This window comes from Nocardioides sp. P4_G4, assembly GCF_056401085.1.
Genome location: NZ_JBFUKA010000015.1, coordinates 1 through 56,618, shown reverse-complemented (window position 1 = coordinate 56,618; position 56,618 = coordinate 1). Strand labels below are relative to the sequence as shown.

The window sequence follows — 56,618 nt, the reverse complement described above, 5'->3', positions numbered from 1 at the left end:
GTGGGCGAGGTCGTCGCGGCTGCCGACGCCGACGACGAGTCCGTCGCGCAGGGCGAGGCCGTCGCCGTCCCAGCGCCCGTCCCGGTACGTCGGGGCGTCGCACAGGAGCAGGTCGGCGGGCGGGATGGCGTCCACGGGAGGTCCGATCGTCGGGTCGGGGGTCGGGTGCGTCAGCGGCCGGCGACGACGTCGGCGGCGCGGGCGAGGGGCGAGGTGGTCGACCGTCCGGCGGCCTCCTGCCGGTCGGCGGCGTGGTAGGCGCGGTACAGCGCCTGCACGCCGAGCCAGCGCAGCGGCTCGGGCTCCCAACGGCGCGCGCGATGGCCGACCCACGGCAGGCGGGTCCGCTCCGTGTCGTGGCCCAGGATCAGGTCGGCGAGCGTCCGGCCGGCGAGGTGGGTTGCGGTGACCCCGGTCCCCACGTAGCCGCCGGCCCAGCCGAGGCCGGTGCGCGGGTCGAGGCCGACGGAGGCCGACCAGTCGCGCGGGACCCCGAGGACGCCGCACCAGGCGTGGTCGACGGCGGCGGCGCGGGCTGCGGGGAAGAAGGTGCGCAGCAGGCCGGTGAGCGCGGCGACCGTCGCCGGGTGGGTGGCGCCGTCGGCGTCGGTGCGCGACCCGAAGCGGTAGGGCACGCCCCGGCCCCCGAAGGCGATCCGGTCGTCGGCGGTCCGCTGGGCGTAGACGTAGGCGTGGGCGGCGTCGCCGAGCGCCTCCCGGCCGGTCCAGCCGATCCGGTCCCACACCTGCGCGGGCAGGGGCTCGGTAACGACGAGGCTGGAGTTCATCGGCAGCAGGGTGCGGCGCTCGCCGCGCAGCCCGGGGGTGAAGCCCTCGGTGGCCCGGATGACGTAGCGGGCGCGGACGTCGCCTCGTGCGGTCCGGGCGCGGCCCTCCTCGATCGCCGTCACGACCGTGCGCTCGTGGACGGTGACGCCGAGCCGCTCCACCGCGGCGGCCAGCCCGGACACGAGCTTGGCCGGGTGGAGGGTCGCGCAGTGGGGGTGCCACAGGCCGCCGACGGCACCGGCGACGTCGATCCGGTCGGTCGTCTGCCCCGCGTCGAGCAGCACCGTGTCGGTGTCCGGCCACGTCGCCTCCACCGCCGCCCGGGCGCGCAGCCGGGCGAGCTGCGGGGCGTTGCGGGCCACCTCGAGCTCGCCGCCCCGGGCGATGTCGGCATCGATGCCCTCGTGCTCCGCGACCGCGACCACCTCCGCCACCGACGCGTTGAGCGCCCGCTGCTGGGCGATGGCCGGCCCCCGGTCACCGCGGACGACGTACTGCTCGCGACCGCCGGTGACGCTGTTGGTCAGCCAGCCGCCGTTGCGGCCGGACGCACCGAAGCCGGCGAAGCGGGCCTCGAGGACGACGACGCGCAGGTCCGGCCGGGCCCGCTTCAGGTGGTACGCCGTCCACAGCCCGGTGTAGCCGGCCCCCACGATGCAGACGTCGGCGTCGGTGGATCCCGGCAGCGGCGGCCGGGAGGCCGGCGTACCGACCTGGCGCCACCAGAACGACACCCCACCGTTGGTCGGTCCCGCTCCCGCACGCTGCACGGGACGACGATGACACCTCTCCCGCGGCCCCGCCAGAGGTGACTCAGAGGTGACAAGGGTCACGTGAGGGCGTCGTCCCGGGTACGGACGACGAACTCGGGTACGGCGCGGGGAGAACCCCACCCCACCAGGAGGCACGGATGTCGAACGACGCCATCGTCCAGCTCAAGCAGGACCACCAGGAGATCCGGAAGGTCTTCCGCCAGTTCCAGGAGGCGGGCGAGAACGCGACCACCCGCAAGGGCCAGCTCGTCGACAAGATCATCGAGCTCCTCACGGTGCACACCTACATCGAGAACGAGGTCATGTACCCCCGGGTGCGCGAGCTGCTGCCGGAGCTCGAGGACGACGTCCTCGAGTCCTACGAGGAGCACCACGTCGCCGACGTGCTCGTGGTCGAGCTCGCCGCCATGAAGCCCACCGACGAGCGCTTCGACGCCAAGACGACGGTGCTCATCGAGAACGTCACCCACCACATGGAGGAGGAGGAGCAGGACTGGTTCCCCAAGGTCCGCGAGGGCCTCGGTCGTACGGCGCTCCAGGAGATCGGCGAGGACCTGCTCGCCGCCCGGAAGAAGGCACCGACCCGCCCCTCCCAGCCCAGCGCGCTGAAGAAGACCATCGACGCCGTCCTGGACTGATACCTCGCATGCGGCACGCACGGACCGGGTACCCCGTCCGCATGCTCCGCATCGCCGACCCCGCTCCCCTGTCGACCACCCGGCCCGCCGACCTCGACGACGCCGAGGTCGAGGCCCTCGGGCGCAGCCTCGACGCCCTGCGCCAGCAGGTCCTGGACAGCCGGGGCGCCGCGGACGCGGCGTACATCCGCCGGGTCATCACGGTCCAGCGCTGGCTCGAGCTGACCGGACGGCTGGTCCTGCTCGACAGTCGCCGCCGCCCCGCGTGGTGGGCGGGAGTCGGCGCGCTGGCGCTGGCCAAGGTCCTCGACAACATGGAGATCGGCCACAACGTGCTGCACGGCCAGTGGGACTGGATGAGGGACCCGCGCATCCACTCCTCCACCTGGGACTGGGACCACGCGTCGCCCCCGGCGCAGTGGCAGCGGGCCCACAACGACCGCCACCACGTCAACACCAACGTGCTGGGCAAGGACAACGACCTCGGGTACGGGATCCTGCGCGTCGACGAGGCCCAGGAGTGGGAGCCGCGCCACCTCGTCCAACCCCTGTGGAACCTGATCAACGCCTGCATCTTCGAGTGGGGCGTCGCGATGTACGACCTCGACCTCGGCGAGGCCCTGCGCGAGGGCGACGGGCTGCCCCCGCGGGTGCGGTCCGAGCTGCGCACGACGGTACGACGCGCCGGCCGGCTGGCGCTGCGGGACTACGTCATCCATCCCCTGGCCTCGCTGCCCACCGGGTCGGCCCGGTCGACCCTGACCGCCAACCTGGTGGCCAACCTGGCCCGCAACATCTGGAGCCACTCGGTCATCATGTGCGGGCACTTCCCCGAGGGCGTGTCGACCTTCGAGGTGTCGGAGCTGGACGAGACGGAGTCCAGGGGCCAGTGGTACGTGCGCCAGATGCTGGGCTCCGCCGACATCTCCGGCCCGGCGTGGCTGCACGTGCTGTGCGGCAACCTGTCGCACCAGATCGAGCACCACCTCTTCCCGGACCTGCCCAGCAACCGGTACGCGGAGCTTGCCGGCCCGGTGCGCGAGCTCTTCGCCAGGCACGGGCTGAGGTACCACAGCGCCTCGCTGCCGAGGCAGGTCGCCAGCGCCTGGCACAAGGTGCTGCGGCTCTCGCTGCCCGACGACTGGACGCCGACGGACCTCCCGCGGCTGGTGCGGCGCGCCCGCCGGGCGCGCCCGCTGCCGGACTGACCGGGGGACCGTCGCCCGGACGCACAGAGGTCCGGGACCACCCGCGAAGGATGGCCCCGGACCTGACTACCTGATCAGCCGTCGATCAGCGCTGCGTGCGGTCGCCCGTCACGCCGCTGGTGGAGTCCGAGTCGTCGAGCTCGATCTCCTCCTTGCGAACGGTCTCGTCGACCTCGTGCTGCTCGGTGACCGTGTCCTTGTCGACGCGCACGCGCTCGACGGGGACGGTCTCCTTCTGCACCACGGGGCGCTCCTCCTTGAGGATCACCTCGTGCTCCTCCTCGGTGATGTCGCCACCCGAGAGCGCCTCGCCACGGTTCGCGTCCGTGATCGGCTCGCGCTCGAGGCGGACCTCCTCGTGGCTGACCGGGACGGTCTGGGTGACGTTCTCGGTCACGACGTACTTGCGCAGACGGACCCGGCCGGCCTCGCGCGTCTCGGTGCCGACGCGGACCTGCTCCTCCGAGCGGGTCATGGCCGAATCGGTGTCTGGGCCGGACGTGTCGTGGCCGGCGCCACGCGTGTCCACGTCGCCGGCGTACCCGGTCGTGTCGGCGTACGACGCGTCGTCGTCCGCGATGCCGTAGTAGGCGTAGAGGGTGCTCTCCTCGTCCTCGCTGAGGTGGCCGTCGGAGTCGGAGATCCGGGGGGCGTCCTTGACCTTGTCCTTGTCGTAGGGGACGCGGACGTCGTGGCCCGAGACCTCGCCGTCACGCAGCGGCACGAAGGACTCGCCGGTCCCGAAGATGCCGGTCTTCACGGTGACCCACTCGGGATTGCCCGTGCGGTCGTCGAGGAAGGCCTGGCCGATGCTGCCGATCTTGTCGCCGTCGTTGTCGACGACGTTGCCGCCGCCAGTGAGGAGCTGCTGTGCCTGGTCAGTCGTGAGCATGTTTTCTCCTTCGTCGGTCGTGCTGTTGTCGGTTGGAACACCTCGTGGAGCGCGCTCCCGGGTCGATACCCATGGAGCCGTCGTTCAGTACTGGCGCGTGTTGTCCTGGGCGTGGGTCCCGTAGCCGGGGTCGACGCTCGTGGGGCCGTAGGCGGTGGTGCCGTTGCCGTTGCTGGACGAGACGCGTTCCCTGGCCTGCTGGGCCTGCTCCTTGACGCTGGGAGCGTTGGCGGCCTCCTGCTTCATGCGGGGGGCCTCCTGCTCGGCCTTGGTGAGGTAGCCCTCCCAGCGCTGCTGCATCGGGCGGATGAGGCCGCCGCCGACGCCCACGATGATCACGCCGGCCACGGTGGCCAGGATCGCGACCAGGACGGGCAGGGTCACCGTGGTGGCGACACCGACCTGGTTGAGCGCGGCCACGACACCGAGGAACAGGATGAAGATGGAAGCGACGTTCGCGATCGTCCTGCCGTAGGACAGGCCGCCGAGGGTGCCCTCGATCAGGGTCTTCACTGCCGCGGCGATCGCCGAGGCGACCACGACGATGATGATGGCCACGATCAGGCTGGGCAGGAACGTGATGACGCGCTCGATCAGGTCACTGATCGGATTCGGGCCGAAGACGCCGAACGCGAGCTGAAGCACGAAGAGCATCAGCGTGTAGTAGATGAGCTTGGCGACCACGTCGCTGGCGTCCATCTTCGAGTTCGCCATCGCCTTCTTGACACCGCCGCGCTCCACGGCGCGGTCGAAGCCGACACGCTCCAGGAGTGCGCTCAACGCCTTGCTGATCGCCTTCGCGATCACCAGGCCGACGATCAGCACGACCAGGAAGAGCACCAGCTTGGGCAGGAACTGCGCAATGGTGCTGATGCCGTCCGTCAGGCCGTTCTCGAGACTGTTTCTCATGTGTTCCTCCATGTGCTGGCCCCGGAGCGCACGCGGACAGCGCGACGCCACCCCGTCAGGCATGCCTGAGGGGGCCGCGCTGACGCTGCCCGTGCCACCGAGGTCCATGTCGCCAATCGGGTGGCTTTACGTTGTAAACAAACCACACCTCGTCGGGGAGGGAAAGGGTTCCCCACCCCCAGAGGGGACACCCAGGAGGGTGGGGTTTCCGCCTGGGACGGCCGTCCGCCCGCCCGTGCCGGGAGGGGGGCACTGCTGGTACCACCCGGTCCGGGCATGAATCCGGACGTCGTCTCGTTGGACCCCGACGAGACACGTTGTCCCATATCGAAGGAGCACCATGCAGGTCACCGCATTCGCAGCCCCCGCCGAGGGCGAAGCCCTCGTCCGCACCCAGATCCAGCGCCGCGAGGTGGGTCCCAACGACGTACTGATCGAGATCACCCACGCCGGCATCTGCCACTCCGACATCCACACCGTGCGCGGCGACTGGGGTCCCCAGTCCTACCCGCTCGCACCGGGCCACGAGATCGTCGGCACCGTCACCGAGGTGGGCTCCGGCGTGACGCGCCACCAGGTCGGCGACAACGTCGGCGTCGGCTGCATGGTCAACTCGTGCGGCCAGTGCGTCAACTGCAAGGCCGGCGACGAGCAGTACTGCGTCGAGGGCATGGTCGGCACGTACGGCGCCGAGGACCGTGACGGCACCGTCACCCAGGGTGGCTACTCCACCCACGTCGTCGTCGACGCCGACTACGTCCTGTCCGTCCCCGCGGGCCTCGACCCGGCCGCGGCGGCCCCGCTGCTGTGCGCCGGCATCACGACGTACTCCCCCTTGAAGCACTGGCAGGCGGGCCCCGGCAAGAAGGTCGCCATCGTCGGCCTCGGCGGGCTCGGCCACATGGCCGTCAAGATCGCCCACGCGATGGGCGCCGAGGTCACCGTGCTGTCGCAGTCGCTGAAGAAGCAGGAGGACGGCCTCCGTCTGGGCGCCGACCACTACTTCGCCACCAGCGACCCCGACACGTTCGACGCCCTCGCCAGCTCGTTCGACCTGATCATCAACACGGTCAGCGCGAAGATCGACGTGAGCGCCTACCTCGGCCTGCTCAACGTCAACGGATCCCTGGTCAACGTGGGCGCTCCCGCCGAGCCGCTGAGCCTCAACGTGTTCTCCCTGCTCACCAACCGTCGCTCCTACTCGGGCTCGATGATCGGTGGCATCGCGGAGACCCAGGAGATGCTCGACTTCTGCGCCGAGCACGGCCTCGGTGCCGACATCGAGCTGATCGAGGCCGACCAGGTCAACGAGGCGTACGAGCGCGTGCTCGCCTCCGACGTCCGCTACCGGTTCGTCATCGACGMGAAGACCTTCTGAGTCGATCTCCTGGGCCCACCCGGCCCACCGGTCACCACGGAGCCCCCGCACCCTCGTGGGTGCGGGGGCTCCTGCGTGCACGCCGCGCCTGCCGCGTCCGGCAACTCGCTCGCGGAGACGGACCTCGACGCCTAGCCTCGAGAGGTCCGGCCGTCCGGACGGAACGGAGACCCCATGGCTTCCCGCCTCGCCGCGTTGAGCATCCGGTGCACCGACCCGGCCGGGCTGGCCCGCTTCTGGGGCGGCCTCCTCGGCTGGCAGCCCGGTCCCGCCGACACCGAGCTGCGCCCGTCGGACGACACCGGGTTCGCGCTGCGGTTCCTCGAGGCACGGCACCCCCGGGAGGGTCTCAACCAGGTGCACCTCCATCTCACGAGCGCCGCCCCTCAGGACCAGGGGCAGACGGTGGAGCGGGCCCTCGCCCTCGGTGCCGTTCACCTCGACGTCGGCCAGCTCCCGGAGGAGCGGCACGTGGTCCTCGCCGACCCCGAGGGCAACGAGTTCTGCGTCATCGAGGCCGGGAACTCGTGGCTGGCCGGCTGCGGGTTCCTCGGAGAGCTCGCCTGCGACGGCACCCCGGAGGTGGGCCGCTTCTGGAGCGCCGCCCTCGACTGGCCGCTCGTGTGGGACGAGGACGGGGAGACAGCGATCCGGTCACCGCACGGCGGGCCCAAGATCGCGTGGGGCGGACCACCGCTCAACGAGAGGCACGGGCCGAACCGGATGTTCTTCGACCTGACGGCTTCCGCCGACCTGTCCGTGGAGGTCGATCGGCTCCTGTCGCTCGGCGCGACCCGGGTGAGCGAGACCCCGGAGCAGGTCGTCCTCGCCGACCCCGACGGGAACGAGCTCCGACTCACGCGGTCCTGACGGACGGCCGACGGACGGGACCGCGGCGCGTACATGGAGTCGATCGGGAGGGGTACGGGGCCCATCGATGCCTGAGCACGGTCCGGGAGGGTTCCATGCCGACGGAGACGACACGATGGCCGCGCCACGATGCCCTGCGCGACCACTGGTCCTGGCGCCCGGAGTGGCGGACCGACCGACCCTGTCTGTACTGGTACCTCACCTTCGACCGGGACGCTGTCGCCGAGGCGGTCGGTCCCGCCCTGCTCGAGGCGATCGGCAACGCGTCCTGGATGGACCCGGTCCCCCTCGAGTGGGCGCACCTGACCCTGTGCGACCTGGGATTCCTCGACCAGGTGCCCGACCGCGCCGTCGAGCGGGCCGTGCGAGGGGTCGCCGACCTCCTCACCCCGGACGATCTCGCGACGCTCACCGTGGGACCGCTCGCCGGCATGGAGAGTGCCGTGGTCCTGGTCGCCGAGCCCTTGGCCGGGCTGCGAGACCTGCAGCGGCGCGTCCGGATGGCGTCGGAGGCCGCCCTCGGTGGGCACAGGGTCGTGCACAGGGGCCGGTTCTGGCCCCACGTGAGCCTCGGGTACGTCAACCGGTCCGTGTCGGGCCGGCAGGTGCGCGCCCTCACGGATGCGTTCGACCACCTGCGCGCTCCCCTCCCGGTGGGCCGCCTGGTGCTGGCAGCCGTGACGCGCGAGCGACACCACTACCAGTGGTCGGTGGAGGCTGACCTGACGGGATCCCACGCGACCCACGGCGATTGAGGACGTGGGGTCCGGAGCGGCGCTCGACCGGGTGGCCGGTCTGGTCGCCGACCACGGCCCCGGGCTGCGAGGCTGCGAGGCATGAACAGAATCGGATCGCACTTCCGGCGCCGCCTGGTCAGCTACCTGGTCATCGCCTCCGTCCTCCTGCTCCTGGCCGGTGGCGGGTTCGCCGCCTTCGAGTCGCGGCAGGTGTCCAACTACGCCGAGGGCGTCTGGTGGGCCCTGTCCCTGCTCACCGGCAGCGGATTCGTGGGAGAGGTGCCCACGTCCCTCGAGGGTCGTCTCCTGGCCGCGGTCCTGATGGTGGCGGGGTTCTCCCTGATCGCGCTCGTCACGGCCGCGATCTCGTCGCTCTTCGTGCGGGAGGAGCAGCAGCCGCAGGTCGAGGCCGACGAGCGGTTCGAGAGCAAGGCTCTTCGGCTGCTCGAGGACCTGTCCGTCCGGCTCGACGCCATCGAGGCCGCGCGGCCCGCGGGTCCCCCGGTGCCGGACGGGACCGATGGTCGCGGGAAGCAGTGACACACCCAGCGCGGCGATGACGACGAGGTCGACACGTGTGGCGCCGATCGGCACACCACCGACGCGACGCCGAGCCTGCGGCGCCCAGTCAGGTTGCTGGCAGGTTCAACCGCCAGACTGAGGACGGCGTCATCCCGACAGCACCGAGACCGCACCACGAGGAGCACCCGTGTTCGACCTCATCAACGGCATCCCCGTCCACCCCCTGGTCGTGCACGCGATCGTGGTCCTCCTCCCCCTGGCCACGTTGGGCACGATCGCCATCGCGCTGCGGCCGAGCTGGCGGCGGCCGTACGGCCCCCTCGTCGTCGGGTCCGCCCTGGTGTCCACGGTGCTGTGCCCCGTCGCCACGTCCAGCGGCGAGGCGCTGGAGGAGCGCGTGGGCAGTCCCGGCGAGCACGCCGAGCTCGGTGACACGCTCGTCTGGTTCGCCCTGGCGCTGCTGATCCTCTCCGCCCTGCTCGTCTACCTCCAGCGCCGCAACGACGCCCCGGGCGCGGCCCCGGCAGGTCGGGCCATCCAGGTCGTCGCCGCTCTCGCGGTGATCGCGGCGCTGGCCTCGACCGTGCAGGTCTACCGGGTCGGCGACTCGGGGGCCAAGGCCGTGTGGGGCGACTCCGCGAGCGCGTCGAGCGGGGACTGAGCACAGTGCTGGTCGGCGTGTGCGAGGACGACGCCTCCATCCGGCGCCTCGTCGGCCAGGCGCTCAAGCGGGCCGGGCACGAGGTGATCGGCGCCCACGACGGCGGCGAGGCGCTCCGGCTGTTCGGCGCCGACAGCAACGTCGACGTGCTGGTCATGGACATCGGGCTCCCGGACTCCGACGGCCGCGACGTCACCCAGGCCCTGAGGTCCGCGGGCCAGTCGGCGCCCGTCCTCTTCCTCACCGCACTCGACGCCGTCCACGACCGGCTGTCCGGCTTCAACGCCGGAGGTGACGACTACGTCCCCAAGCCCTTCGAGGTCAGGGAGCTCATCGCCCGGGTCGAGGCCCTCGGTCGACGGGGCCGCCCTGTCCCGCCCGCCGTGGCCGGGCTCGTCCTCGACCCGGCCCGGCACGCGGCCCGCACCGAGACCGGGGAGGTGCTGCTGACCCCCACCGAGTTCAGGGTGCTCGCCGCGATCACGTCGCGGCCCGGCGAGGTCGTACGTCGTCGTACCGTCGTGTCCGCCGCCTGGCCCGACGGCGCACACGTCAGCGAGAACACCATCGACTCCTTCATCCGTCGGGTCCGGGCCAAGCTCGACTCCATCGGCTCGCCCACCACGATCGAGACGGTCCGCGGCGTGGGGTTCCGGCTCACGTGAGTCGCGCCCTGCCTGCAGCACCCCGTTCGTTCCGGCGTCAGATGGTCATCCTGACGACCTGCATCACCGCGTTCGCGATGCTCCTGCTCACCGTCGTGCTGCAGCTCATCCTCGCCGACCTCAGCCAGGCCAGCGTCGACCGCGTGCTGGCGGACCGCGCCGACGCCGTCGCCGACTCCGTGGTCGCCGCGACGACCGGCGCCCGGCTCGACATCTCCACGACCGAGCTCGACACCGGCATCGTGGTGTACGACGCGTCCGGCCGGCCCGTGGGCGGGGTCGGCACCCCCGGCCTCGCGGACGACTACCGGACCCTCGGCCTGGCCGGCACGACGCAGCACCGGACCGTCGGCCAGGACCGCCTGGTCGCCAAGCCCTTCGCCACCCCCGGCGGCACGGCCGGGGTGGTGGTGGTCTCCGAACGGCTGGCGCCCTACGAGGCGGCCGAGCGCTACGCCCTGATCGTCAGCCTGGTGACCGGGGTCCTGGCCACGGCGGCGGCCGCGGCCATCGCCGCGTGGGTGACCTCCCGTGCGCTCGAGCCGGTGGCGGTGCTCTCGCGCACGGCCGCCGAGTGGAGCGAGCACGACCTGGGGCGACGCTTCGGGCTCGGGGCTCCCACCAACGAGATCACCGCCCTGGCCGCGACCCTGGACACCCTGCTGGACAAGGTCTCGGCCGCGATCCGTTCCGAGCAGCGACTCACCTCCGAGCTCGCCCACGAGCTGCGCACCCCTCTCACCGCCGTCCAGGGGACGGCCGACCTCGCGCTCCTCGACGAGGACCTGCCCCCGGACGTGCGCGAGACGATGAAGGAGGTCGCCGCGGCCGCGCGCCGCATGGCCACCACGATCACCACCCTCCTCGAGGTGGCCCGCACGGAGGCCGGGACCCGGGACGCCGCCTCCAGCTCCCTCGCCGAGGTCGTCGAGGAGGTGCTCCGCACCGTCGCGCACGAGCGTGTGGACGTGGTCGTCTCGGTGGCCGACCAGCGGGTGGCGGCTCCGCCGGCGATCCTGGCCCGGGCCCTGACCCCCCTCGTGGAGAACGCCGTGCGCTTCGCCCGGACGCAGGTCGTGGTCTCCTCCCCGGACACGGCTGCGGGCTCCGGCGACGTACGGCTCCTCGTCGAGGACGACGGACCGGGCATCGAGGATCCCACCGATGACGTCTTCCTGCCCGGGACCACCTCGTCGGGGGGGTCCGGCGCAGGCCTCGGGCTGGCCATCGCCCGGAGGATGGCCCGCAGCGTGGGCGGTGAGGTCACCCTGGCCCGGCCGCAGGGCCCGACGCGCTTCGAGCTGCGGCTTCCCCGCGCCTGAGCAGACCCCGTCGTACGGGAGGATGGCGTCATGCCCGCGACCAGCCCCACGCCCGTGGCCACCGACCGCCCCGTCGTCCTCGACGGGGGCCTCTCGACCGCACTGGAGGCCCTCGGAGCGGACCTCGGCTCCGCCCTGTGGACGGCACGGCTGCTCAGTGACGCGCCGCAGCTCGTCGTGGACGCCCATCGCGCCTTCTTCGACGCGGGCGCCGAGGTGGCGATCGCGGCCAGCTACCAGGCCAGCGTGCCGGGACTCGTTGCGGCCGGCTTCGACGAGCACGAGGCGACCAGGCTGATCACGTCCAGCGTCGCGCTGGCGCGGCGGGCCCGTGACGAGGCCGCCGGGGCATCGTCGGGCGACGGGCGCCGGCTCCTCGTCGCCGCCTCGGTCGGGCCGTACGGCGCCGTGCTCGCCGACGGCTCGGAGTACCGCGGTCGCTACGGGCTCTCGGACCGAGAGCTGCGGGACTTCCACGCACCGCGCCTCGAGCTGCTCGCCTCGACCGGACCCGACCTGCTCGCGGTGGAGACCATCCCTGACGTCGACGAGGCGCGGGTCCTGGTGCCCCTCCTCGACGAGATCGGCATCCCGGCCTGGCTCACCTACTCCGTCCGGGAGGGGCGGACCAGTGCGGGGCAGTCGCTCACCGAGGCGTACGACGCCCTCGCGGGCTCCACCTCGCTGGTCGCCGCGGGCGTCAACTGCTCCCAGCCCGACGAGGTCCTCGGCGCCGTACGGGCCAGCGTCGGGGCCACCGGGCTGCCCGCTGTCGCCTACCCCAACAAGGGCGGGCGCTGGGACAGCGCGACCCGGACCTGGGAGGGCCCGTCGGGGCTCGACATCGGGCTCGTCGAGGCCTGGGTGGGTGCCGGAGCCCGCTACGTCGGAGGGTGCTGCGGCACCGGGCCGGAGGACATCGCGGCGCTGGCCGCCGCGCTCGCCGACTGAGACTCACAGGCGGGAGGGACGCACCCCGACGTACCTGGTCTCGAGGTACTCCTCGATGCCCTCGGCCCCGCCCTCCCGGCCGAACCCCGACGCCTTCACGCCACCGAACGGCGCAGCGGGGTTGGACACGATGCCCTGGTTGACGCCGAGCATCCCGACGTCGATCCGTTCCATCAGGTGCCATGCCGTGTCGAGGTCGCGCGTGAAGGCATAGGCCGCCAGCCCGTACTCCGTGTCGTTGGCCAGCTCGACCGCCTCGTCCAGGGTGGCGAAGGAGGTGACCGGCGCGACCGGACCGAAGATCTCCTCGTGGAGCAGCCCGGCATCCCGGGGTACGTCGCGCAGCACCGTGGGCGGGTAGAACCACCCCGGCCCACTCTGGGCCTGACCGCCCACCAGCACCTCGGCGCCGGCGTCCACCGCGCCCCCGACCAGGGCCGCCACCTTGTCGCGGGACACCTCGTCGATCAGCGGGCCCACCTGCACACCGGCCCCAGTGCCGCGTCCGACCACCATCGCGCCCATGCGCGACGCCAGTCGGTCCGAGAACTCCGGGGCGACGCTCTCGTGCACGATGAAGCGGTTGGCCGCCGTGCAGGCCTCTCCCATGTTGCGCATCTTGGCGAGCATCGCCCCGTCGACGGCCGCGTCGAGGTCGGCGTCGGCGAGCACCAGGAACGGTGCGTTGCCACCGAGCTCCATGGACACGCGCAGCAGGCGCTGGGCCGACTGCTCGACCAGCCGCCGACCGACGTCGGTCGAGCCGGTGAAGGTGAGCTTGCGCGTACGTGGGTCGCGGACGAGCGGCTCCATCACCTTTCCGCTGGAGCTGGTGGTGATGACGTTGAGCACGCCGTCCGGAAGGCCCGCCTCGGACATGAGCCGGGCGAAGGCCAGCATCGACAGGGGTGTCTGGGCGGCGGGCTTGACCACCATGGTGCAGCCCGAGGCGACCGCCGGGCCCACCTTGCGCGTCCCCATCGCCAGGGGGAAGTTCCACGGCGTGATCATCAGCGTCGGACCCACCGGGCGCTTGAGAGTCAGCAACCGGGTCGCACCGTCGGGCGAGGTCGAGTAGCGACCCGCGACCCGCACCGCCTCCTCGCTGAACCAGCGCAGGAACTCCGCGGCGTACGTCACCTCGGCCCGGCTCTCGGCGAGCGGCTTGCCCATCTCCAGGGTCATGAGCAGCGCGAGGTCGTCGATCCGCTCGCGCATCAGCTCGAAGCCTCGCCGCAGGATCTCGCCCCGTTCACGGGGCGGCATGTCGGCGAAGGACTCCTGGTGGGCCACTGCCGCGTCGAGGGCCCGCACACCGTCGGCCGGTGAGGCGTCGGCGACCTCGGCCAGCACCTCACCGGTGGCGGGGTCGTGGACGGGAACCGTGCGGGCGCCGTCGGCGGCCACCTCGAGACCCTCGATCCACAGCCCGGTGGGGACGGCGTCGACGACGCGTCGCTCGTCGTCCGGGGAGCTCCCGGTCATGCGGCACCACCCTCGAGCCCGTGCCGCACGGACTGCAGGAACCGCGCAGCGTCACCGCCACCGAGGAGCCGCGGGTCGTAGCTGAGCGACAGGTGCGCCATGGCCCGTACGACGATCGCCTCGCCGCCGTCGGACGCCCTCACGACCGGTCGTCGTACGACCGCACCGATGCCCAGGACCGTGGAGCGGTCCCGGCCCAGGAGGGGGGTGTCCAGCAGTGCTCCGAGGCTGCCGGTGTCGACGACCGCGAACGTGTGGCCGACGTCCGAGGGCTGTCCCGCGGCGATCCGGCGCGCCAGCGCGACCGTGGTGAGGTCGGCCGCGTCCTCGACGACGGCCCGGGGCGTCCCGTCGGCGTCGAGGACGGCGAGGTGCACCGCGCTGGACCGGGTCGGGGTGCCCGTGCCCGGGTCGACCCGGCCGAGGACCCCGGGATGCGCGTCGGTCGACCGGACCGCGGCCGCGGCGACGGTGGCGAGCACCATCTCCTGCGCGACGTCCGTCAGGTCCACCTCGACCATGGTCGTCAGCTGGGTAGCGGCGACGACAGGTCGCGGACCACCACTCCCGGCGACCGCGGTCCCTTGCCGGGCGCGGGCCCGGGCCCGGGGGGAGTCGTGGTGTCGCGGCCGGCCCCGCCGGGGGCGGGCACCGGACGGCGCGGTCACGGTCATCCCTTCATCGCCTGCTCGATCTCGTCACGGATGCGGTCCACCGACGGGATCATCAGGTCCTCGAGGGAGTCGGCGGACGCCAGCGGGATGTGCGGCGTGGTGATGCGGACGATGGGTCCGTCGAGGTCCCAGAAGCCGTCGTCGCCGGCGATGGCGACCAGCTCGGAGCCCCAGCCGAGCATCCGGGGGTTCTCCTCCACGGTGAACAGCCGCCCGGTCCGGCCGAGCGACTCGAGGACCATCGCGGCGTCCAGCGGCACCAGCGACCGCATGTCGATGACCTCGCAGTCGATGCCCCGCTCGGCCAGCTGCTCGGCGGCGGCCAGGGCCCGGCTCACCATCAGGCCGAGGGCCACGACGGTCGCGTCCTTGCCCTCGCGGCGGACCTTGGCGGTGCCGAGCTCGTCCAGGATCGGCCCGTCCGGGACCTCCCCCTTGGACGAGTAGAGGCCCTTGTGCTCGAAGAACAGCACCGGGTCGTCGCTGCGCACGGCGGCGGCCATCAGGCCGACGACGTCCTCGGGCGTCGACGGGGCGACCACCTTGATGCCGGGCACGGCCATCGCCCAGTTCTCGATCGACTGGGAGTGCTGGGCCCCGAAACGGAGGCTGCCGCCGTTGCCGCTCTTGACGACGAGCGGGATGGTGACCTGGCCGTTGGTCATGTAGCGCGTCTTGGCCATCTCGTTGACCACGAGGTCCCAGCAGACCGCGAAGAAGTCGGAGAACATGATCTCGGCGATCGGCCGCATCCCGGTCATGGCGGCCCCCATCGCCGCGCCCAGGATGGCCTGCTCGGAGATCGGGGTGTCGATGACGCGCTCGGGACCGAAGCGCTCCAGGAGCCCGGTGGTGGTCTTGAAGACGCCGCCGGCACCCGCCACGTCCTCGCCGATGAGCACGACCGACTCGTCGCGCTCCATCTCCTGCGCGATGCCGCGGGCCACCGCGTCGCGGTAGGTCAGGATCGCCATGTGTGTCCTCCGTCTGCCCACACGTCGGTGAAGGCTGCTTGCGGGTCGGGCAGGGGTCCGTTCTTGGCGGCCTCGGTGGCCTCGTCGACGGCGTCGGCCACCTCGGCGTCGATGGCGTCGATCTCGGCGCCGGTGACGCCGAGGCGTTCGAGCCGCCCGCGGTAGACCGTGATCGGGTCGTAGGCCAGCCAGGCCTCGAGCTCTCCCGGCGGCTTGTACTTGCCGGGGTCGGCCCGCGAGTGGCCGCCGTGGCGGTAGGTCAGCGCCTCGACGAGCACCGGACCGGCACCGGACCGGGCGTGCTCGAGGGCGTCCGCGGCGACGAGGTGGACGGCGTCCGCGTCGTTGCCGTCGACGACGATCGGCTCCAGACCGTAGGCGGAGGCGCGATCCGCGGCCGGGCGCCGTACGGCCGTGATGTCACCGATCGCGGTGTACTCCATGTACTGGTTGTTCTCGCAGACGAAGACAACCGGCAGCTTGAAGACCGCCGCGTAGTTGAGGGCCTCGTGGAAGGCCCCGATGTTGGTGGTGCCGTCGCCGAAGAAGCACACGGCGACCTGACCGCTCCTTCGGTACTGGGCCGACCAGGCGGCCCCGTTGGCGATGGTCAGGTGGGCGCCGATGATGGCGTAGGAACCCATCACCCCGTGCTCCACGCTCGTCAGGTGCATGGAGCCGCCCTTGCCGCCGAGCAGGCCGTTGGCACGACCCAGCAGCTCGGCCAGCACCCCTTCCATCGGCACGCCCCGCGCCAGCGTGTGGGCATGCCCGCGGTAGGTGGCGAACGTGTAGTCGTCGGAGCGCATCGCGGCGCCGAAGCCGGCGGCGACCGCCTCCATCCCCAGCGAGAGGTGCGTGGTGCCCTTCACCAGCTGCTGCATGAACATGTCGTAGGCGCGCTTCTCGAACTGGCGCATCTCCTGGAGCATGCGGTACATCCGCAGCCGGGTCTCGAGGGGGATGTCGGCATCGTCGTGTGAGGTGGGGTCGTCCGGGGGCATCACCAGGTCGTGCTCGCCGTACGCGTGGTTGCTCAGGGGCAGGTTCATCGGCTCACCCCTCCGCGCCGGCGGTGCGGGTGTTGAGGTGCGACTGGCTGTCGCGCAGGGTCGGGAGCGCGCCACCGGTGGTGAAGTAGCGGCGTCCCGCGACCAACAGCTCCTCGGCCGGGAACTTGGTGATCACCTGCGCGCCGTCGGCGGTGACCACGACCTCCTCCTCGATGCGTGCGGCACCCCAGCCGTCGGCGGCCGGCCAGTACGTCTCGAGGGCGAAGACCATCCCCTCCTCCAGCACCTCCGGGGCGTCGAGCGAGGTGAGTCGGCTGAAGATCGGTCGCTCCCAGATGCTCAGCCCGACGCCGTGTCCGTACTGCAGCGCGAACGCCGCCTCCTCGTCCGGGAAGCCGAACTCCTGGGCCGTCGGCCACACCGAGACGATGTCGGCGGTGGTGGCACCGGGCTTCACGAGCTCGATCGCCTGGTCCATGTACTCGCGGCAGATCTTGTAGGCGTCGGCCATCCCCGGTGAGGCGCTGCCCACTGCGAACGTCCGGTAGTAGCACGTGCGGTAGCCCATGAAGCTGTGCAGGATGTCGAAGAACGCCGGGTCCCCGGGGCGGATCAGCCGGTCGGAGAAGACGTGGGGGTGGGGCGAGCACCGCTCCCCCGAGATCGCGTTCACTCCCTCCACGTGCTCGGAGCCGAGGTCGTAGAGGACCTTGCTCACCAGCCCGACGCACTCGTTCTCCCGCACGCCGGGTCGCAGGAACTCATAGAGGCTCTCGTACGCCGAGTCGACCATGGAGGCCGCCTGGGTGAGGAGTCCCACCTCGTCGACCGTCTTGATCCGGCGGGCTTCGAGGAACAGCTGCTGGCCGTCGACCACGTCGATGCCCATCGCCTGGAGGGCGAACATCACGGGCGGCTCGATGATGTCGACGCCGAGGGGCTGGCCGGTGAGGCCGTGCTCGGCCAGCACCTGGTAGACCTTCGCGGCGACGTCCTCGGCACGCCCGGCCGACGGCGAGATGGCGCCTCGCAGCGTCGAGATGCCCGCGCGGGCACCGTAGTGCTCCTCCTCCCGGTCGGCGTGGGCCTCGTCGAGCCACGGGGCGTAGAGCTGGTGGTGCCGGGCGGCCGAGCCGAAGTCCCAGAGCACCGGAGCGCCGCCCTGCGGGAGCAGCGCGAAGCGGATCATCTTGTCCATCGCCCACGTCCCGATGTGGGTTCCGGTCATGTAGCGGATGTTGTGGAAGTCGAAGGTGAGCACGGCACCCAGCGAGGACCGCTGGAGCTCGGCGTCGAGGCGGGCCAGGCGCTCGGTGCGCAGCCGCGCCATGTCGAGCCGCGTCTCCCAGTCGACCTGGGTGACGCCGTAGGTGGGTGTGAGCATCAGGACCTCCGGGACTGCGGTGCGCTGGAGCACCAGGGACGGGCGGGGACGAGGGGGTGGGTGACGGGCCGGCTCACGAGGTCCCACCGCCGGAGCGCACGAGCACCTTGAGCTGGTCGCCCTGCGGGTCGACCAGCACGTCGAACCCCCGGGTCACGACGTCGCCGAGATCGATCTGGGCGGTGACGGCCCGGGCGACCGGGTACCGGCCGGCGGCGACCATCCGGATCACGCGCGGCCAGTCGGTGAGCCGGTAGCACCAGCTGCCGTGCAGCGAGAGGTCCTTCTCCGCCAACGCCATGGCGTCGAGCTGGGCCGGCTTGGTGTGCAGGCCCGTCTGGACCACCGCTCCCGCCCGACGGGTCGAGGAGATGCCGGTCGCCAGGCCGGGGCTCGTGCCCGAGCACTCGACGGTGAGGTCGACGCCGATCCCGTCGGTGAGGTCGAGCAGGCGCTCCGCGAACCCGGGTGCCGTCGGGTCGAGGACCTCGCCGATGTCCAGCGAGGCCGCCAGCGCCGCCCGGTTGGGGTTGGGCTCCGCGACGATCACCGCACCGGCGCCCACCGCCGCGGCGTACATCGCGGAGAGGATGCCGATCGGTCCGGCGCCGGTGACGAGCACGACGTCACCACCGGTCACCCCGGCACGGTCCACGCCGTACGCCGCGACGGCCGCGGGCTCGATGACCGCACCCTCGAGGTCCGAGACCGAGTCGGGCAGCCTGGCCACCTGGTACTCCTTGACGACGGCGTACTGGGCGAGCCCGCCCGTCTCGGCGCTGAGGCCGGTGCAGGCGAACACCAGGCACAGGTGGCCCTGGCCGCGTCGGCAGAAGTAGCAGCGACCGCAGACGATCGCCGGCATGATCGCGACCCGGTCTCCGACCGCCACGTCACGCACGTCGGAGCCGAGCTCGACCACGGTCGCCGAGAACTCGTGCCCCAGCGTCTGGGGCAGGGTCACCCCGGTCAGCGGGTGGGGGGTCGTCGGGGTGACGATCGGCCCGACGGCGTACTCGTGCAGGTCGGTGCCGCAGATGCCGCACCAGTGCACCTCGACCAGGATGTCGTCGGGTGCCGAGGGGGTCGGGGTGGGAACGTCCTCGATGCGGATGTCGTGCTGTCCGTGGAAGCGGGCCGCGAGCATGGGAGTCCTTTCTGGGGCCGTCAGGCGGGCGAGTGTGAGCCGCGGACGCGGCTGTAGAGGATGGCGGCGATGACGATCAGTCCGCCCTGGAAGAGGTACTGCCACGTCTGGCTGAGTCCCAGGAAGGTCGTGGCGTTGAGGAGCTGGACGATGAGCCCGGCGCCGAGGAGGGTCCCCACGAAGGTGCCGCGACCGCCCAGCAGGCTGGTACCGCCCAGCACGACGGCGGTGATGCTGCTGAGCGTGTAGGAGACGCCCTGAGCAGGGTCGCCGATGCCGAGCTGCGCCAGCAGGACGAGGGAGCCGAGGAAGGTGAAGAGCGACGTGATGACGTAGCCCCCGACCACCGTGCGGCCCACCCCCACGCCGAGCTTGCGGGCCGAGTCCTCGTGCGAGCCGACGGCACGGATCCTCAGTCCCCACTCGGTCCTGCGCAGCGCCCACTCCATGGCCGCGACGGCCACCACCAGGGCCAGGAAGGCGAGCGGCACCGGGCCGACCTTGCGCATCACGAACCCGGTCACGTCCGCGGAGATGACCCCCTCGGGAGCGTCGCGGAGCAGGAAGCTGAAGCCTTGGAGGGCGATGTACGTCGTCAGGGTCGCGGCCACCGGGGTGAAGTTGCCGAGCCGGATCAGGGTGCCGTTGACCAGGCCCGTCGCCACGGCGGCGCCGATCATCAGCCCGAAGCCGAGCAGCATCGTCGTCACCGCGGCTCCGTCGTTGACGAAGAAGGAGGCGACCACGACGAGGAACCCGGCCAGCGGGCCCACCGAGAGGTCGATCCCCCCGGTCAGCAGGGCGACGTTCTGGCCGACGGCGATGAAGCCCAGTGCCGCGACCAGCATCATGATCGAGGTGATGTTGAAGGCCGAGAGGTAGAGCGTGTTCTGGCTGTAGACGTAGGCACCGAGACCGAGCATCACCGCCGCGAGGATGGCCACGGGGGCGTAGTCGCCGGCGAGGAACCGGCGCAGGGCGGGGCGGCTGGCGTCCCGCCGCTGAGGGGACTCCTGCCTCGTGTGCTGGGTGGACGCCACCGCGGCACGGATCATCCGCTCCTCGGTGACGTCGGGTCCGGTCAGGTCTGCCACCACGTGGCCACGCGACATGACCAGCACCCGGTCGCAGAGTCCCTCGAGCTCCTTGGCGTCCGAGGAGGCGACGATGACGGGGATCCCCTCGTCCGCGACCTCGCGCAGGATCCGGTAGATCTCCGCCCGGGCGCCGACGTCCACGCCCTGGGTGGGCTCGTCGGCGAGCAGGATCGCCGGCCGGGCGAGCAGGGTCCGCGCCAGCACCACCTTCTGCTGGTTGCCGCCCGACAGCGCCGCGACGACCGCCTCCATGGAGGGGGCACGCACGTCCAGCTCGCCGAGCTCGCGGCCCACGAGCTCGAGCTCGCGCGACCGGCTGAGGAAGGGACCGCGGGTCATCCGCTCCAGCCCGTTGAGCGCGGCGTTCTCACGCACCGACAGGGTCATCATCAGGCCGTCGTGGTGCCGGTCCGCGGGCATGTAGCCCGACACCTTGCGCAGCTGGCGCTGGCTGCGCCGCCTCGACGAGACGGAGACGTCGCCGTCGAAGGCGGCGAGACCCGCGAGGGCGCGGAGCAGGTCGCTCTGGCCGTTGCCGACGACCCCGCTGACGCCGATGATCTCACCGCGGCGCCCGGTGATCGAGACGTCGGAGAAGCCTTCGCCCGAGAGCCCGGCGACCTCGAGCACGGTGTCGCCGAACGCGTCGTCCGCCGGCTTCGGCGGGAACGTGGCGTCCAGCTGCCGCCCGACGATGAGCGCCAGGAGCTCGTCGTCGGTGACGGCGTCCACCAGGGTGCTTCCGCGCAGGCGACCGTCTCGGAGCACGGTCACGCGCTGGGCGAGCATCCGGACCTCTGCGAGCCGGTGGGTGATGTAGATGACGGCCGTGCCCGCCTCCGCGAGGGCCCGGACGCGGTCGAAGAGCAGATCGACCGAGTCGGGACCGAGCGGGGCGGTCGGCTCGTCCAGGATGAGCATGCGCGGACGGACCGCGAAGGCCTTCGCCAGCTCGAGGAGGTGCTTCTGGGCCACCGAGAGGTGGTCGACCCGCTCCTCGAGGTGCACCCCCAGGTCGATGTCGTCCAGCACCGCGCGCATGCCGTCGCGCTCGGACCGGCCTCCCGACGTGAGCACGTCCGACGGGAGCGCCAGCCTCAGGTTCTCCGCCACCGTGAGGTCGGGGAGCACGGCCGGGTGCTGGTGCACGATCGCGATCCCGGACCTCGTGGCGGACGCGGGCGTCAGCGAGGCGTGCTGCTCGCCGTCGATCGTCAGGACGCCGCCGTCGGGCTCGATGGTCCCGGAGGCGACACCCATCAGCGTCGACTTGCCGGCGCCGTTCTCCCCCAGCAGCGCGTGCACCTCGCCCGGCAGCACCTCGAGGGAGACGTCGGTCAGCGCGGCGACACCGGCATAGCTCTTGGACACGCCGGACAGCAGCATCGTCGGCGGTCGTACGGCCACAGCGGTCGTCTCGGTCATGTCGTCGTCCTTCACGGGGTCGGGGTCCCTCCGGTCTGGGTAGCCGGGCCGGCCGGGTGACAGGGCACCCGACCGGCCGCGGCGGTCACTTGAGCAGCGCGGCCTGGTCCTCGGGCGACATCTCCGCGGAGAGGTAGATGTCACCGGGCAGGTCGGGCTTGCACTCCACCGGGTTGGGCTCACCGGTCACGGAGTTCTCGAAGACGGCGTGCTGGTGCGTGTCCTCGGTCGGCAGCTCGCCGCCCGTGGCCTCGGCGATGGCGTACTGCATGGCCAGGCGGACGTGGTCGTTGCCCGTGGCGATGGAGAACATCTTGAAGTCGGGGTTGTCCTTCTCGTTGTCCTTCCAGAAGCAGCCCAGGACGTTGCCGTCGGAGGTCGCGAGTGCCGGGATCGAGCGTCCGGCCTTCGTGAACTCCGGCAGCGCGCCGACGAGGGACGGCCCGAAGTCGCTGACGATCACATCGATCTTGTCGTACTTGGAGATCGCCGCCGTGAGCACCTTCTGGCTCAGCGCCGGGTCCCAGTTGGTGACCTCGAAGGGCTGCTCACCGATCATCGTGTACTTCTCCGGGTCGAGGGTGTCCGCCAGCCCCTCGGCCTCGCCGAGGCCCTGGCTGTTGCCCTTCGGCCCGCTCAGGAACAAGACGTTGCCGCCGTCGGGGAGGATCTCCTTGATCCAGTTGCCCCAGTTGACGCCGTCGTTGACCGAGTCCAGCGCGATGTACTTCGTGTAGTCGACGCCGTCCTCGCCCCCCGGGTCGACGCGGTAGGGCACCGTGACGACGCCGGCCTGGAACGCCGTGCGCAGGGCCGGGAGCATCGCCTCCCCGGCGTCCGGGAACACGACCAGGGCGTCGACTCCCTTGGCCACCATCCCCTGGATGTCGGAAATGGCCTTCTGGGTGTCGCCCTGGCCGTCGGCGTACAGCACGTCGGTCACGCTGGGGCACTTCGCGGCCTCGTCCTTGCCGGAGGCGGTGGTGACCAGTCGCCAGCTGTTGCCGCCGAAGCCRTCGGTGAGCCCGAGGGTGATCTTCTTGGGCCCGCACCAGGAGGGCGCGCCCTCGAGGTCGGCCGCGGAGGTCTCGCCCTGGTCGCTGCCGCCGTTGTCCCCTCCGCAACCGGCGAGCGCCATGGCAGCGACCGTCAGCCCGACGGCGGCCAGGGCGGAGGGGCGGCGTGAGAGTCGTCGCAACATGAGTGTCCCTTTTCTTTCGTACTCGGATGAGGTGGTTGGAGCAGATGGACGTGGAGCTCCCGAGCGATCAGGTCGCGGCCGGGAGACGTCGCCGGCCGCGGAGTCGACCGGCGAGGGAGCGCACGTCGACGGAGTAGAGAAGGACGCCGATGGCGAGGGCAGCGGCCTCGACGAGCGTCCGCACGGCGAAGCTGACGCCCAGGGCCAGTACGAACTGCTCCAGCTGGCTGAGGAAGAGCGCCGCGACCGCGGTGGCCAGCAGGTTGCCCCGGCCGCCGAGCAACGACGTGCCGCCGAGGACCACCGCGGCCACGCTCGGCAACAGGTAGGAGTTGCCCTGGAAGGCGGTGGGCTGGGCGACGATGCCGGCGAGGACCACGCCGGCCACCCAGTAGTGGAGCTGGGCGCCGAGGTAGCCGGCACCCTTGAAGGTGCGCACCCTCAGGCCGGCGGCCCAGGCGGCGGCCGGGTTGGCCCCCACCGCCTCGAACCGCCGCCCGGCCGGCGTGAGCTTCACGACGACGCTGGTGATGACGAGGACCAGGACGGCGATGAAGACGGCGTTCGGGATCCCCGCGCTCTCCCCACCGGCGATGCCGGCGAGCCGGTCGGTGGTACGACGTGGCGATCCGCCCGAGATCCCCAGCACGCCCGCGAACATGAGCGCGTTGGTGCCGAGCGTCGCCACGATCGGGTTGAGCAGAAGCCGCCCGACGAGGAACCCGTTGAGCAGCCCGGCCACGATCGCGACGCCGAGGGCGATCAGGACGGCGCCGAGGAGCTTGCCGTCGTCACCCTTCGGCTCGTGGGTCACGATCACGACCATCAGGGAGATGGCACCGGGCACCGAGAGGTCGATGCCACCCTGCTGGATCACGAGGGTCTGACCGAGGGCCGCGATGGCGAGCACCGCCGCGAAGGGAAGCATGCCGCTGAGGGCACCCCGGCTCACACTCGTCGAGGCGAGCAGGRCACTGGCGACGAACAGCGCGACGGTGGCCACGGTGATCGTGACCAGTCCACGCGAGACGCTGAACCGGGGGCCGGGACGAACGCCGCGCGGCGCGGGGCGCTCCGCCACCGGTGCCGGTGCCGTGGAAGCCATCTGCCCTCCTCGCTGTCTGGACGGGTGTGCGGACCGGCGAGCCTCGCTCTGTGCCGTCCGTCACACGTTCGCTGTGACTGTACAAGGTGCGGCGAGGTGTTCACAAGGGGTTCACAGCACCATTTGTGACGGTGGCCACGTGGGGCCCGTCGTGCACCCGTACGTCACTCGGTGACTGAGGGCCGGGACCGCATGTAGGTCCGCAGGTACGCCATGTCCCGATCGCCGTGACCGGCAGCCACCGCCGCGTCGACGACCCGGCGCGCGGCCTCGCTGACCGGCGTCCCCGTGCCCTGGTCTCCGGCGAGGCCGGCGATGAGACCGAAGTCCTTCGCGACCAGGCTCAGGCTCATGGCGACGGGCTGGTCCGGTTCGAGGAAGGCGGCGCGCTTGTAGCGCACGAAAGGAGCCCCGACCGCACTGTTCTCCAGGACGTCGTACGCCGTCGACGGGTCGATGCCCGCACCCTCCGCGAGGACCAGGCACTCCGACAGCGCGGAGTTCAGGTCGTGCACCACGAGGTTGACCGCGAGCTTCATCGCCTGCCCGAGACCGACGTCGCCGACCGTGACGACCCGGGCCGCAAAGGCCGACAGGACCGTGCTGGCCGCCTCGATGTCCTCCGGGGCTCCGGCGGCCATGACCAGCAGCTGGCCCGCCGCCACGGTGGCCACGCTGCCCGAGACCGGCGAGTCCACGAAACGCCGTCCTGAGGCGGCGTAGGCGGCCGACAGCGCGCGGGCCACACCGACCCCGCTGGTCCCCAGGTCGCAGACCACGGCCCCCGAGGGGAGCGCCTCGAGGAGGTCCTGATCGAGCAGGACCTCGGTCGTCGCGTCGCCGTCGGCCAGCATGCTCAGCACGACCTCCGCGCCGCGCACGCACTCGGCGGCCGAGGCCGCGGTGACCAGGCCGGAGCCGCCGATCTCCTCTCGCACGACCTCGGCGCGGGCGAGAGTGCGGTTCCAGAGCCGCACCCGGTGCCCGGCCGCGGCCAGGCGGTGGCACATCGCTGCTCCCATCCGGCCCGCTCCCAGCACGGCGACCTCAGCCACGGGGGTCCACCAGCACCTTCCCGGCGACCTCGCCGGCCACGAGCGGTCTCAACCCCTGGTCGACGACGTCCTCAAGGCGGACGACGCGGTCGACGAGCAGGGACCCGAGGTCGCGGCGGGCGAGGACGTCGAGCGCCGCAGGGAGGTCGTCACCACACACGTGCGCGACCGTGGTGCGCACGTCCACCTCGCGCAGGACCACCGGCGCCAGGCTGAGGGTGGTCGGGGCACTGTTCAGTCCGACGAGCAGGACGGTGCCGCCGCGTGCAGTGAGGGCGAACGCTCGCTCCACCGCGCCCGGCACGCCCGAGGTCTCGAAGACGACGTCCGCGCCGTCCTGCAGCAGTTCGCGGACCTCGTCCGGGCCTGCCGAGGGGCTGACCAGCGCGGTGTCGGTGGCCCCCAGCTCGCGGGCGACCTCGAGCCGTCCGGCATCCACGTCGACGGCCAGGACAGGACCGTCGTGCCTCTCGAGCCCTGCGCACACGAAGGACCCGATCGCGCCCGCCCCCAGCAGCACCACGGAGTCACCCGGGCGCACTCCCGAGCGGCGGACGGCGTGGACCCCGACGGCGAGCGGCTGGGCGAGCGCCGCCGCCTCCAAGGTGCACGCATCGGAGATCTCGACACAGGTGGCTGCCGGCGCCGCGACGTAGGTCGCGAGACCGCCGTCGGCGCTCAGCCCGAGGGTGAAGTAGCGGGCGCACAGGTTGGTGCGGCCACGACGACACCACGCGCACTCGCCGCACGACACGCCGGCCCCGCACGCGACCCTGCGCCCGACAAGGTGGCGCACGTCGGGCGCMGCGTCGACGACGGTGCCGACGAACTCGTGGCCCAGGACGGTCGGCCCGAGGTGGCCGCTCCCCGGGTGGCGCGTGTGGAGCGGAACCATCATCGGGCCCTTGGTGAACTCGGTGACGTCGGTGCCGCAGAGGCCGTTGTAGGCCACCTCGATCACGACGTCGCCCGGTCCGGGTGCGGGGTCGGCCCGGTCCTCGATCCGTAGGTCGCCGGGCTCGTGCAGGACACCGGCCCTCACGGCGTGGCCGCCGACGTGACGTGGACCTTGACCTGGGTGCGGTCGGCCAGCACGGCCTCGATCGCCTCGCTCGCGGACTCCAGGGCGTAGGTCGAGGTGACGAGGGGGCTGAGGTCGACCCCGGTGCGTGCCAGGAACCGCAGGGTCTGCGGCCACACCCCCGGCGAGCCGATGATGCCGCGCACCTGCAGCTCCTTGGACTGGATCTGTCCGAGCGCGGCCGGGGCCGAGCCGCCCACGTCGATGCCGATGTAGACCAACCGGGCCCGGAAGCCGGCCAGGTCGAGGGCAGCGGCCATCGCGGCAGGCTTGCCGCTCGCCTCGAACACCACGTCCGCGCGTCGACCGCCGGTCAGCTCGTCGAGCTGTTGCCCCACCTCGGGATCGGTCGGGTCGATGGTCGCCTCGGCGCCGAGGCTGCGGGCCAGGGCCGCCCGCTCCGCGTCCGGCTCCGCGACGATGACCCGCACGCCGCGGGCGGCGGACGCCGCGACCACCCCCAGGCCGATCGGACCGGCTCCGAGGACCAAGGCCGTGTCACTCGCGTCGAGGTTGTCGGCCCGGACGGTCGCGTAGTAGCCGCAGCTGAAGGGTTCCACGAGGGCCCCCTGGGTCCAGCTGAGCTCGTCGGGAAGGGCGTGCAGCCAGCCCTCCTTGGCCACGAAGAGCTCTGCTGCCGCACCGCTGATGCTGAAGCCGAAGTGCTCCTGCCCGATGACGCACTCGCCGACCACCCGGTCGCCGGGCGCGAAGCGGGTCACCTTGCGACCCGTCGCGACCACCTCCCCCGCCCACTCGTGCCCGGGGATGACAGGGAAGCTGAACGGGATGATGTAGCGCCCGTGGAGCAGGTCGACGTCGGAGTGGCAGATGCCCACGCTGCGCGCAGCCACGAGGACCTCGTCCTCCTCGATCGTGGGCGGGTCGAGCTCGTTGACGGCGTGCCGGCCGTCGCCGAGGAACTGGAGAGCCTTCACGGGGACCTCGCTCTGTGACGTACGTCGCACCTTGCGACTGTGAACTCATACTTCACAGCCGTTCAGTGTGAGTCAAGAGGTGGGAGGCAAACCGTGACCTGCCGGAACCCTGGAGCTCAGTGGCGGTGCAGGACGCACCAGATGCCGCGCGCGTCCCGGTCCGTGCGGTTGCGCAGCAGGTGCGGCACCGAGCTGTCGAAGCTCAGCGCGTCACCCGGGCCGATGGTGAACACCTCGAAGCCGACGGTGACCTCCAGCTCTCCCTCGAGCAGGTAGCCGTACTCCTGGCCGGCGTGCCGCATCATCCGGCGGTCGTTGGTGGAGCTGCTGCCCGCCGGATAGATGATCTCGATGAAGTCGACATCGGGCGCCGAGTCGGCCAGCTGCTCCCAGATCACTCCGGAGTCCATCTCCAGGCGGGGCCGCTGGTCGGGTCGGCTGACGGTCAGGCGGCGCGGCTCGCGGTCGAACGCCTCGGCCGGCGAGGCCATCGCCGAGCGACTGACCACTCCGGGCGAACCTCGGCCCTGTCGACCCTGCGTCGCGCCGTCCCGTGATCCACCCGGGGCCGGGGCGTCGCCGGCAGCACCGCTGCTGGACGCGTCGCTGTCGCCGTCGGGAGCGGGCTCGTCGGAGGTGTGGAAGAGCTCGTCGATGGACACCTCGAGCACCTGGGCGATCGAGTAGAGCGTCGCCACCGAGGGCTGGGACTTGCCGTTCTCCATCTGGGACAGGAAGGACGGGGACACGCTCAGCTGTCGCGCGAGCTCGCGCAGCGAGAGACCCGCCTGCTGACGGGCCGCACGCAGCTTGCTGCCCAGCTGGCCCACCCCGCCGGTCTCGGGCAGCAGCTCCTCCGACTCACTCATGCACCCATCCCCTTGGTTGTCCCTACCGCTTGACGCCGAGACCCCGGCCTGACGCACGTGCGACCAGTCGCCTCACCGGCGAGTGATCATCAACAGCGAACGATGGGGAGTCCTGAGCCCGCATTGTTCACCGTCACTTGACGAATTGTCCACCGCGGATCACGATGGGCCGGACATCCGGTCCGCCCGGACACCCCACACCGCTCCTTGGAGGGACATCGTGTCACCAACCGTTCTGGTCGTCGGAGTCACCGGCATAGCGGGCTTCAACACCGCGCAGGCGATGGCGTCGGCCGGGTGGCGGGTCCTGGGCCTGTCCCGCTCGCATCGGTACGACATCCCCGGCGTGGAGCAGCTGCGTGGTGACGTCCTCGACCCCGAGTCGCTCGACCGCGCCCTCCGGGGCCAGGAGTTCAGCCACGTCGTCTTCACGACGTGGTCGCGTCAGGAGACCGAGGCCGAGAACAGGCGGGTGAACAGCGCGATGCTCGCCAACCTGCTGGCCGCGGCAGGCCGCGCCACGAAGCTCGAGCACGTTGCGCTGGTCACCGGGCTCAAGCACTACCTCGGTCCCTTCGACGCCTACGGCTCAGCTCCGGCCGACACTCCGTTCCGCGAGAGCCAGGAGCGGCTGCCGATCGAGAACTTCTACTACGACCAGGAGGACGTCCTCTTCGCGGAGGCGGAGCAGCAAGGGTTCTCCTGGTCGGTGCATCGCCCGCACACCCTCATCGGCTTCGCGCTCGGAAACGTGATGAACATGGGCGTGACGCTGGCGGTGTACGGCGCCATCTGTCGCGCCACCGGCGAGCCCTTCGTCTTCCCGGGGAGCCAGCAGCAGCTCAACGGCATCACCGACCTCACCGACGCGCGCCTCCTCGGGCGGCACGTCCTCTGGTCCTCCACGGAGCCGCGGGCCCGCAACCAGGCCTTCAACACCGTCAACGGGGAGGTGTTCCGCTGGCGGCAGCTGTGGCCCCAGGTGGCAGACGCCCTCGGTGTCCCCGCCGCGGAGTACCCCGGTCACCCGCAGCCGCTCGAGGACCGCATGGGCCACGCCGACGAGGTGTGGGCAGGGCTGGTGGAGAAGCACGACCTCGCGCCGTACAAGGCCTCGGAGCTGGCCTCCTGGTGGCACACGGACGCCGACCTCGGTCGCGAGATGGAGACCTTCGCGGACATGACCAAGAGTCGCTCGCTGGGGTTCCTCGACCACCAGAGCACGATCGCGTCCTTCACCGACCTCTTCCAGCAGCTGCGGGACGCTCGGATCATCCCGCCGAGGGGCTGACCCGTGCTGCTGCCCGACGGGATGGGCCACCTCACCTACTCCACCCTCGTGCACCCGGGCGACACCTGGCCCGAGATGTGGGAGAGCCTGCGGACCTACGTGCCGGCCGTGAAGGCCCGGGTCTCCCCCGACGCGCCCTTCGGGGTCTCGCTGCGGCTCTCGGGGAGCTCTGCCGCGACCCTGGCCGGTTCGGCGGAGCGACGCGCCGAGCTGCGTGACTTCCTGCGCGACGAGGACCTGTACGTCTACACGGTCAATGCCTTCCCGCACGGGCCGTTCAAGGGACGTTCGGTGATGGAGGACGTCTACGAGCCCGACTGGTCGACACAGGCTCGCCTCGACTACACCTGCCAGGTCGCCGACGTGCTGGCCGACATCGCCGCCCCGTGCGTCCGGCCGACCATCCAGACGGCGCCGCTGGCCTACCGGGCCAACGTGGTCGACGAGGACTACGCACAGTCGCTGGTCGAGCACCTGATGCGCGCGGTCGCCCACCTGGTCGAGCTGGAACGGCGTACGGGCGTGCAGGTCGCGATCGCCCTCGAGCCCGAGCCCGCGTGCTGGCTCGAGACGACCGCGGAGACCGTCGCGTTCTTCGAGCAGCGCGTCTACTCCGTCGAGGGCCGCCGAGCGTTCTCGCGCCTCAGCGGCGAGCCGCTCTCCCGGGTCGAGGACCTGCTCCCACGCCACCTCGGAGTCGTGTTCGACATCTGCCACCAGTCGGTCGGCTTCGAGGACATCCGCGGTGCGCTGGAGTCCCTCGTCGGCGCCGGCGTGCCGATCCTCAAGCTGCAGGCCGCGTCAGCCCTGCGCGTCCCCGAGGTCACCGCGGAGGTCGTCTCCGAGCTGGAGACCTTCACCGACACGATCTACCTCAGCCAGACCACCGAGCGACGCGACGGACGAGACGTCCACCACCTCCACCTCGCCGACGCCATCGCGGGATACCGACGCGATCCGGCCGGCAGCCGGGAGTGGCGCACCCACTTCCACCTGCCGGTCTTCCTAGACGACGTGGGCTCCTTCGGCACCACGCGGTCCGGCATCGAGGACGCCATGCGCCTGCACGCGGAGACTCCCCTCTCGGAGCACCTCGAGATCGAGACCTACACCTGGGACGTGCTGCCTCCGCACCTCAAGTCCGGGGACATCGTGGACTACGTGACGCGCGAGCTGGAGTGGGTGCGTGATCTGCTCGTGCGGAGGTAGCGTCGATCCATGTCGTACCCGGATCCTGCGTACTTCGGCAACGGCGACGTCCTGGCGCGGTACCGACCGGCTGACACGCCACCCGAGCTGCCGCGGCCCGGCGGGGCGGCGAGCTACCTGGCCACGGGCGCCAGCACCGGCGGCCGCTTCGGCCTGTACCGCTGGGACATGGGCCCGGAGCCTGCGGGGGCACGGGCGCACTACCACCGGACCATGACCGAGTCGTTCTTCGTGCTGTCCGGAGTGGTGCGGCTGTACGACGGCGGCACCTGGCTGGAGGGTCGGCCCGGCGACTTCCTGCACGTGCCCGAGGGAGGCCTGCACGGCTTTCGCAACGAGTCGGGAGAGCCGGCGTCGTTGCTGATCCTGTTCACGCCGGGCGCCCCCCGGGAGGCCTACTTCGAGGGGCTCGTCGAGCTGGCCGAGGGGCGCTGGAACCCGAGCCACGACGAGCTCCAGGCGTTCCTCGAGGAGCACGACAACATCTACGTGTAGGTGGACGCCCTCACGCCCTGGCCCGCTGGGCCGCCTCGACGAGGGCCCGACCCAACGCCTCCGCCTCCTCGATCGTGAGGGACACGGTCTCGCCGAGGTCGCCGCGGTACATCTCGACCGTCGTCATGTGCGCGCCGGCGTGGCGCAGCAGGTAGAAGTTCATGTCCTGGCGCGCCCACTCGTCGGCGCCCACCTCCACCAGGGGAACCCGGCTGAGCGCCAGCTCGACGGTCTCCCCCGTGCACACCTGGTCCTCCGGGAAGTTGGCGTCCGCGTGGCCGCTCCCGTCGACGCACCACGGGGCGCACTCGATGGCCGGCAGGATTGCGCTGGACGGGACGTGCTCGGCGGATGCTGCGCTCATGGAGTGGGTGCCTCTCCCAGTGGATGGTTGCGCTCGGGCGCGGTCGAGGGGTGCAACCGCCGATGGTGCACGGCCGTTACGGGTCCCCACCCCTACGGACGGGCGCTCCGCCGCGTCCGCGGCGTCCGACCGCGCTCACGCCTCCGGGATGTCACGGCCGAACGCGGCGCGGGTGACCTGCTCGGGCTCGGGCCCGCCCCGGACACCGGTGTCCAGGGCGTCGATGCGGGCCAGCTCGTCGTCGTCCAGCTCGAAGTCGAAGATCTCGAAGTTCTCCCGGATCCGGTGGGGGGTGACCGACTTGGGGATCGCCTGGCGCCCCTGCTGGAGGTGCCAGCGCAGCATCACCTGGGCCGGCGTCCGGTCGTGGGCGGTGGCGATCTCGCCGATCACGGCGTCCTGGAGGGTGCTGCCGTGGGAGCCGTCCCGGTAGAACGTGATGCCGCCGATGGGCGACCACGCCTGGGACAGGATCCCGTGCTCGGCGTCGACGGCGAGCAGCTCGGACTGCCGGAAGTAGGGGTGCACCTCGATCTGGTTGACGGCCGGGACGATGCTGGTCGCGTCCAGCAGCCGCGCGAGGTGGTCGGGCATGAAGTTGCTGACGCCGATGGCCCGCACCCGTCCGTCGGCGCGCAGCTGCTCGAGCGCCCGATACGCGCCGACGGTCAGGTCGAACTCGTCGGGCAGGGCCTGGTGCAGGATGAACAGGTCGATCTGCTCGACCCCGAGCTTGCCGGCGCTCTTGTCGAAGGCGTGCAGCGTCTCGTCGTACCCGTAGTCGGAGATCCAGACCTTCGTCTCTACGAAGACCTCGTCGCGGTCGATCCCCGAGCGGCGCAGCGCCTCCCCGACCTCGCGCTCGTTGCCGTACGCCGCCGCGGTGTCGATGTGGCGGTACCCGACCTCGAGCGCGGTCTCCACCGCGGTGATGGTCTCGTCGGGCGGGGTCTGGAAGACGCCGAACCCGAGGGCCGGCATCTCGACGTCGTTGCTGAGGGTGAAGGTGGGGGCGGTCATGCGTCCGACGCTAGGCGGGTCCGGGAAGCGGTTCCAGTGACTGTCGTGGCCGGTACTGGCAGGGCCTCCCACCCGTCCCGACGAGGTGCCTACGGTGGACGCATGGGCACCACCGACCTCCGCGAACAGATCCGCGACTTCCTCAGCACCCGACGTGCCCGGATCACCCCCGAGCAGGCCGGCCTCCCGGCGTACGGCGGCAACCGGAGGGTGAAGGGCCTGCGCCGCGAGGAGGTCGCGATGCTCGCCGGTGTCTCGGTCGACTACTACGTCCGGATGGAACGCGGCAGCCTGGCCGGCGCCTCCGAGGGCGTCCTCGAAGCGCTCGCCCGGGCCCTGCAGCTCGACGAGGCGGAGCGCACGCACCTGTTCGCGCTGGCCAGGGAGAGCGGCCCCGGCACCACGCGCCTCCGCCGCCGGGCAGCACCCGTGACCGTGCGACCGGCCATCCAGCAGGTGCTCGACGCGATGACGGACGCCCCCGCCTGGGTGCGCAACGGCCGCCACGACATCGTCGCGATGAACCAGCTCGCCCGGGCGCTCTACAGCCCGGTGCTGGCGCAGCCCGAGCGACCCGCCAACACCACCCGCTTCGTCTACCTCGAGCCGGAGGCGGCGGAGAAGTTCTTCGTCGACTACGACCGGATCGCCAACGACGCGGCCGCCATGTTGCGCCTCGAGGCCGGGAAGAACCCGCACGACCGGGCCCTCATCGAGCTCGTCGGCCAGCTGTCGACCCGGTCCGAGCTCTTCCGGCAGCGCTGGGCCTCCCACGACGTCCAGTTCCACCGCAGCGGCCAGAAGCGGCTGAACCACCCCGTCGTCGGCCGCCTCGACCTCGACTTCGAGTCGATGGAGCTGTCCTCGGCCCCGGGGCTGCAGCTCAACGTCTACACCGCCCCGGCCGGCAGCCCGACCGCCGACGCCCTCAAGGTCCTGGCCTCCTGGGCCGCCTCGCAGGAGGAGCTGGCGACGGAGTCGGCCCCCTCCCCCTCAGCCTGAACGTCCACCCCACCACGAAGGAGCACGACCATGTCACGACGCACTCTCGGCACGCCTGGCCTGGAGGTGTCCGCCCCGGGCCTCGGCTGCATGGGGATGAGCCAGTCCTTCGGGCCGCCACCCCCTCGGGACGAGATGATCACGTTCCTGCGTACGGCGGTCGAACGCGGCGTCACCTTCTTCGACACCGCCGAGGTCTACGGCCCGTTCCACAACGAGGAGCTGGTGGGCGAGGCGCTGCAGCCGGTCCGCGACGAGGTCGTCATCGCCACCAAGTTCGGATTCGCCTTCGACGAGGACGGCCGACAGTCCGGGGTCAGCAGCCGGCCGGACGACATCCGCGCCGCCGTCGACGGCTCGCTGCGACGACTGCGCACCGAGTCCATCGACCTGCTCTACCAGCACCGTGTCGACCCCGACGTCCCGATCGAGGACGTCGCCGGCACCGTCCGCGAGCTCATCGACGCCGGCAAGGTCCAGCACTTCGGCCTGTCCGAGGCCGGCGTCGCCACGATCCGCCGCGCGCACGCGGTGCAGCCGGTCACCGCACTCCAGAGCGAGTACTCGCTCTTCTGGCGCGAGCCCGAGGACGAGATCCTGCCCGTCCTCGCGGAGCTCGGCATCGGCTTCGTCCCCTTCAGCCCGCTGGGGCGCGGCTTCCTGACCGGCCAGGTGACCGCCGAGAGCAAGTTCGGCGAGGGCGACATCCGCGCCAACCTCCCCCGCTTCGAGCAGGAGGCGCTCGCGGCCAACCTCGCCCTCGTCGACCTCGTCTCCGACGTCGCCCGGCGCAAGGACGCCACCGTCGGACAGGTGGCCCTGGCCTGGTTGCTCGCGCAGGAACCGTGGATCGTGCCCATCCCGGGGACGAGGCGGCTCGAGCGCCTCGACGAGAACCTCGGCTCGGCGGACCTCCACCTCACCGACGAAGACCTGGCCGAGCTCGACCGCGCTTCGTCCAGCGTGCAGGTCCAGGGCGACCGCTACCCCGAGGCCATGCAGAAGATGATCGACCGCTGACGCGTTCGCAACGGACTCATCGTGCACCAGACCTCGTACGACTGCTACGAGAGCCTCCACTCCTCGCGGGCTCGAGCCGAGCCGGATGCTGCGGCGAGCGCCGGGACCACGGGGTGGGAAACACCCGCACCGAGCGCCGTGGCGAGGGCCGCGCAGAGAGGCGGCAGCGCAGATGCGTCGCCGTGACCGAAGAACCGGTCGAACGGGTGTCTGCGTGTGTTGACCTCCTCACGATGGGGTGTGGGTTGGGCGCGCTGTCGCTCCCTCAGACTCGTCGGGAGTCAGTTCTTGGTGTCCGCTGGGGCATCGCCGGCCGGAGACGAGCCGGGACCGCGGCGGTTGCGCCACTGACTGCGCCCGAGTCTGTACAGCCGGCTCTCCCCCTCGTACCAAGGGTCAGGACGCACCCCGATGAAAGGAAGCCCCAGCCGCTCCGCGACCTTGCGAGACGGCTCGTTGCCGACAAACATGCCGCACCAGACCTCGGGCAGACCACGATCGAACACGTGGTCCAACAGAGCCTGTGCGGCCTCTGTCGCGTAGCCCGCCCCGACCGAGTCGGGATGAAGGTGCCACCCGACCTCGTACTCGCCGAGGAAGTCACCGTTGCGCCGGCGGGCCCTCGCTACGGACACCGTCCCGGCCACGATGCCCGTGCTGCGGACCACGATCGCCCGAGTCATGTCCAGCGGGTCGTGTGTCTCACGCCGGCGTCTGGCGTCGATCCAGCGAAGCGCTTCCTCGAGCCCAGCCATCGGTACGTGCGGCGGGTTCCCCAGCCAGCGGATGATCTCGGGACGTCGCTGGATGTCGAGGACGCGAGTCGCGTCGCGCGGCTCATAGGCGCGCAGCGTGAGCCGCGCGGTCGTCATTGTGGACATGCGCGGGCGGTACGACTCTTCGCAGGACTCTCCGGCAGGGTCTTCGGTCATGGGGTGAGTGTCGACCGCGCGTGAGGATCAGCCGGCGAGGGCGCGCTCGATCTCGCCGACGGCGGTGGTCTCCTTCTGGGACGTGTCGTCGGCCGCCGCCGCGACGTCCTTCGCGGACTGGAGAACGACCTGTCTGTACTCCTCGACGAGCTGCGGGGCCTTCGCCGTCAGGATGCGGACGGCCTGCTTGATGAGCTCGAGGGTGCGTGCCTCGACCTCGTCCTTGCCGCCGGCGGGCATCTCCGGGAGGCCTCCGGCGACGAGCTTGCGCACCTCGGGTGAAGCGTTCTTGACTGCCTTGCTCGCGGCGAAGGACTCCTTGAACGTGTCGAGGAACCCGGGCTCGGCGTGGGCAACGAGAGCGCCGGCGCGCAGGGCGGCGGACCGGACGGTCTTCTGCTCGTCCTCGGTGAGGGCGGTGGTGGGCTGTTGCGGCGTCTCTGTCATGCGTTGCTCCCTCTGGCTGGTGGGCACCGGACCGGGCCCATCGCTCCTGTCTACCGCAGCGAGCCATGAAGCGACCACGGCCAGCACCAGGTCGAGCCGCTCCAGCACACCGTCGTGGTCGAGCCCGGCCGAGTGCTGGGACCGAAGCCTCGCGGGCGCCACGATCACCACTTGGAATCTAGCGATCAGGGCCGACAGGTCCATCGGGGTCCAGTCGACGTTGAGCCGCGGCGAGCACCTCCTCGACGACAGCGTCGACATCCGCGTCGGTGGTGCGGTGGTTGGTGATGCAGGCGCGCAGCACGAACTGCCCGTGCAGGGTGGCATTGGACAGGTACACCCGTCCCTGGCGGTTGACCCGGTCGAGGATGGCGGCGTTTGCCTCGTCGAGGGTGGACGGGTCCCCGCCGGTCCAGCGGAAGCACACCGCCGACAGCGGCACGTCAGCGAGGCGTTCCAGGGCGGGCGCGGCGTCGACCAGTGCGGCCAGCCGACGAGCTTGCGCGATGTTGCCCGCGATGGACGCCCGGAAGGCGTCCAGGCCGTGGTAGCGCATGGAGAGCCACAGCTTCAGGGCCCTCACCCGTCGAGAGAGCTCGACAGTCTCCTCGAAGAAGACCTGGCCCTCCACCGGGTCATCGGTCAGAGCAGCGGCGTAGTCGTCGGTGAGCGAGAACGTACGCCGTGCGGCTGCGGGGTCTCGGTAGAGCAGCACGCTGCAGTCCAGTGGCTGGTAGAGCCACTTGTGGGCGTCGAGGGACAACGAGTCCACGTCACCGAGGCCGTGGAACAGCTCCGGCTCGACCATGGCCGCGGGGGCGCCGTACGCGCCGTCGACGTGGACCCAGACGTCGTTGGCGTGGGCGATCTCGACGATCTCCGCGATCGGGTCGATCGATCCGGTGACGATGGTGCCGGCGCTGGCGACCACGGCCATCGGCACGCGACCGGCGGCGCGGTCCTCCGCGATGGCGTGACGCAGCGCCGTGAGGTCCAGGCGCAGGTCGGCGTCGCTGGGCAGCATGCGGAGGTTGTTGCGGCCTAGGCCGAGGAGCCCGACGGCCTTGCCGATGGACATGTGGACGTCGCGCGACGCGTAGACGACGCCGCCGGCAACCCCGCCCTCGTTGGCAGGCACCTTCGCCTCGCGAGCCATGGCCAGGCCCATCAGGTTGGCCAGCGATCCCCCGCTGGTCAGCGTGCCGGAGAAGCCGGGACAGCCGAGTGCGTCGGCCAGCCACCCGACCACCGTCCGCTCGATCACCGTGGTTGCCGGGCCGGAGCGCCACGCCGTCGCGTTCTGGTTGATGACGGAAGCGAAGAAGTCGCCCAGCGCGCCGACCGGTTCGCCGGAGCCCATCACGTAGCCGAAGAAGCGACCGTTGCCCGCRCGACTGTGGAGCGCCACCTCGGCCAGCGCGTCCAGCGCGGCCGGTCCCATGCCGCGCTCGGGAACGGGGCCGGCGAACAGGTCGAGGCTCTCGCGCCCCGAGATCGAGGGTCGTACCGCCGACGAGTCGAGCCGTCGCAGATGTGCCGCGGCCTCCTCGCTCACGCGGGTGGCGAGGGCCGCGAAGTCGTGGTGGGAGAGGTCCAACGGTGCCGGTGACATGCGCGCAGTCTGCCCGCGCCCCCGTCGACCCGCCAGGTGGAAGCCGGGGTTGGACCGGGGCTGATCCGGATGGCCGTCCGGAGCCACGCGGAGCAGGCTGGACCCACCAACCGACAACCGAAGGATCACCATGGACGACGTCCGCTCCGCCCTCGCCCACCAGGGCCTCATCCGCTCTCGGGACTCGCGCATCCTGGGCGGGGTCTGTTCCGGTGTCGGGCGCCGCTTCGGCCTGACCCCGTGGACCGCCCGACTGCTGTTCGTGCTGCTGCTGATGGTCGTCCCCGGCAGCCAGCTGCTCCTCTACCCGGTGCTCTGGGTCCTGATGCCGGTCGAGGACAGCACGACCTACCCGGTACCGGTCACGTCTCAGCCGTCCGTCTGACACCCGCGGTATGCAGTGCGCTGACGAACGTAGCCACTCAGCGCGGGCACTGGTCGGCAAGGTTCCGGCAACACCGTGGACCGGGAACACGCACCTTGCCTGGATCGGCACCATGACCCCACCTCTGGTCCGCGCAAAGGGCGAACGAGTCCGCTGACCAGTGACTCACGTGACCAGATCCCAGCCCGCTCGCACGCTCCGGGGTGCTCCAGCACGGCTCGATCATCCGTGTTGAGTCCGACCTCCGGCCGGAGCAGCACGAAGGCCCCCGACCCGCATCTCTGCAGGTCAGGGGCCCTCGGTGGAGCCGCCTGTCAGAATCGAACTGACGACCTAATCATTACGAGTGATTCGCTCTACCGACTGAGCTAAGGCGGCGCGCTGCCCGGCTGAGGTGAGACCGGCCGGGCAACTGGAGCAGGATACCGGTCGGTCCCGCGCCGGTCGAAATCAGGCCGCGGATTCCCGCGCCCCCGCCCGGAGCTCGGCCGGCCGCTCCCGGAGATCCGGTCGTCCATCACCATCGCGACCAGCGGGCGGTCCTGCGGGCAGGTGACGCCCGGGACGCACAGCGAGCAGGCGACGCCGGGGCGAACGGGGCACTGCGGGACGTTCCTCGTCATGCCGCCCTCGCTACGAGCGGCGACCGGTCGGGCGCAGGGTCCACGGTCCCGACGTCGACGTGTCCCGCGCCACGGCGACTCCCACCCCAGGGGGGTGCCGTCGTCCCCTGCCGTTGGGCAGTATCGATGCATGCACGTGCTYCCCACTCCCCGCGGACCCGTGAGCGAGGCGATCGTCGCCACCCTCGCCGGGCCGTTCGTCGAGCAGCTCCCCGACATCGACGCCCCGACCGGCGTGGACACCGCGGACGACACGCTCGCGCTGTGGACGCTGCACGAGCTCTCCTACCGTGGGTTCACCGCGGTCGACGAGCGCTGGGAGTGGCACCCCGTCCTCGCACCCGTGCGCTGGCGCCTCGAGGGCGACCTGGAGGCCCGGCTGCGCAAGCGGATGCCCGTCGTCGAGCGCACCGGCGACCTCGTCGCCGACCTCACCCGCCTCATCGCCGCCGACGACGGTCCGTCGCTGGCGCGGCACCTGCAGCGGCACGGCTCCCAGGAGCAAGCGCTCGACCTCCTGCGCCAGCGGTCGATCTACCACCTGAAGGAGGCCGATCCCACCAGCTGGGTGGTCCCGCGGCTGCCGGGCGGGCGCGCCAAGGCGGCGCTGGTGGAGATCCAGTACGACGAGTACGGCGCCGGCGACCCGCAGCGGCTGCACCACGAACTCTTCGCCCGTGGGCTGGAGGCGTGCGGTCTCGACAGCACGCCCAACGCCTACATCGACGACGCCATCACCGAGGTGCTCGAGCAGAACAACGTGACCTCGATGTTCGGCATGCACCGCCGGCTGCGCGGGGCGGCCCTGGGCCACTTCGCCGCCTTCGAGGCGACCAGCTCGCTGCCGTCGCGCCAGCTCGTGCAGGGCTTCGACCGCCTCGGCCTGCCGGCCGAGGTCCAGGCCTACTACGACGAGCACGTCGAGGCCGACGCGGTGCACGAGCAGGTCGCGCTGCGCGACATCTGCGGCGGCCTGGTCGAGCGTGAGCCGGACCTCGCTGAGGACGTGCTCCTCGGCGCCTGGACCTGCCTGGACCTCGAGGCCCGCACCGCCGGCGCGATGCTCACCCGGTGGGACGTCGCGTGAGCGCGCCGGAGCGGGAGACGCGCGCCGACATCGTGCTGTGCCCCGACGGCCCGATGCTGGTCCGCGGCGACGCCGTCATCGAGGACGCGGAGGGCAACCGACACGCCACCACACGGCCCATCAGCGCCGTGTGCCGGTGCGGCCGCACGTCGCGCGCGCCGTGGTGCGACGGCACCCACAAGCTGTTCACCGAGTCCCGCGACCGCTGACCCGGCCCGCTGACCGGCCGCCGTTCAGGTGCGGCGGTAGTGCACCACCAGCCCGCGCTCGCCGTGGCGTCGCGCCACCTCGGTGAAGCGGTCGTCGACGAGCGCCTCGGCCTGCGCGTCGGTGCCGAGCTGGAGCAGCAGCGACCCGCCGGCGTCCAGGGCCGCGGCGGCCGTGGCCAGGCAGGCACGCGCGACGTCGAGCCCGTCGTCGCCGCCGTCGATGGCCAGGACCGGGTCCTCCGGGAAGCGGCCGACGTCCGCGCGCGGCACCCACGGCGGGTCCGCGACGACCAGGACGAACCGCTCGCCTGCCCCCACCGCCTCCTCCAGGCGGCCCTGCCGCACCTCGACCCGGTCGCCCAGCCCGTTGGCGGCGGCGTTGTCCCGCGCCCAGCGGCAGGCGTCCGGGTTGGCGTCGATGGCCACCAGGCGCCGGTCGTTGCCCACCAATGACATCAGCCCGATGTGTCCGGAACCGGTGCACAGCTCCAGCACCGGGCCCGGCCCGGCGTCGGCGAGCAGCTCCTGCGCCCATTCCGACTGCAGCAGCACCCAGGGCCGCGGCTCCAGCACCCGGTCGTCGTACCCGATCGTCAGCGAGCCGAAGGTCATCGAGGAGGCCATGCGAGAAGTATCGGCTCAGCAGTCCGTCGGGTCCGCGGGCACCTCACCCTCGAGGAGGTAGGCCTCGATGGTGTCGTCAACGCACTCGTTGCCGGAGTTGTACGCCGTGTGGCCGTCGCCGTCCCGACGCAGCAGGACGCCGGAGTCGAGCTGGGCGGCGAGCGCCTCGGCCCACTTCAGCGGCGTCGCCGGGTCGCGCGTCGTACCGGTGACCAGGATCGGGGCGGCGCCCTCGCCGCGAATGTCGAGCGGCTTCTCGGTCGAGCGGAGCGGGAAGCCGCGGCACGTGGTGAGGGACCAGGCGAAGATCCGCCCGAAGGTGGGCGAGGCCTCCTCGTAGGCCGGGTAGGACGCGCGCACCGAGTCGAACGGCACCGAGGACGGGTCGTCGAGACAGTTGATCGTCACGTTGGCCTCGGTGCTGTTGTCGCTGTAGTCGTCCTCGCCGCGGGATGAGTAGAGGTCGGCCAGCTCCAGCAGCGCCTGGCCGTTGCCGTCGAGGGCGCTGCCCAGGGCCGCGCTCAGGATGAACCAGTAGTCGCGGTTGTAGAGCGGCGCCACGATCCCGTAGAACGCGTTGCCGATCGCCAGGTCGCGCTCGCTGCTGGTGGGCAGCGGCGACTCCTCGATGTCGGCCAGCAGCCCGTCGATCGTCGCCAGCCCCTCGTCCACGGTGTCGCCGAGGAAGCACGACTCGGTGGTGTCGATGCAGTTCTGCACGTAGGCCCGCAGCGCGGTCTCGAAGCCCGCGGCCTGCTCGAGCCCCAGCTGCCGGTTGTCGAGCGACACGTCGACCGCGCCGTCGAGCACGAACCGTCCGACCCGCTCGGCGAAGAGCTCGGCGTACGTGGCGCCCAGCTTGGTGCCGTAGGACGCCCCCAGGTAGGTGAGCGTGGACTCCCCCAGTGYGGCGCGCAGCACGTCCATGTCGCGGGCGGCCTCAATGGTCGACACGTGCTGTGCGACCTCGCCCGAGGCGGCGCAGCCGGCACCGAAGGCGCGGACGTCGGCGGCGTAGGTCTGCTCCTCGGCCGCGTCGTCCGGGTCCGGGTCGCCGGCGATGTAGGCGTCGAGCTCGTCGTCGCTCAGGCAGTCGACCGGGCTCGAGTCGCCGGTCCCCCGCGGGTCGAAGCCGACGATGTCGAAGGCCCGCAGCAGCGGCTCGCGCAGGACCTGGCCCGCGGCAGCGGCGTAGTCGGTGCCGGGAGCCCCCGGGCCGCCTGGGTTGACCACCAGCGAGCCCTGGGCCCGGTCGACCGCCGGCACCCGCAGCAGCGCGAGGTCGAGGGTGTCGCCCCCGGGCTCCCGGTAGTCGACGGGCACCTCGAGCGTGGCGCACTCGCGGTCGCCCTCGCACGAGGACCAGTCGATCTCCTGGTCGTAGTAGGTCTGCAGCGCGGCGGACGGTGCCTGGCGCGCGTCGGCGTCGTCGCGCACCGACGGCGCCCGCTGCGACGACCCATCCGGACCCGAGGAGCTCGAGTCCGCGAAGGAGCTCCAGATGACGACGACGCCCGTGCCGACGGCGAGGAGCACCAACGCCACGACCAGCACCACTGCCACGAACTTCTTCATCGGCCTGCCCCCGTCGGCAGCCTGAGCGCCACCATCATCGACTCGAGTGCCAGCTGCGGAGGCACGTTGAACTCCAGCATCTGCTCACGTGCGGTGAAGATCGCGTCGATCATCACCAGCAGCTGCTCGGGGGTCGCCACCCGCGCCAGCTGGGCGACGTCGGCCCGGATCTCCTCGTTGACCAGGTCGCCGGGAGCGCCGACCGACACCGCGATCGCGTCGCGGTAGACCGACACGAGGTCCATCAGCGCCCGGTCGACCACGTCCAGCACACGCCGCTTGGCCCGGGTCTTCTGGCCCTTCTCGAGGGCGTTGAGGGCGGGGGCGTACTCGCGCGGCCGGCGCCCGCGAGCCTCCACGCCGTACGCCGTGTCCAGGTCGGCCTTCTCACGCGCGTCCAGGTCGGTGGTCTGCACCTCGGCCTCGACCTTGCTGACCTCGTGGACGTTGGTGGCCGCCGTCATGCAGGCCCCCAGCGTGGTGAGGCGAGCCGGGAGCGAGACGACCTCGCGGCGGCGGCGGCGCGTCTCCTCGTCGCGGGCCAGGGCCCGGGCGCGACCGATGTGACCCTGGCTGGCCCGCGCGGCGTGGGCGGCGAGCTCCTCGCCCACCCCGACCGAGCGCACGAGGAAGGCGGCCACGTCGACGGCCGTCGGCGTCGTGAGCGTGACCAGCCGGCACCGGGACCGGATGGTCGGCAGGACGTCCTCGGTCGTCGGCGCACAGAGCAGCCACACGGTCCGCGCCGTCGGCTCCTCGATCGCCTTGAGCAGCGCGTTGCAGGCCTGGTCGGTCAACCGGTCGGAGTCCTCGACGATCATCACCTGCCAGCGGTCGCCGGCCGGGGCCAGCGCGCTGCTGCGCACCAGGTCCCGCACCTCGTCGACGCCGATCGACAGCTTCTCGGTGCGGACCACCTTGACGTCCGCGTGGCTGCCGGCGAGAACCGTGCGGCACGACTTGCAGGTGCCGCAGCCGGTGCCGGTCTCACACTGGAGCGCGGCCGCGAAGGCGACCGCGGCGTTGGAACGGCCCGACCCGGGCGGGCCGGTGAAGAGCCACGCGTGGGTCATGCCGTCGCCGCCGGCGGCCCGGCTCAGCGACTCGATGACCGGACGCTGGCCGACGAGGTCGTCCCACACGGTCACCGGAGCAGTTCCCCGACCCGGGCGCGGATGACGGCGGCGATCTCCTCGATCGGGGCGCGGGCGTCCAGCACGACGTAGTGGTCGGGATCGGCGGCCGCGAGGTCGAGAAATCCCTGCCGCACGCGCTGGTGGAACTCCACCGACTCGCCCTCGATGCGGTCCCGCTCGGTGAAGCGACCCAGGCCCGCCTCCGGCGCCAGGTCGAGCACGACGGTCAGGTGCGGTCGCAGGTCGCCCGTGGCCCAGCGGTTGACCCGCTCCACGTCGGCGACCAGGAGGTCGCGGCCGGCACCCTGGTAGGCGAGCGAGGAGTCGACGTACCGGTCGGTGATGACCACCTCGCCGCGAGCGAGGGCCGGGAGCACGACGGTGTCGACGTGCTCGGCCTTGTCCGCGGCATAGAGCAACGCCTCGGTGCGGTGCGAGAGCTCACCCGTCTCGGGGCTGAGGACGATCCGGCGCAGCGCCTGGCCGACCTCGGTGTCGCCGGGCTCGAAGGTGAGCAGCACCGTGTGGCCGCGCTCCTCGAGCCAGGTGCTCAGCAGTCGCGACTGGGTCGACTTGCCCGCACCCTCGCCGCCCTCGAAGCACACGAAGACGCCCCTGTCGGCATAGACGCGTCTGCTCACGCGCACACCCTACGGGCGGGCACCGACTGCGGTGGCCTCGTCGTGCTGCGCCGACTGCTGCGCGACCCGCTGCGCCGGGGCGCCGCCTGCCCTAGGCTTCGACTCCGGGTGAGCACGAGGGGAACCCATGTCGATCGACACGACCGCACCGACATCCGCGTCCGAGCGTCCCGCGCCGACGTACGACGGGTGGCTGCGGCGCGACCGGGTGGCCGCCTGGGTCCTGCTGGTGGCCTGGGTCGCCCTGCTGGTCTCCGCGGTCGTCCTGGGCGAGCGCGGCTCCAGCCTCGGACACCTCGAGGGTCAGGTGGCCTCGGGCGACGTCCGCGACGTGGAGGTCGTCGGCGAGCAGCTGACGTCGGGCTTCATCGGCTACTCCGGCGTGCAGGTGCGGTGGCGCGAGGGAGGGATCCTCCACACCGCGTYGCTGACTCAGGCCAGCAACGAGGGCCAGGCGGCCAAGGCCCGCCGGGCCAACGGAGCACCGGTCATCATCGGCAGCGTCGAGGACCACCTGCGCCGCCTCGACCCCGACGTCTCGGTCACCTCCGGCGAGTACCGCTCGTCGTCGTTCCACCTCGGGGGCCTCTCGGCACCCGGCTGGGTCGGACTCGGCTACCTCGCGGTGCTCCTCGGCACACTCGCGCTCACCACCGGACCGCGCCCGTGGCGGGCCACCCGCTGGGCGTGGGCCTGGCTGGTGCTGCTCGTGCCGCCGTACGGCGTCGCCGCCTACCTGCTGCTCGGCGGCCCCACCGGGCTGCTGCCACCTCGCGATCGGCGGCGGGTGTGGCTCACCGGGGGCTGGGCGTTCCTCCTCGCCCTGCTCCTCGGCGGGGGCTCCGCCGCGTCCTGAGACGCCTCAGGACTTCTCGGCCGCGGCCTTCGTCGTCTTCTTGACCGTCGCCTTCTTCGCGGTCGCCTTCTTCGCGGTCGTCTTCTTGGCGGTGGTCTTCTTGGCCGTGGTCTTCTTCGCGGTGGCCTTCTTCGCCCCCGTCTTCTTGGCCGGACCCTTGTCGCGCCGCTCCTGGAGCAGCTCGGCGGCCCGCTCGAGGGTCAGCGACTCGACGGTGTCGTCCTTGCGCAGGGTGGCGTTGTACTCCCCGTCGGTGACGTACTCACCGAAGCGACCCGCCTTGACGACCACCGGCTGCCCGGAGACCGGGTCGTTGCCGAGCTCCTTGAGCGGCGCGGTCGCCGCGCCCCGGCCGCGCTGCTTGGGTTGTGCGTAGATCGCCAGCGCCTGGTCCAGCGTGATGTCGAAGATCTGGTCCTCGCTGGTCAGTGACCGCGAGTCGGTGCCGCGCTTGAGGTAGGGGCCGTAGCGGCCGTTCTGTGCGGTGATCTCCTCGCCGTCCTCGCCGGCACCGACGACGCGCGGCAGGGCGAGGAGCTTGACGGCCTCCTCCAGCGACACGGTGTCCAGGGTCATCGACTTGAAGAGCGAGCCGGTGCGCGGCTTGGCCGACTTCGGCGCGTCCTCGGGCAGCTGCTCGGTGACGTAGGGGCCGAAGCGGCCGTTCTTGGCGACGACGACCAGGCCGGTCTCGGGGTGGTCGCCGAGCACCTGCTCCTCGCCGGCCGGGTTGGCCAGCAGCTCCTTGGCCTTGGCGACCGTGAGCTCGTCGGGCGGCAGGTCGTCGGGCACGTTGGCCCGCACCGTGGCGCCGTCCCCCTCCTCCTCCGGTCCGGGGGCCTCGACGTACGGGCCGTAGCGGCCGACCCGCAGCACGATGCCCGAGTCCTCGCCGATCGGGAACGTCGCGAGCTCCTTGGCGTCGATGTCGCCGAGCTCGTTGACCAGCGTCTTGAGGCCCTCGACGTCGCCGGAGCCGTAGTAGAACTCGCCCAGCTCGGTCTTGCGGTCGCGGCGTCCGCCGGCGATGTCGTCGAGCACGTCCTCCATGAGCGCGGTGAACTCGTAGGAGATCTGCCGCGGGAAGTGCTCCTCCAGGAGTCGCACCACCGAGAACGCGAGCCAGGCCGGCACCAGTGCCGAGCCCTTCTTGTAGACGTAGCCGCGGTTGACGATGGTGCCCATGATCGAGGCGTACGTCGACGGGCGCCCGATCTCGCGCTCCTCGAGCTCCTTGATCAAGGTGGGCTCGGTGTAGCGCGCCGGGGGCTTGGTCTCGTGGCCGGCCGCGGACACCGAGGCCGCCGAGATGGCCTCACCCTGCTCCAGGTTGGGCAGGCGGGTCTCCTGGTCGTCGCGCGCCGACGCGGCGTCATCGGTGCCCTCGACGTACGCCTTGAGGAAGCCGTGGAAGGTGATGACACGACCGCTGGCGCCGAAGACGACGTCCTCGCCGGTCGCCGCGGCGCCGCCGATGCGGATCGAGACGGTGTGGCCGGTGGCGTCCTTCATCTGGGAGGCGACGGTGCGCATCCAGATGAGCTCGTAGAGCCGGAACTGGTCACCGGTGAGGCCGGTCTGCGCCGGCGTGCGGAACGAGTCGCCGGCGGGCCGGATCGCCTCGTGCGCCTCCTGCGCGTTCTTGACCTTGGAGGCGTAGGTCCGGGGGGCGTCGGGGACGTACTCGGCGCCGTACAGCTCGCGGACCTGGTCGCGTGCGGCACCGACCGCGGCGCTGGACAGCGTCGTGGAGTCGGTACGCATGTAGGTGATGTAGCCGCCCTCGTAGAGCCGCTGCGCGACCGACATGGTCACGCTCGAGCTCATCCCGAGCTTGCGGCCGGCCTCCTGCTGGAGGGTGGTGGTGCGGAACGGGGCGTACGGCGAGCGCCGGTAGGGCTTCGACTCGACCGAGCGGACCTCGTACGTCGTGTCCTCCAGCGCCGCTGCCAGCGCCTCGGCGCGGGTGCGGTCGAGGTGCACGATGTCGGACTTCTTCAGCTGGCCGTCGGGACCGAAGTCGGAGCCGCGGGCCACGCGGGCGCCGTCGACCGAGTGCAGCTTGGCCGGGAACATCCGCTGCTCGTGCGAGCTGCCGGCGTCGAAGGTGCCTTCGAGGTCCCAGTAGGACGCGACCTTGAAGCGCATCCGCTCCCGCTCGCGGTCGACCACCAGGCGTGTCGCCACCGACTGGACGCGACCGGCGGAGAGGCCGGACATGACCTTCTTCCACAGCACCGGGCTGACCTCGTAGCCGTAGAGGCGGTCGAGGATGCGGCGCGTCTCCTGCGCCTCGACGAGGTGCATGTCGAGCTCGCGCGGGCTCTCGGCGGCGGCCAGGATCGCCGGCTTGGTGATCTCGTGGAAGACCATCCGCTTGACCGGGATGCCCTTCGGGTCGAGCTCGTCGAGCAGGTGCCACGCGATGGCCTCGCCCTCGCGGTCCTCATCGGTGGCGAGGAAGAGCTCGTCGGCGTCCTTGAGGAGCTTCTTGAGCTTGGAGATGTGGCTCTTCTTGTCGCGCGGCACGACGTAGTAGGGCTCGAAGTCGTGGTCGACGTCCACGGCGAGACGACCCCACGGCTTGTCCTTGATCTTGGCCGGGGTGTCCGCCGCGTTGTTCGGCAGGTCCCGGATGTGACCGATGGACGACTCGACGACATACCCGCTGCCGAGGTAGCCGCCGATCATCTGCGCCTTCTTGGGCGACTCGACGATGACGAGCTTGTGTGCCACGTGATTCCTGCTTCCTGATTCGGTGATGCGCCGCAACCGTAGCGCTCCGGAGTGACAACACCAGTCGGCGCGACCACCGGTGGGCCGCTGGCGGGCCGACGGAAGGCCACCGGGGGGTCCCCGGAAAGGCCCCCGGAGCAAGGCACGGGCCCCACGCCGACAGACGTGGGGCCCGCTCCAGGGGGGTGGGTCGGTCAGAAGTCGAGACCCTGCAGGTAGCGGAAGCCGGCCGAGGCCGTCGCCACCGGAGCGAAGTCCGGGGTGTCGTTCTCGACGATGTACTCCTCGACCTGGTGCTTCTTGAAGATGGCCGAGAAGTCGATGACCCCCAGGCCCAGGTCGGCCATGTCGCCGGGCTGCTGGTTGTAGAGCGCGGTGGCGTCCGACCCGTGCCGGTCCTTCACGTGGTACTGCCGCACGTGGAGCGGCGCGGTGCGGACGACCTCGTTGGCGAAGGCCAGCGGGTCGGTCTCGCCCCGGTTGACCCCGGCCGTGTAGGCCCAGTAGAGGTCGACCTCGAGGTGCACGAGCGTGGGATCGAGCTCGGACATGAGCACCTCCCACGGCGTCAGGCCGCCGCCGAGGTCGATCGTGAACTCGTGCGCGTGGTTGTGGTAGCCGTAGCGCAGGCCACGACGCCTCGCCGCCACCGCCTCGGTGTTCATCTGCTCCGCCCAGAGCTGCCAGTCGGCCTTGCTGGTCGAGTTGAGGTAGGGCACGTTGACGTACTTCTGCCCGAAGGTGTTGGCGTCGTCGAGCTTCTTGTTGAGTGCTGCGGCGTCGGGGGCGATGCCGTCGTGACTGGAGCTCGCCCAGATGCCACGCTCGTCGAGCAGCGCCTTGAGCTGTGCGGCGCTGTAGGAGTAGAGCCCCGCCCGCTCGACACGCTCGTAGCCGAACGCGGCCAGCTGGTCGAGGACCAGCTTGATCTGGGTGTCCTCAGTCAGCGCGGCCCGCAGCGTGTAGAGCTGGATGCTGATGCGGTCCGTGGGGACCTCGCGCTTGCGGCCGTGACCGTGGCCCTTGTCGTCGTGGCCCTTGTCGTCGTGGCGCTTGCCCGACGCTGTCGCCGGGGCCGCGCCGCCCGGGCCGACGCCCAGGGCGGCGGCGCCGGCCGCACCCGCGATGGCGCCGCGGATCACGGTGCGCCTGCTGGCGCCCTTCTTCTCCATCGACTCGCGCAGGGCGCGGTCTCCGTCATGTCCGAAACACATCATTGCCTCTCTCCGAGCGTCCGAGGACGCCACGTCTCCGTGGTGGGGGCGGACGGTCGTGGTGTCGCGCGCACTCGACTCCCTGACGATCCGGCGTTCGTCGAGGTGGCCTCCCCGTCCCGGGCAATCAGCGTCCGGACTCGAAACTAGGAGAGCGGTCGCCATCACGTCAACGATCAGGCAACTTCTGCATGAAATTCGTCAAAAGGTCAGCGATCCCGCGACAGGAAGCCCTCCGCGACCAGCTCGTCGGCCGCGGTGAGCACCTCGCGGCGTACGTCGTCCACGTCGCGCCCGAGGATCTGCGCGAGGGCTCCCACGATCTGGCCGACCGAGAGGTCGCCGTCGCAGGCGCCCACGAAGGCCGCCTCGAGGGTGTCGACCCGACGGGCGCGACGCAGCCCCCGCTGCTGGCGCAGCACGATGGTGGAGGGGTCCTCGGCGCCGGGACTCCCCTGGGTCTCCTGCAGCAGGTCGGCCCGGGCGACGAGGTAGTCGTCGTCGGCGACCGTCGCACCCACCGCGGCACCCCAGGCGGCGATGGCGGGGCCGACGGGCTGCTCGACCTCGTAGGGCCAGTCGAGGAGTTCGTGCCGTCCGGCGCCGGTGCGCCGCAGGTTGAGCCAGCCGAAGCCGACCCCCTCGATGCCCTGCTCGTCGAACCACGACAGCCACGTGTCGTAGCGGCGGACGTAGTCGTCGCTTCCGTGCAGTCCGGCGTCCTTGAGCCACAGCTCGACGTACTCGCTTGGGTCGACGACCTCCCGCTGCACGACCAGGGCGTCGCAGTCGTCGTCCAGCCACGTGGCCAGCCGCTCGTCCCACGCGCGGCCGCGCTCGATGACCCAGTTGCCCAGGACCTGGCACCAGCCGCCCTCGGCGAGCAGCTGGGGGGCCTGGCGCACGATGTCCTCGACCACCCGGTCGCCCGGGAGGCCGGAGTCGCGGTAGACGAGCCGCTCCCCCGTGGCCGGGGAGATCACGAACGGCGGGTTGGTCGCGATCAGGTCGAAGCGCTCACCGCGGACCGGCTCGAAGAACGACCCCTCGCGCACGTCGACGTCGACCTCGTTGAGCGCCGCGTTGACCCGGGTCATCCACAGCGCCCGGGCGTTGACGTCGGTCGCGACCACCTGGCCGGCGTGGGCCGCGAGGTGCAGCGCCTGGACCCCGCAGCCGGTGCCGAGGTCGAGGGCCCGGCCGACGGGCTCGCGGACGGTCAGCTGGGCCAGGCTCGTCGAGGCGCTGGAGATGCCGAGCACGTGGTCGCTGCCGACCCGGTTGGGTGCGCCGTCGAGGCCAGGCGTGAGGTCGGAGACGATCCAGAGGTCCTCCTCGTCGGTGCGGTAGGGCCGGCAGTCGAGGCGGGCGGCCACCTCCCCCACGCTCTGCTCGAGCAGACCGGCGTTGCAGAGCTGGTCCACCAGGCCGGGCAGGGCGGCCTCGGCCGCCTCGTGCGACACCGGCGACTGCAGGAGGAACAGGCGCGTGAGGGTGGCCAGCGGGCCGCCGCCGGTCGTGTGCCGCATGCCCGGTGTCGTCTCGTTGCGGCTCAACGCCCGGTGGGCGGACTCGCCCACGAGGTCGGCGACGCCGTCGTAGGTGAAGTCCGCGGCGACGAGGGCGTCGCGCAGGGGGCGGGTGAATTCGAGGCTCATGCGCTCGCACCCCTCTCGTGGTAGCCGGTCGTGGGTTCGCCCGAGCGCCACTCGTCGAGGGCGCCCCGGTAGATGCCGTGGCGCAGCTCGAGCTCGTACCCGTCGTACTGGGGCACACCCATGTCGCGGGCCACGGCCAGCTCGGCCTCGACGTCGTACGGGACACGGGCGAAGGACACCGACCACGGGGCCGGCTCCTGGCTGTCGAGCTCGCCCTCGAGGATGCAGTACATCGGCGTCGGGTCGCCCATGCAGTTGCCGACGCTCCCGGTGTTGAAGCTGGTGCGTCCCTCGAGCTGGCACTCGTAGAGCGGGTCGTGCGTGTCGGCGTACCCCACCAGGTCGGGCAGCGGTCCGTCGCCGGTGGCCGCGGTGTTGTCGAAGAGACCCTCGAACTCCGCTTGCGTGCGGACGTAGCGCACCCGGCGGTGCACGGTCTCCTCGCTCGCGTGGAAGAGCCRCACCCGCCGACCGCTCAGCCAGAAGTCGTGGTTGAACGGCAGGCTGCGCAACCACTCCCCCTGACCCGGACCGAGCTGCGCGAGCCAGAAGCGGAGCGCGTCGTTGTCGACCTCGCGATCCGGGTCGGGCAGGAAGTCGTCCCAGTTGCCGAGCAGGTTGACCTCGCAGCGCTCGCGGCACAGGTCGACCACCTCGCGGCCCCGGGGGCCCTTGCCGACGTAGTCACCGAGGTTGAAGATCCGCGAGATCCCGCGGCGGTCGATGTCCGCGAGCACGGCCTCGAGAGCGGTGAGGTTGCCGTGGACGTCCGAGACGAGGGCGATGCGCTCCATGGCCGCCATCCTTCCAGCCGCGGTCGTGCCGGCCGCACGTCGCCGCCGACTGGGCGGACGGGCCGGGCATGCCGCTGGCCCGCCGCGGTGCGCGACGGGCCAGCGGCAGGGGTGCTGCGATCAGGTGGTGGCGTGCGGCGTGATCGACGTGCTGCCGGTGTTGTCGCCGTCGTCGCTGATGGCGACGCCGCGCCGCTTGGACACGTAGACCGAGCCGGCGATGATCGCCACCGCCGCGAGGGCGATGAGGATCCGGAGCACGTCGTTCTGGTCCTTGCCGACGCTCAGGGAGACGACCGCGCTCGCGATGAGCAGCGAGACCAGGTTCATCACCTTGATGAGCGGGTTGATGGCCGGACCCGCGGTGTCCTTGAACGGGTCGCCGACGGTGTCGCCGATGATCGTCGCCTCGTGGGCGGACGAGCCCTTCCCGCCGTGGTGGCCGTCCTCGACCAGCTTCTTGGCGTTGTCCCAGGCGCCACCCGCGTTGGCGAGGAAGACCGCCATCAGGGTGCCGGTGCCGATCGCGCCGGCCAGGAATCCCGCCAGCGCGGTCACGCCGAGGCCGAAGCCGACGGCGATGGGGGCCAGCACGGCCAGGATGCCGGGCGTCACCAGCTCGCGCAGCGAGTCCTTGGTGACGATGTCGACGACCTTGCCGTACTCCGGGCGACCGGTGCCCTCCATGATCCCGGGGATCTCGCGGAACTGGCGACGCACCTCGAAGACCACGGCGCCCGCGGCCCGGGCGACGGCGTTGATGGCCAGGCCCGAGAAGAGGAAGACGACGGAGCCGCCGAGGAGGATGCCGACCAGGACGGCGGGGTTGAAGACGTCGAACTGGAGGAACTCGTCCTGCGCCGGCTGGGCGTCGACCAGCGACTCGAACACCGAGGTGGCGTAGGAGCCGAAGAGCGCGGTCGCGGCGAGCACCGCGGTCGCGATCGCGATGCCCTTGGTGATCGCCTTGGTGGTGTTGCCGACGGCGTCGAGCTCGGTGAGGATCTGGGCCCCCTCCTCGCTCACGTCCCCGGACATCTCGGCGATGCCCTGGGCGTTGTCGGAGACCGGGCCGAAGGTGTCCATGGCGACGATGACGCCGACGGTCGTCAGCAGGCCACAGCCGGCCAGGGCCACCGCGAACAGCGAGACCGTGAGGGCCGCGCCGCCGAGGAGGTACGCCGAGAACACCGCCGCGCCGATGACGAGCGTGGTGTAGACCGCCGACTCGAAGCCGACCGAGAGACCGGACAGGATGACGGTCGCCGCACCCGTGAGGGAGGTCTTGCCGACGTCCTTGACCGGGCGGTACTCGGTGCCCGTGTAGTAGCCGGTGAGCGCCAGGATGCCCGCGGACATGACGATGCCGATCACCACGGCGGCCGACGCGATGAATCGGGGGTCGCCCTCGGCCGCGACCAGGTTGTCGGCGATGTTGGTGAACTCCGAGAAGCTGCTCGGCAGGTAGACGTAGGACAGCACCACGCTGGCCACCGCGGCGATGCCCGAGGAGATGTAGAACGAGCGGTTGATCGTCGTGAGGCCGTTCTCGCTCGCCTTGGGCCGGGTGAGGTAGACCCCCGCGACCGCGGTGAGGGCACCGATGGCCGGGATGAGCAGCGGGAAGACCAGTCCCTTGTCGCCGAAGGCCTGCGACCCGAGGATCAGCGCGGCGACGAGCGTCACGGCGTACGACTCGAAGAGGTCGGCGGCCATGCCGGCGCAGTCGCCCACGTTGTCGCCCACGTTGTCGGCGATGGTGGCGGCGTTGCGCGGGTCGTCCTCGGGGATGTTCTGCTCGACCTTGCCCACCAGGTCGGCACCGACGTCGGCGGCCTTGGTGAAGATGCCGCCGCCCACCCGCATGAACATGGCGAGGAGGGCCGCACCGAAGCCGAATCCCTCGAGCACGTCAGGGGCCGAGTCCTGGAAGAAGAGCACGACCAGGCTGGCGCCGAGGAGGCCGAGGCCGACGGTGAGCATCCCGACCATGGCGCCGGTCCGCAGGCCGATGGTCATGGCGGGCTCGCGCCCGGTGGTCTCGGCCGCGGCGGCGACGCGGAGGTTGGCGCGCACGGCGAGGTTCATGCCGAGGTAGCCCACCGACGCGGAGAAGCCGGCGCCGATGAGGAAGAACACGGAGCGGAAGATCCGCACCGTCGTGTCGTCGGCCGGGAGCACGAGGAGCGCGAAGAACGCGATCGCCGCGAAGATGGCCAGTGTGCGGAACTGCCGGGCGAGGTAGGCGTTGGCGCCTTCCTGCACGGCCGTGGCGATGGTCTTCATGTTGTCGGTGCCTTCACCGGCGGCCAACACCTGCTGGCGGAACATCGCAGCCATCGCGAGCGCGGCGAGCGCGATCACGGCGACGACGACGACCAGCACGAGATTGCCGCCAGTGAGCTCCGGCGTCACGACGACTGGGTGGATCCCCGTCATGTGCGTCCTCCTGGCAGTGGTCCAAGTGTGTGAACGCGCGGGAGTCTACGCAGATGTGTCCCAGATCACGCGCGACACGTGACGCGCAACACACACCGACACACGCGCGCCCCGCGGCGGGGGTGGCAGGAGCAGCGGTCGGGCTCGGGTCAGCTGGTGGCGACGGAGGGGTCGGCGGAGTCGTGGATCACGAACACCTTCGCCAGACCGGTGATGCGGAAGATCTTGAGCAGCCGCTCCTGGCTGCAGATGAGCTCGAGCGACCCGTCGTGGGCGCGGACCTTCTTGAGGCCGCCGACGAGCACCCCGAGACCCGTGGAGTCCAGGAACTCGACGGCCTCGAGGTCGATGACGATGTTGTACGAGCCGGCGCCGACGAGCTCGGTGATCTGGTCGCGCAGCTTGGGCGCTGTGTAGACGTCGATCTCGCCGCCCACCGCGACGACGGCACGGCCGTCCACCTCGCGGGTCGCAAGGGTGAGGTCCACGACTGCTCCAGGTCCCAGAGATGTAGTCACTCGGCGCCAGTCGCCCCGAATGCTGTCGGCAGTATCAAACCACGTGAATGCCAAGTGCGCAGGCGTACCCGGTAGCAGGTATCGCCATGCACGTCCCCGGCGCGATCCCGAGGGCCCGTGCCACCCTGCGCCCGCGAGGTCGTGGGTGCCGGTGTCGGTGGGGTTTGCGAGACTCGGACACGTGGCCCTCGCGACTCCTGCACACCGCTCGGTCGCCGCCCTCGTCGACCGGCTCACCGGCGTGCCGGGGCGGGAGGACCGGCTGCGCCACCTCGAGGTGATGCCCGCCCGCGCGGCGCGGACGGCCGACTGGCCCGACTGGGTCCCCACGGACGTGCGGGACGCCTTCGTGGCCGGCGGGATCGTGAAGCCGTGGCAGCACCAGGCCGCGGCGGCCGATGCCGCCCACGCCGGTCGTCACGTCGTGCTCGCCACCGGCACGGCGTCGGGCAAGTCGCTGGCCTACCAGCTGCCGGCGCTCGCCGCGATCAGGGCCGCGCGCGGCGCCCGGGGAGAGCGCGGCGCCGGGGTGCTCTACCTCGCCCCCACCAAGGCGCTGGCCCACGACCAGCTGTCCACGATCGCCGGGCTGGGGCTCGACGTGCGCGCCGCGACCCACGACGGCGACAGCCCCCGCGAGCAGCGGGAGTGGACGCGCGACTTCGGGGAGTACGTGCTCACCAACCCCGACATGCTCCACCGCTCGCTCCTGCCCGGGCACGCCCGGTGGGCGTCGTTCTTCGCCTCCCTGCAGTACGTCGTGGTCGACGAGTGCCACCACTACCGCGGCGTCTTCGGCGCGCACGTCTCGCACGTGCTGCGGCGGCTCCGCCGGGTCTGCGCGATGTACGGCGCGTCGCCGACCTTCGTCCTGGCCTCCGCCACCGTCTCCGACCCGGAGGTCGCGGCCGGGCGGCTGACCGGACTGCCGGTCGAGGCGGTGACGACCGACCACTCCCCCCGCGGTCAGGTCTCGCTGCTCCTGTGGGAGCCGCCGTTCGTCAGCCACGCCGGCGAGCACGGCGCCCCGGTCCGTCGCGCCGCGTCGTCGGAGGTGGCCGACCTGCTGGCCGACCTCGTCGCCGAGGACGTGCGGACCCTCGCCTTCGTCCGCTCGCGACGCGGGGCCGAGCAGGTGGCGCTCACCGCGGCCGAGCTGCTGGCGGAGGTCGACCCGTCGCTGCCCTCCCGGGTGGCGGCCTACCGCGGCGGCTACCTCCCGGAGGAGCGCCGTGCGCTCGAGTCGGCGCTGAGACGGGGCGAGCTGACCGGTCTCGCCGCCACCAACGCCCTCGAGCTCGGCATCGACATCAGCGGCCTCGACGCCGTCCTGATCGCGGGGTTCCCGGGCACCCGGGCCGCCCTGTGGCAGCAGGTCGGCCGGGCCGGGCGGGGCGCCCAGGACGCGCTCGGGATCCTCGTGGCCCGCGACGACCCGTTGGACACCTACCTCGTGAGCCACCCCGAGGCCCTCATCGGCCGGCCGGTCGAGGCGACGGTCTTCGACCCCACCAACCCCTACGTCCTGGGACCGCACCTCTGTGCGGCCGCCCAGGAGGCGCCGCTGACCGAGGAGGACCTGCCGCTCTTCGGGCCGACGGCTCGCGACGTGGTCGAGCGGCTGGCCGAGAGCGGCCTGCTCCGACGACGGGCCCGGGGATGGTTCTGGACCGACCGCCGTCGGGCGAGCGACCTCGCCGACATCCGCTCGACCGGTGGCAGCCAGGTGCAGCTGATCGAGTCGTCGACCGGCCGGGTCATCGGCACCGTCGACGGCGCCGGCGCCCACGGCACCGCCCACCCCGGTGCGGTCTACGTGCACCGGGGCGAGACCTGGCTGGTCGAGTCGCTCGACCTCGACGAGCACGTCGCGGTGATGCATCCCGCCGAGCCCGACTACTCCACCACCGCCCGGGAGGTCACCGACATCAGCGTGCTCGCCGAACGGGAGCACCGGGACTGGGGCGCCTGCCGGCTCTCGCTGGGTGAGGTCGACGTCTCGCACCAGGTCGTGTCGTTCCTCAAGCGGCGCCAGCCGGGCGGCGAGGTCCTCGGCGAGGAGCCGCTCGACCTGCCGGAGAGGTCCCTGCGCACCACGGCGGTGTGGTGGACCGTCCCGGCCGACCTGCTGGCCGGGTCCGGCCTCGCCGCGGCCGATCTTCCGGGGGCTGCGCATGCGGCCGAGCACTGCTCGATCGGGCTGCTGCCGCTCTTCGCGACGTGCGACCGCTGGGACATCGGCGGGGTGTCGACCGCGCTGCACGCCGACACCGGACGGCTCACGGTCTTCGTCCATGACGGGCACCCGGGCGGCGCGGGGTTCGCGGAGCGTGGTTTCGGCGCGGCCCGCGAGTGGCTCACCGCGACGCGGGAGGCGATCGCCGGCTGCGAGTGCGAGGCGGGGTGTCCCTCCTGCATCCAGTCGCCCAAGTGCGGCAACCAGAACAACCCGCTGGACAAGCCCGGGGCGGTCGCGCTGCTGGACCTGCTGCTGACCCACGCCACGGATGGGTAACCTTCCCCCATGGTGATTCTCGGACTGCTGCTGATCATCCTCGGCGCGATCGCGATCCTGTCGGCGATCTTCGTGAGCGAGGGCAGCGGCGTGCTCCTGGGGATCGACATGAGCACCCTGTCGGTCTTCCTCGTCGGGGTGGCCGCGGGTGCGGCCATCCTGTGGGGCTACTCGATCCTCAAGTGGGGCACCCGGCGCGGCCTGGCGCACCGTCGCGAGCGCAAGGAGCTCACCCGGCTCAACGAGAAGCTCGACCGGGTGGAGTCCGATCGCCGTGAGGACCACCCCACGACGCCCGACGAGCGCATCTGACGCTGCTCCCTCCGCGAACGCCCCACCGGGGCCCGCGCGGGCCTCGGCGAGGATCTCGATCGCCCGACCGGCGAGCCGTGGGCCGCGCACGCGCACCGCGACACGCACGTCGCCGCCGGTGTCCGCGCAGCTGACCAGCGT

Annotated in this window: 53 protein-coding genes and 1 tRNA gene; 21 read left to right on the top strand and 33 right to left on the bottom strand. The window is 71.6% G+C overall.

What is annotated here, in order from left to right; translation table 11 throughout:
* Positions 1-170 precede the first annotated feature (170 nt).
* The gene (locus AC1DQF_RS05510) at positions 171-1,559 is read right to left on the bottom strand and encodes an NAD(P)/FAD-dependent oxidoreductase (RefSeq protein ID WP_477524202.1); all 1,389 of its coding nucleotides are present in this window, start codon (positions 1,557-1,559) and stop codon (positions 171-173) included.
* A 140-nt stretch (positions 1,560-1,699) separates the two neighbouring features.
* Here AC1DQF_RS05510 and AC1DQF_RS05505 point away from each other — a divergent pair, with 140 nt between their 5' ends.
* Positions 1,700-2,200, top strand: coding sequence for a hemerythrin domain-containing protein (locus tag AC1DQF_RS05505; RefSeq protein WP_477524201.1), 501 nt, complete (start codon positions 1,700-1,702; stop codon positions 2,198-2,200).
* Positions 2,201-2,241: 41 nt separating this feature from the next.
* Complete coding sequence (locus AC1DQF_RS05500; protein WP_477524200.1) at positions 2,242-3,408, top strand: fatty acid desaturase family protein; 1,167 nt, start codon at positions 2,242-2,244, stop codon at positions 3,406-3,408.
* Positions 3,409-3,493: 85 nt separating this feature from the next.
* Here AC1DQF_RS05500 and AC1DQF_RS05495 read toward each other — a convergent pair whose 3' ends face one another.
* The gene (locus AC1DQF_RS05495; RefSeq protein WP_477524199.1) at positions 3,494-4,300 is read right to left on the bottom strand and encodes a DUF2382 domain-containing protein; all 807 of its coding nucleotides are present in this window, start codon (positions 4,298-4,300) and stop codon (positions 3,494-3,496) included.
* Between the two features lie 84 nt (positions 4,301-4,384).
* Complete coding sequence (locus AC1DQF_RS05490) at positions 4,385-5,209, bottom strand: mechanosensitive ion channel family protein (RefSeq protein ID WP_477524198.1); 825 nt, start codon at positions 5,207-5,209, stop codon at positions 4,385-4,387.
* 340 nt (positions 5,210-5,549) lie between these two features.
* Between AC1DQF_RS05490 and AC1DQF_RS05485 the strand changes: the two genes are divergently transcribed.
* The 8 genes from AC1DQF_RS05485 (at position 5,550) to mmuM (ending at position 12,315) form a co-directional block, all read left to right on the top strand.
* Positions 5,550-6,587 (top strand): NAD(P)-dependent alcohol dehydrogenase, encoded by a 1,038-nt coding sequence (locus AC1DQF_RS05485; RefSeq protein ID WP_477524197.1) that lies wholly within the window; start codon positions 5,550-5,552, stop codon positions 6,585-6,587.
* Between the two features lie 174 nt (positions 6,588-6,761).
* The gene (locus AC1DQF_RS05480; RefSeq protein ID WP_477524196.1) at positions 6,762-7,457 is read left to right on the top strand and encodes a VOC family protein; all 696 of its coding nucleotides are present in this window, start codon (positions 6,762-6,764) and stop codon (positions 7,455-7,457) included.
* A 95-nt stretch (positions 7,458-7,552) separates the two neighbouring features.
* The gene (locus AC1DQF_RS05475; protein WP_477524195.1) at positions 7,553-8,212 is read left to right on the top strand and encodes a 2'-5' RNA ligase family protein; all 660 of its coding nucleotides are present in this window, start codon (positions 7,553-7,555) and stop codon (positions 8,210-8,212) included.
* An 81-nt stretch (positions 8,213-8,293) separates the two neighbouring features.
* Positions 8,294-8,734 (top strand): ion transporter, encoded by a 441-nt coding sequence (locus AC1DQF_RS05470; RefSeq protein WP_477524194.1) that lies wholly within the window; start codon positions 8,294-8,296, stop codon positions 8,732-8,734.
* A gap of 169 nt (positions 8,735-8,903) precedes the next feature.
* Entirely contained in the window at positions 8,904-9,377 is a 474-nt protein-coding gene (locus AC1DQF_RS05465; protein WP_477524193.1) for a DUF2231 domain-containing protein, read from the top strand.
* Between the two features lie 17 nt (positions 9,378-9,394).
* The gene (locus tag AC1DQF_RS05460) at positions 9,395-10,042 is read left to right on the top strand and encodes a response regulator transcription factor (protein WP_477524192.1); all 648 of its coding nucleotides are present in this window, start codon (positions 9,395-9,397) and stop codon (positions 10,040-10,042) included.
* Between the two features lie 41 nt (positions 10,043-10,083).
* Positions 10,084-11,364: a sensor histidine kinase gene (locus AC1DQF_RS05455; protein ID WP_477524191.1), complete on the top strand. Its 1,281-nt coding sequence runs from the start codon at positions 10,084-10,086 to the stop codon at positions 11,362-11,364.
* Between the two features lie 30 nt (positions 11,365-11,394).
* Entirely contained in the window at positions 11,395-12,315 is a 921-nt protein-coding gene (mmuM, locus tag AC1DQF_RS05450; RefSeq protein WP_477524190.1) for a homocysteine S-methyltransferase, read from the top strand.
* A 3-nt stretch (positions 12,316-12,318) separates the two neighbouring features.
* Here the strand turns inward: mmuM and AC1DQF_RS05445 are convergent, their stop codons facing one another.
* The 13 genes from AC1DQF_RS05445 to AC1DQF_RS05385 form a co-directional block, all read right to left on the bottom strand.
* Positions 12,319-13,800 (bottom strand): NAD-dependent succinate-semialdehyde dehydrogenase, encoded by a 1,482-nt coding sequence (locus AC1DQF_RS05445; RefSeq protein ID WP_477524189.1) that lies wholly within the window; start codon positions 13,798-13,800, stop codon positions 12,319-12,321.
* Positions 13,797-14,312, bottom strand: a complete 516-nt coding sequence (locus tag AC1DQF_RS05440) for a 2-oxo acid dehydrogenase subunit E2 (protein WP_477524188.1) — start codon at positions 14,310-14,312, stop codon at positions 13,797-13,799. The genes AC1DQF_RS05445 and AC1DQF_RS05440 overlap by 4 nt, the downstream gene beginning before the upstream one ends.
* 158 nt (positions 14,313-14,470) lie before the next feature.
* A complete protein-coding gene (locus tag AC1DQF_RS05435) occupies positions 14,471-15,448 on the bottom strand; it encodes an alpha-ketoacid dehydrogenase subunit beta (RefSeq protein ID WP_477524187.1) in 978 nt (325 codons plus the stop codon).
* Positions 15,436-16,500, bottom strand: coding sequence for a thiamine pyrophosphate-dependent dehydrogenase E1 component subunit alpha (locus AC1DQF_RS05430; protein WP_477524186.1), 1,065 nt, complete (start codon positions 16,498-16,500; stop codon positions 15,436-15,438). Before AC1DQF_RS05430 ends, AC1DQF_RS05435 begins: the two co-directional genes overlap by 13 nt.
* A 4-nt stretch (positions 16,501-16,504) precedes the next feature.
* Positions 16,505-17,845, bottom strand: a complete 1,341-nt coding sequence (locus AC1DQF_RS05425) for a M24 family metallopeptidase (protein ID WP_477524185.1) — start codon at positions 17,843-17,845, stop codon at positions 16,505-16,507.
* Between the two features lie 73 nt (positions 17,846-17,918).
* Positions 17,919-18,992: a 2,3-butanediol dehydrogenase gene (locus tag AC1DQF_RS05420; RefSeq protein ID WP_477524184.1), complete on the bottom strand. Its 1,074-nt coding sequence runs from the start codon at positions 18,990-18,992 to the stop codon at positions 17,919-17,921.
* A 20-nt stretch (positions 18,993-19,012) separates the two neighbouring features.
* The gene (locus tag AC1DQF_RS05415) at positions 19,013-21,514 is read right to left on the bottom strand and encodes an ATP-binding cassette domain-containing protein (protein ID WP_477524183.1); all 2,502 of its coding nucleotides are present in this window, start codon (positions 21,512-21,514) and stop codon (positions 19,013-19,015) included.
* Between the two features lie 85 nt (positions 21,515-21,599).
* On the bottom strand, positions 21,600-22,715 hold the full coding sequence (locus AC1DQF_RS05410; protein ID WP_477524182.1) for a substrate-binding domain-containing protein: 1,116 nt from the start codon (positions 22,713-22,715) through the stop codon (positions 21,600-21,602).
* A 67-nt stretch (positions 22,716-22,782) separates the two neighbouring features.
* Positions 22,783-23,820 carry an ABC transporter permease gene (locus AC1DQF_RS05405; protein WP_477524181.1) on the bottom strand — a complete coding sequence of 346 codons (1,038 nt, stop codon included), beginning with the start codon at positions 23,818-23,820 and terminating at the stop codon, positions 22,783-22,785.
* A 164-nt stretch (positions 23,821-23,984) separates the two neighbouring features.
* A complete protein-coding gene (locus tag AC1DQF_RS05400) occupies positions 23,985-24,875 on the bottom strand; it encodes an NAD(P)-dependent oxidoreductase (protein WP_477524180.1) in 891 nt (296 codons plus the stop codon).
* Positions 24,868-25,917 (bottom strand): zinc-dependent alcohol dehydrogenase, encoded by a 1,050-nt coding sequence (locus AC1DQF_RS05395; RefSeq protein ID WP_477524179.1) that lies wholly within the window; start codon positions 25,915-25,917, stop codon positions 24,868-24,870. Before AC1DQF_RS05395 ends, AC1DQF_RS05400 begins: the two co-directional genes overlap by 8 nt.
* Positions 25,914-26,894, bottom strand: a complete 981-nt coding sequence (locus AC1DQF_RS05390) for a zinc-dependent alcohol dehydrogenase (RefSeq protein ID WP_477524178.1) — start codon at positions 26,892-26,894, stop codon at positions 25,914-25,916. Before AC1DQF_RS05390 ends, AC1DQF_RS05395 begins: the two co-directional genes overlap by 4 nt.
* A gap of 116 nt (positions 26,895-27,010) precedes the next feature.
* The gene (locus tag AC1DQF_RS05385; RefSeq protein ID WP_477524177.1) at positions 27,011-27,763 is read right to left on the bottom strand and encodes a helix-turn-helix domain-containing protein; all 753 of its coding nucleotides are present in this window, start codon (positions 27,761-27,763) and stop codon (positions 27,011-27,013) included.
* A 220-nt stretch (positions 27,764-27,983) separates the two neighbouring features.
* Between AC1DQF_RS05385 and AC1DQF_RS05380 the strand changes: the two genes are divergently transcribed.
* Genes AC1DQF_RS05380 through AC1DQF_RS05370 form a run of 3 tightly spaced genes read left to right on the top strand, consistent with a single transcriptional unit; the run spans position 27,984 to position 30,758 of the window.
* On the top strand, positions 27,984-29,054 hold the full coding sequence (locus AC1DQF_RS05380) for an SDR family oxidoreductase (RefSeq protein ID WP_477524176.1): 1,071 nt from the start codon (positions 27,984-27,986) through the stop codon (positions 29,052-29,054).
* 3 nt (positions 29,055-29,057) lie between these two features.
* Complete coding sequence (gene eboE / locus AC1DQF_RS05375; protein ID WP_477524175.1) at positions 29,058-30,263, top strand: metabolite traffic protein EboE; 1,206 nt, start codon at positions 29,058-29,060, stop codon at positions 30,261-30,263.
* A gap of 9 nt (positions 30,264-30,272) precedes the next feature.
* Complete coding sequence (locus tag AC1DQF_RS05370) at positions 30,273-30,758, top strand: cupin domain-containing protein (protein ID WP_477524174.1); 486 nt, start codon at positions 30,273-30,275, stop codon at positions 30,756-30,758.
* 10 nt (positions 30,759-30,768) lie between these two features.
* Here the strand turns inward: AC1DQF_RS05370 and AC1DQF_RS05365 are convergent, their stop codons facing one another.
* Positions 30,769-31,122, bottom strand: a complete 354-nt coding sequence (locus AC1DQF_RS05365; RefSeq protein WP_477524173.1) for a DUF6907 domain-containing protein — start codon at positions 31,120-31,122, stop codon at positions 30,769-30,771.
* Positions 31,123-31,257: 135 nt separating this feature from the next.
* Entirely contained in the window at positions 31,258-32,142 is an 885-nt protein-coding gene (locus AC1DQF_RS05360) for an aldo/keto reductase (RefSeq protein ID WP_477524172.1), read from the bottom strand.
* 102 nt (positions 32,143-32,244) lie between these two features.
* Between AC1DQF_RS05360 and AC1DQF_RS05355 the strand changes: the two genes are divergently transcribed.
* Positions 32,245-33,144 carry a helix-turn-helix transcriptional regulator gene (locus AC1DQF_RS05355; protein WP_477524171.1) on the top strand — a complete coding sequence of 300 codons (900 nt, stop codon included), beginning with the start codon at positions 32,245-32,247 and terminating at the stop codon, positions 33,142-33,144.
* 30 nt (positions 33,145-33,174) lie between these two features.
* Positions 33,175-34,164 carry an aldo/keto reductase gene (locus AC1DQF_RS05350; RefSeq protein WP_477524170.1) on the top strand — a complete coding sequence of 330 codons (990 nt, stop codon included), beginning with the start codon at positions 33,175-33,177 and terminating at the stop codon, positions 34,162-34,164.
* A gap of 281 nt (positions 34,165-34,445) precedes the next feature.
* On the opposite strand, the gene AC1DQF_RS05345 is transcribed toward AC1DQF_RS05350, so the two are convergent.
* The 3 genes from AC1DQF_RS05345 to AC1DQF_RS05335 all read right to left on the bottom strand — a co-directional run bounded on the left by AC1DQF_RS05345 (position 34,446) and on the right by AC1DQF_RS05335 (position 37,155).
* Complete coding sequence (locus AC1DQF_RS05345) at positions 34,446-35,096, bottom strand: GNAT family N-acetyltransferase (protein ID WP_477524169.1); 651 nt, start codon at positions 35,094-35,096, stop codon at positions 34,446-34,448.
* 27 nt (positions 35,097-35,123) lie between these two features.
* Complete coding sequence (locus AC1DQF_RS05340; protein ID WP_477524168.1) at positions 35,124-35,543, bottom strand: hypothetical protein; 420 nt, start codon at positions 35,541-35,543, stop codon at positions 35,124-35,126.
* A 178-nt stretch (positions 35,544-35,721) separates the two neighbouring features.
* Positions 35,722-37,155: a pyridoxal phosphate-dependent decarboxylase family protein gene (locus AC1DQF_RS05335; RefSeq protein WP_477524167.1), complete on the bottom strand. Its 1,434-nt coding sequence runs from the start codon at positions 37,153-37,155 to the stop codon at positions 35,722-35,724.
* Between the two features lie 130 nt (positions 37,156-37,285).
* On the opposite strand from AC1DQF_RS05335, the gene AC1DQF_RS05330 reads away from it, so the two are divergent.
* A complete protein-coding gene (locus tag AC1DQF_RS05330; protein ID WP_477524166.1) occupies positions 37,286-37,540 on the top strand; it encodes a PspC domain-containing protein in 255 nt (84 codons plus the stop codon).
* 302 nt (positions 37,541-37,842) lie between these two features.
* Here AC1DQF_RS05330 and AC1DQF_RS05325 read toward each other — a convergent pair.
* Positions 37,843-37,918: transfer RNA gene (locus AC1DQF_RS05325), tRNA-Thr, on the bottom strand.
* Positions 37,909-38,163, bottom strand: coding sequence for a DUF6767 domain-containing protein (locus tag AC1DQF_RS05320; RefSeq protein WP_477524165.1), 255 nt, complete (start codon positions 38,161-38,163; stop codon positions 37,909-37,911). Before AC1DQF_RS05320 ends, AC1DQF_RS05325 begins: the two co-directional genes overlap by 10 nt.
* Before the next feature lie 130 nt (positions 38,164-38,293).
* Here AC1DQF_RS05320 and AC1DQF_RS05315 point away from each other — a divergent pair, with 130 nt between their 5' ends.
* Together AC1DQF_RS05315 and AC1DQF_RS05310 are read left to right on the top strand one after the other, a co-directional pair.
* Positions 38,294-39,250 carry an iron-containing redox enzyme family protein gene (locus AC1DQF_RS05315; RefSeq protein WP_477524164.1) on the top strand — a complete coding sequence of 319 codons (957 nt, stop codon included), beginning with the start codon at positions 38,294-38,296 and terminating at the stop codon, positions 39,248-39,250.
* Positions 39,247-39,459, top strand: a complete 213-nt coding sequence (locus AC1DQF_RS05310) for a CDGSH iron-sulfur domain-containing protein (RefSeq protein ID WP_477524163.1) — start codon at positions 39,247-39,249, stop codon at positions 39,457-39,459. The genes AC1DQF_RS05315 and AC1DQF_RS05310 overlap by 4 nt, the downstream gene beginning before the upstream one ends.
* 24 nt (positions 39,460-39,483) lie before the next feature.
* Here AC1DQF_RS05310 and AC1DQF_RS05305 read toward each other — a convergent pair whose 3' ends face one another.
* From AC1DQF_RS05305 to tmk, 4 genes are read right to left on the bottom strand one after another with little or no spacing between them, the layout of a single operon-like run.
* Complete coding sequence (locus AC1DQF_RS05305) at positions 39,484-40,083, bottom strand: methyltransferase (protein ID WP_477524162.1); 600 nt, start codon at positions 40,081-40,083, stop codon at positions 39,484-39,486.
* Positions 40,084-40,098: 15 nt separating this feature from the next.
* Complete coding sequence (locus tag AC1DQF_RS05300; RefSeq protein ID WP_477524161.1) at positions 40,099-41,658, bottom strand: alpha/beta hydrolase; 1,560 nt, start codon at positions 41,656-41,658, stop codon at positions 40,099-40,101.
* Positions 41,655-42,806: a DNA polymerase III subunit delta' gene (locus tag AC1DQF_RS05295; protein ID WP_477524160.1), complete on the bottom strand. Its 1,152-nt coding sequence runs from the start codon at positions 42,804-42,806 to the stop codon at positions 41,655-41,657. Before AC1DQF_RS05295 ends, AC1DQF_RS05300 begins: the two co-directional genes overlap by 4 nt.
* The gene (gene tmk / locus AC1DQF_RS05290) at positions 42,803-43,435 is read right to left on the bottom strand and encodes a dTMP kinase (RefSeq protein WP_477524159.1); all 633 of its coding nucleotides are present in this window, start codon (positions 43,433-43,435) and stop codon (positions 42,803-42,805) included. Before tmk ends, AC1DQF_RS05295 begins: the two co-directional genes overlap by 4 nt.
* Positions 43,436-43,562: 127 nt before the next feature.
* On the opposite strand from tmk, the gene AC1DQF_RS05285 reads away from it, so the two are divergent.
* On the top strand, positions 43,563-44,291 hold the full coding sequence (locus AC1DQF_RS05285; RefSeq protein WP_477524158.1) for a hypothetical protein: 729 nt from the start codon (positions 43,563-43,565) through the stop codon (positions 44,289-44,291).
* Positions 44,292-44,297: 6 nt separating this feature from the next.
* Here the strand turns inward: AC1DQF_RS05285 and topA are convergent, their stop codons facing one another.
* From topA to AC1DQF_RS05255, 6 genes are all read right to left on the bottom strand, one after another.
* Positions 44,298-47,027, bottom strand: coding sequence for a type I DNA topoisomerase (topA, locus tag AC1DQF_RS05280; RefSeq protein WP_477524157.1), 2,730 nt, complete (start codon positions 47,025-47,027; stop codon positions 44,298-44,300).
* Between the two features lie 194 nt (positions 47,028-47,221).
* On the bottom strand, positions 47,222-48,244 hold the full coding sequence (locus tag AC1DQF_RS05275) for a sugar phosphate isomerase/epimerase family protein (protein ID WP_477524156.1): 1,023 nt from the start codon (positions 48,242-48,244) through the stop codon (positions 47,222-47,224).
* Between the two features lie 206 nt (positions 48,245-48,450).
* On the bottom strand, positions 48,451-49,899 hold the full coding sequence (locus AC1DQF_RS05270) for a DUF7059 domain-containing protein (protein WP_477524155.1): 1,449 nt from the start codon (positions 49,897-49,899) through the stop codon (positions 48,451-48,453).
* The gene (locus tag AC1DQF_RS05265; RefSeq protein ID WP_477524154.1) at positions 49,896-50,693 is read right to left on the bottom strand and encodes a metallophosphoesterase family protein; all 798 of its coding nucleotides are present in this window, start codon (positions 50,691-50,693) and stop codon (positions 49,896-49,898) included. Before AC1DQF_RS05265 ends, AC1DQF_RS05270 begins: the two co-directional genes overlap by 4 nt.
* Positions 50,694-50,813: 120 nt before the next feature.
* On the bottom strand, positions 50,814-53,132 hold the full coding sequence (locus AC1DQF_RS05260) for a sodium-translocating pyrophosphatase (RefSeq protein ID WP_477524153.1): 2,319 nt from the start codon (positions 53,130-53,132) through the stop codon (positions 50,814-50,816).
* Positions 53,133-53,281: 149 nt separating this feature from the next.
* On the bottom strand, positions 53,282-53,620 hold the full coding sequence (locus AC1DQF_RS05255) for an STAS domain-containing protein (protein WP_457207774.1): 339 nt from the start codon (positions 53,618-53,620) through the stop codon (positions 53,282-53,284).
* A gap of 211 nt (positions 53,621-53,831) precedes the next feature.
* On the opposite strand from AC1DQF_RS05255, the gene AC1DQF_RS05250 reads away from it, so the two are divergent.
* Both AC1DQF_RS05250 and AC1DQF_RS05245 read left to right on the top strand, forming a co-directional pair.
* Positions 53,832-56,165: a DEAD/DEAH box helicase gene (locus AC1DQF_RS05250; RefSeq protein WP_477524152.1), complete on the top strand. Its 2,334-nt coding sequence runs from the start codon at positions 53,832-53,834 to the stop codon at positions 56,163-56,165.
* Positions 56,166-56,174: 9 nt separating this feature from the next.
* Positions 56,175-56,477 (top strand): hypothetical protein, encoded by a 303-nt coding sequence (locus AC1DQF_RS05245; RefSeq protein WP_477524151.1) that lies wholly within the window; start codon positions 56,175-56,177, stop codon positions 56,475-56,477.
* Positions 56,478-56,618: the final 141 nt, after the last annotated feature.

What these genes read in the sequence shown, in the direction of transcription:
- AC1DQF_RS05505 (WP_477524201.1), top strand. Translation starts at nt 1,700, where the DNA reads ATGTCGAACGACGCCATCGTCCAGCTCAAGCAGGACCACCAGGAGATC.
- AC1DQF_RS05500 (WP_477524200.1), top strand. Translation starts at nt 2,242, where the DNA reads ATGCTCCGCATCGCCGACCCCGCTCCCCTGTCGACCACCCGGCCCGCC.
- AC1DQF_RS05495 (WP_477524199.1), bottom strand. Translation starts at nt 4,300, where the DNA reads ATGCTCACGACTGACCAGGCACAGCAGCTCCTCACTGGCGGCGGCAAC.
- AC1DQF_RS05490 (WP_477524198.1), bottom strand. Translation starts at nt 5,209, where the DNA reads ATGAGAAACAGTCTCGAGAACGGCCTGACGGACGGCATCAGCACCATT.
- AC1DQF_RS05480 (WP_477524196.1), top strand. Translation starts at nt 6,762, where the DNA reads ATGGCTTCCCGCCTCGCCGCGTTGAGCATCCGGTGCACCGACCCGGCC.
- AC1DQF_RS05475 (WP_477524195.1), top strand. Translation starts at nt 7,553, where the DNA reads ATGCCGACGGAGACGACACGATGGCCGCGCCACGATGCCCTGCGCGAC.
- AC1DQF_RS05470 (WP_477524194.1), top strand. Translation starts at nt 8,294, where the DNA reads ATGAACAGAATCGGATCGCACTTCCGGCGCCGCCTGGTCAGCTACCTG.
- AC1DQF_RS05455 (WP_477524191.1), top strand. Translation starts at nt 10,084, where the DNA reads ATGGTCATCCTGACGACCTGCATCACCGCGTTCGCGATGCTCCTGCTC.
- mmuM (WP_477524190.1), top strand. Translation starts at nt 11,395, where the DNA reads ATGCCCGCGACCAGCCCCACGCCCGTGGCCACCGACCGCCCCGTCGTC.
- AC1DQF_RS05445 (WP_477524189.1), bottom strand. Translation starts at nt 13,800, where the DNA reads ATGACCGGGAGCTCCCCGGACGACGAGCGACGCGTCGTCGACGCCGTC.
- AC1DQF_RS05435 (WP_477524187.1), bottom strand. Translation starts at nt 15,448, where the DNA reads ATGGCGATCCTGACCTACCGCGACGCGGTGGCCCGCGGCATCGCGCAG.
- AC1DQF_RS05430 (WP_477524186.1), bottom strand. Translation starts at nt 16,500, where the DNA reads ATGAACCTGCCCCTGAGCAACCACGCGTACGGCGAGCACGACCTGGTG.
- AC1DQF_RS05425 (WP_477524185.1), bottom strand. Translation starts at nt 17,845, where the DNA reads ATGCTCACACCCACCTACGGCGTCACCCAGGTCGACTGGGAGACGCGG.
- AC1DQF_RS05420 (WP_477524184.1), bottom strand. Translation starts at nt 18,992, where the DNA reads ATGCTCGCGGCCCGCTTCCACGGACAGCACGACATCCGCATCGAGGAC.
- AC1DQF_RS05415 (WP_477524183.1), bottom strand. Translation starts at nt 21,514, where the DNA reads ATGACCGAGACGACCGCTGTGGCCGTACGACCGCCGACGATGCTGCTG.
- AC1DQF_RS05385 (WP_477524177.1), bottom strand. Translation starts at nt 27,763, where the DNA reads ATGAGTGAGTCGGAGGAGCTGCTGCCCGAGACCGGCGGGGTGGGCCAG.
- AC1DQF_RS05370 (WP_477524174.1), top strand. Translation starts at nt 30,273, where the DNA reads ATGTCGTACCCGGATCCTGCGTACTTCGGCAACGGCGACGTCCTGGCG.
- AC1DQF_RS05365 (WP_477524173.1), bottom strand. Translation starts at nt 31,122, where the DNA reads ATGAGCGCAGCATCCGCCGAGCACGTCCCGTCCAGCGCAATCCTGCCG.
- AC1DQF_RS05360 (WP_477524172.1), bottom strand. Translation starts at nt 32,142, where the DNA reads ATGACCGCCCCCACCTTCACCCTCAGCAACGACGTCGAGATGCCGGCC.
- AC1DQF_RS05355 (WP_477524171.1), top strand. Translation starts at nt 32,245, where the DNA reads ATGGGCACCACCGACCTCCGCGAACAGATCCGCGACTTCCTCAGCACC.
- AC1DQF_RS05350 (WP_477524170.1), top strand. Translation starts at nt 33,175, where the DNA reads ATGTCACGACGCACTCTCGGCACGCCTGGCCTGGAGGTGTCCGCCCCG.
- AC1DQF_RS05345 (WP_477524169.1), bottom strand. Translation starts at nt 35,096, where the DNA reads ATGACCGAAGACCCTGCCGGAGAGTCCTGCGAAGAGTCGTACCGCCCG.
- AC1DQF_RS05340 (WP_477524168.1), bottom strand. Translation starts at nt 35,543, where the DNA reads ATGACAGAGACGCCGCAACAGCCCACCACCGCCCTCACCGAGGACGAG.
- AC1DQF_RS05330 (WP_477524166.1), top strand. Translation starts at nt 37,286, where the DNA reads ATGGACGACGTCCGCTCCGCCCTCGCCCACCAGGGCCTCATCCGCTCT.
- AC1DQF_RS05320 (WP_477524165.1), bottom strand. Translation starts at nt 38,163, where the DNA reads ATGACGAGGAACGTCCCGCAGTGCCCCGTTCGCCCCGGCGTCGCCTGC.
- AC1DQF_RS05305 (WP_477524162.1), bottom strand. Translation starts at nt 40,083, where the DNA reads ATGGCCTCCTCGATGACCTTCGGCTCGCTGACGATCGGGTACGACGAC.
- AC1DQF_RS05275 (WP_477524156.1), bottom strand. Translation starts at nt 48,244, where the DNA reads ATGATGTGTTTCGGACATGACGGAGACCGCGCCCTGCGCGAGTCGATG.
- AC1DQF_RS05270 (WP_477524155.1), bottom strand. Translation starts at nt 49,899, where the DNA reads ATGAGCCTCGAATTCACCCGCCCCCTGCGCGACGCCCTCGTCGCCGCG.
- AC1DQF_RS05260 (WP_477524153.1), bottom strand. Translation starts at nt 53,132, where the DNA reads ATGACGGGGATCCACCCAGTCGTCGTGACGCCGGAGCTCACTGGCGGC.
- AC1DQF_RS05245 (WP_477524151.1), top strand. Translation starts at nt 56,175, where the DNA reads ATGGTGATTCTCGGACTGCTGCTGATCATCCTCGGCGCGATCGCGATC.